The 43,418-nt window shown below is 38.1% G+C and carries 32 protein-coding genes, 1 pseudogene and 2 riboswitches; of the genes and pseudogenes, 4 read left to right on the top strand and 29 right to left on the bottom strand.

Annotation, left to right across the window (positions count from 1 at the left end):
• Positions 1 to 362: 362 nt before the first annotated feature.
• The 12 genes and pseudogenes from ptsG to JOC76_RS30640 all read right to left on the bottom strand — a co-directional run bounded on the left by ptsG (position 363) and on the right by JOC76_RS30640 (position 17,038).
• Positions 363 to 2,402, bottom strand: a complete 2,040-nt coding sequence (ptsG, locus tag JOC76_RS27190; protein ID WP_205181934.1) for a glucose-specific PTS transporter subunit IIBC — start codon at positions 2,400 to 2,402, stop codon at positions 363 to 365.
• A 184-nt stretch (positions 2,403 to 2,586) separates the two neighbouring features.
• Positions 2,587 to 3,429, bottom strand: coding sequence for a glucose PTS transporter transcription antiterminator GlcT (gene glcT, locus JOC76_RS27185; RefSeq protein ID WP_205181933.1), 843 nt, complete (start codon positions 3,427 to 3,429; stop codon positions 2,587 to 2,589).
• Positions 3,430 to 3,602: 173 nt separating this feature from the next.
• Positions 3,603 to 4,928, bottom strand: a complete 1,326-nt coding sequence (locus tag JOC76_RS27180; protein ID WP_205181932.1) for an NCS2 family permease — start codon at positions 4,926 to 4,928, stop codon at positions 3,603 to 3,605.
• Positions 4,929 to 5,041: 113 nt separating this feature from the next.
• A riboswitch (purine riboswitch) is annotated at positions 5,042 to 5,143 on the bottom strand.
• A gap of 232 nt (positions 5,144 to 5,375) precedes the next feature.
• Entirely contained in the window at positions 5,376 to 6,914 is a 1,539-nt protein-coding gene (guaA, locus tag JOC76_RS27175; RefSeq protein ID WP_205181931.1) for a glutamine-hydrolyzing GMP synthase, read from the bottom strand.
• Between the two features lie 129 nt (positions 6,915 to 7,043).
• A riboswitch (purine riboswitch) is annotated at positions 7,044 to 7,145 on the bottom strand.
• Between the two features lie 254 nt (positions 7,146 to 7,399).
• Positions 7,400 to 7,490, bottom strand: a pseudogene (locus JOC76_RS30995) (AAA family ATPase); the annotation flags it as partial.
• A 211-nt stretch (positions 7,491 to 7,701) separates the two neighbouring features.
• Entirely contained in the window at positions 7,702 to 9,156 is a 1,455-nt protein-coding gene (locus JOC76_RS27165; RefSeq protein WP_205181929.1) for an NADP-dependent glyceraldehyde-3-phosphate dehydrogenase, read from the bottom strand.
• Between the two features lie 1,273 nt (positions 9,157 to 10,429).
• Positions 10,430 to 11,332 (bottom strand): AEC family transporter, encoded by a 903-nt coding sequence (locus tag JOC76_RS27160; protein ID WP_205181928.1) that lies wholly within the window; start codon positions 11,330 to 11,332, stop codon positions 10,430 to 10,432.
• 129 nt (positions 11,333 to 11,461) lie between these two features.
• Positions 11,462 to 12,337, bottom strand: coding sequence for a DMT family transporter (locus JOC76_RS27155; RefSeq protein WP_205181927.1), 876 nt, complete (start codon positions 12,335 to 12,337; stop codon positions 11,462 to 11,464).
• A 143-nt stretch (positions 12,338 to 12,480) separates the two neighbouring features.
• Positions 12,481 to 13,953, bottom strand: a complete 1,473-nt coding sequence (locus JOC76_RS27150) for a glycoside hydrolase family 1 protein (protein ID WP_205181926.1) — start codon at positions 13,951 to 13,953, stop codon at positions 12,481 to 12,483.
• Between the two features lie 277 nt (positions 13,954 to 14,230).
• The gene (locus tag JOC76_RS27145; protein WP_205181925.1) at positions 14,231 to 16,072 is read right to left on the bottom strand and encodes a beta-glucoside-specific PTS transporter subunit IIABC; all 1,842 of its coding nucleotides are present in this window, start codon (positions 16,070 to 16,072) and stop codon (positions 14,231 to 14,233) included.
• Between the two features lie 125 nt (positions 16,073 to 16,197).
• Positions 16,198 to 16,755, bottom strand: coding sequence for a BglG family transcription antiterminator (locus JOC76_RS30795; RefSeq protein ID WP_307784776.1), 558 nt, complete (start codon positions 16,753 to 16,755; stop codon positions 16,198 to 16,200).
• Positions 16,756 to 16,903: 148 nt separating this feature from the next.
• Positions 16,904 to 17,038 carry a CAT RNA binding domain-containing protein gene (locus JOC76_RS30640; protein ID WP_307784775.1) on the bottom strand — a complete coding sequence of 45 codons (135 nt, stop codon included), beginning with the start codon at positions 17,036 to 17,038 and terminating at the stop codon, positions 16,904 to 16,906.
• A gap of 366 nt (positions 17,039 to 17,404) precedes the next feature.
• Here JOC76_RS30640 and JOC76_RS27135 point away from each other — a divergent pair, with 366 nt between their 5' ends.
• The gene (locus tag JOC76_RS27135; protein WP_205181924.1) at positions 17,405 to 18,865 is read left to right on the top strand and encodes an alpha-amylase; all 1,461 of its coding nucleotides are present in this window, start codon (positions 17,405 to 17,407) and stop codon (positions 18,863 to 18,865) included.
• 120 nt (positions 18,866 to 18,985) lie between these two features.
• On the opposite strand, the gene JOC76_RS27130 is transcribed toward JOC76_RS27135, so the two are convergent.
• The 15 genes from JOC76_RS27130 to acnA form a co-directional block, all read right to left on the bottom strand.
• Positions 18,986 to 19,771 (bottom strand): SDR family oxidoreductase, encoded by a 786-nt coding sequence (locus JOC76_RS27130; RefSeq protein WP_205181923.1) that lies wholly within the window; start codon positions 19,769 to 19,771, stop codon positions 18,986 to 18,988.
• A 339-nt stretch (positions 19,772 to 20,110) separates the two neighbouring features.
• On the bottom strand, positions 20,111 to 20,818 hold the full coding sequence (locus JOC76_RS27125; protein WP_205181922.1) for a hypothetical protein: 708 nt from the start codon (positions 20,816 to 20,818) through the stop codon (positions 20,111 to 20,113).
• A gap of 165 nt (positions 20,819 to 20,983) precedes the next feature.
• Entirely contained in the window at positions 20,984 to 21,532 is a 549-nt protein-coding gene (locus JOC76_RS27120; RefSeq protein ID WP_205181921.1) for a DUF2179 domain-containing protein, read from the bottom strand.
• Positions 21,533 to 21,771: 239 nt separating this feature from the next.
• Positions 21,772 to 23,487 carry an NAD-dependent malic enzyme gene (locus JOC76_RS27115; RefSeq protein WP_205181920.1) on the bottom strand — a complete coding sequence of 572 codons (1,716 nt, stop codon included), beginning with the start codon at positions 23,485 to 23,487 and terminating at the stop codon, positions 21,772 to 21,774.
• Positions 23,488 to 23,683: 196 nt separating this feature from the next.
• Complete coding sequence (locus tag JOC76_RS27110) at positions 23,684 to 24,652, bottom strand: 2-keto-3-deoxygluconate permease (RefSeq protein ID WP_239557998.1); 969 nt, start codon at positions 24,650 to 24,652, stop codon at positions 23,684 to 23,686.
• A gap of 241 nt (positions 24,653 to 24,893) precedes the next feature.
• Complete coding sequence (locus tag JOC76_RS27105; RefSeq protein ID WP_205181919.1) at positions 24,894 to 25,601, bottom strand: response regulator; 708 nt, start codon at positions 25,599 to 25,601, stop codon at positions 24,894 to 24,896.
• Positions 25,594 to 27,198 carry a DcuS/MalK family sensor histidine kinase gene (dcuS, locus tag JOC76_RS27100; RefSeq protein ID WP_205181918.1) on the bottom strand — a complete coding sequence of 535 codons (1,605 nt, stop codon included), beginning with the start codon at positions 27,196 to 27,198 and terminating at the stop codon, positions 25,594 to 25,596. Before dcuS ends, JOC76_RS27105 begins: the two co-directional genes overlap by 8 nt.
• A 107-nt stretch (positions 27,199 to 27,305) precedes the next feature.
• Positions 27,306 to 28,058, bottom strand: coding sequence for a sulfite exporter TauE/SafE family protein (locus tag JOC76_RS27095; protein ID WP_372442019.1), 753 nt, complete (start codon positions 28,056 to 28,058; stop codon positions 27,306 to 27,308).
• A 129-nt stretch (positions 28,059 to 28,187) separates the two neighbouring features.
• On the bottom strand, positions 28,188 to 29,426 hold the full coding sequence (locus tag JOC76_RS27090) for a sensor histidine kinase (RefSeq protein WP_205181917.1): 1,239 nt from the start codon (positions 29,424 to 29,426) through the stop codon (positions 28,188 to 28,190).
• Between the two features lie 8 nt (positions 29,427 to 29,434).
• Positions 29,435 to 30,106: a response regulator transcription factor gene (locus JOC76_RS27085; protein WP_205181916.1), complete on the bottom strand. Its 672-nt coding sequence runs from the start codon at positions 30,104 to 30,106 to the stop codon at positions 29,435 to 29,437.
• 40 nt (positions 30,107 to 30,146) lie between these two features.
• On the bottom strand, positions 30,147 to 30,977 hold the full coding sequence (locus JOC76_RS27080) for an RnfABCDGE type electron transport complex subunit D (protein WP_205181915.1): 831 nt from the start codon (positions 30,975 to 30,977) through the stop codon (positions 30,147 to 30,149).
• 1 nt (position 30,978) lies between these two features.
• Positions 30,979 to 31,854 carry an FAD:protein FMN transferase gene (locus JOC76_RS27075; protein ID WP_239557996.1) on the bottom strand — a complete coding sequence of 292 codons (876 nt, stop codon included), beginning with the start codon at positions 31,852 to 31,854 and terminating at the stop codon, positions 30,979 to 30,981.
• A 1-nt stretch (position 31,855) separates the two neighbouring features.
• Positions 31,856 to 32,320, bottom strand: coding sequence for an FMN-binding protein (locus tag JOC76_RS27070; protein ID WP_205181914.1), 465 nt, complete (start codon positions 32,318 to 32,320; stop codon positions 31,856 to 31,858).
• 385 nt (positions 32,321 to 32,705) lie between these two features.
• Complete coding sequence (ystJ, locus tag JOC76_RS27065) at positions 32,706 to 33,899, bottom strand: NADP-dependent malic enzyme (RefSeq protein ID WP_205181913.1); 1,194 nt, start codon at positions 33,897 to 33,899, stop codon at positions 32,706 to 32,708.
• Positions 33,900 to 34,244: 345 nt separating this feature from the next.
• The gene (gene acnA, locus JOC76_RS27060) at positions 34,245 to 36,968 is read right to left on the bottom strand and encodes an aconitate hydratase AcnA (RefSeq protein ID WP_205181912.1); all 2,724 of its coding nucleotides are present in this window, start codon (positions 36,966 to 36,968) and stop codon (positions 34,245 to 34,247) included.
• Between the two features lie 182 nt (positions 36,969 to 37,150).
• On the opposite strand from acnA, the gene JOC76_RS27055 reads away from it, so the two are divergent.
• Entirely contained in the window at positions 37,151 to 38,020 is an 870-nt protein-coding gene (locus tag JOC76_RS27055) for a LysR family transcriptional regulator (RefSeq protein ID WP_205181911.1), read from the top strand.
• Between the two features lie 109 nt (positions 38,021 to 38,129).
• Here the strand turns inward: JOC76_RS27055 and JOC76_RS27050 are convergent, their stop codons facing one another.
• Both JOC76_RS27050 and JOC76_RS27045 read right to left on the bottom strand, forming a co-directional pair.
• Entirely contained in the window at positions 38,130 to 39,119 is a 990-nt protein-coding gene (locus tag JOC76_RS27050) for an NAD-dependent epimerase/dehydratase family protein (protein WP_205181910.1), read from the bottom strand.
• 38 nt (positions 39,120 to 39,157) lie between these two features.
• Entirely contained in the window at positions 39,158 to 40,465 is a 1,308-nt protein-coding gene (locus JOC76_RS27045; RefSeq protein WP_205181909.1) for a UDP-glucose dehydrogenase family protein, read from the bottom strand.
• 292 nt (positions 40,466 to 40,757) lie between these two features.
• Here JOC76_RS27045 and JOC76_RS27040 point away from each other — a divergent pair, with 292 nt between their 5' ends.
• Both JOC76_RS27040 and JOC76_RS27035 read left to right on the top strand, forming a co-directional pair.
• Positions 40,758 to 41,840 carry a CotS family spore coat protein gene (locus JOC76_RS27040; RefSeq protein WP_205181908.1) on the top strand — a complete coding sequence of 361 codons (1,083 nt, stop codon included), beginning with the start codon at positions 40,758 to 40,760 and terminating at the stop codon, positions 41,838 to 41,840.
• A gap of 9 nt (positions 41,841 to 41,849) precedes the next feature.
• Positions 41,850 to 43,418, top strand: a 1,569-nt coding sequence (locus tag JOC76_RS27035) for a glycosyltransferase (protein WP_239557995.1), incomplete at its 3' end; no start/stop codon positions are given.

Raw genomic sequence — 43,418 nt, 5'->3', positions numbered from 1 at the left:
TTGATTAGCTCATTTTGTTACGTTGGCTTCATTTCATAAGAAATGAATATTATTGTTTGTTGACGTTTTTGTTTGTTTAGTTTTCAAAGAACAATCACGCTTCGTAAGAAGCAGCTTTATAAGAATACTATATCGTCGATAATAAGTCAATAACTTTTTTTAAATCTCAAAAGTGTTATTAGCCATTTCTCAACGACCGCTTAAATATAATACCATCTTGGCTAGACTGGGTCAACACTAATTTTCAATTATTTTTTATTATTTATTTCAACTTCAACCCCCCCATACACTTTCTGTTCATTTTAATACATTATATTATAGAAAGAAGCCGACCAAATCGGCCGACTTCTCTCATATACTTCTTACTTCGTAATCTTAACAATACCTTCTTGATTGATCTTAACTTGACCAGACTGCACAATCACCACTTTTTCACTTTCAGTTAAGTTTGTAAAGACAACTGGAGTAATGGTTGATGTTGCATGTTCTTTAATGTAGTTAATGTCAAACTTCAAGAGTGGTTGACCTTGTACAACACTATCGTTTTCTCCAACTAATGTTTCGAAACCTTGACCTTTTAAATTAACTGTATCAATACCAACGTGAATTAAGATTTCGCGGCCAGTTTCTGAAAGGATACCAATCGCATGTTTCGTCGGGAATAGGTTAACAATTTTTCCATTAACAGGCGACATAACCAAACCATCAGAAGGAATAATCGCAAAACCATCACCCATCATTTTACCAGCAAATACTTGGTCAGGAACTTCTGTAATTGGTTTGATTTCCCCATTAAGAGGTGCAGCAATTACTTCATTTTGAGGAATACCCTGTATATCCTCTATAGTAGTTTGCATAGTCTGCTGTTCAGGCGCCGCTGCACGAGGGCTTTTTCCGGAGATAATATCTTGCATCTGGCCTTTTATGGTTTCAGAGCGCGGACCAAAAATCGCTTGAACATTATTACCTACTTCTAGTACACCTGCAGCACCAAGGCGTTTCAATTCGTCTTTGTTTACGTTTTGAATGTCATTCACTGATACACGAAGACGAGTGATACAAGCATCTAAATGAGCAATATTTTGTTGCCCACCCATAGCTTCAAGGATTTGAAAAGGAAGATCTCCAGCTTGACCTTTTGCTTCTTCAGCAGCAACTTCTGTATCATCTTCTCTTCCTGGCGTTTTAAGATTTAGCTTTGTAATTGCCAAGCGGAAAACAAAATAATAAATAACTGCAAAAACCAAGCCTAATAAAATAGCAATCCACCAGCGTTCTTTACCTGGGAGAATCCCAAATAATACAAAGTCAATAGCTCCACCCGAGAATGTGTAACCCAAGTGAACCTTAAACAATGCAAGCAATACAAACGAAAGACCATCTAGCACTGCATGGATAAAGAATAGCAGGGGTGACACAAATAAAAATGAAAATTCCAACGGTTCAGTAATACCCGTTAGAAAAGATGTTAAAGCAGCTGAACCTAATAAACCTGCAACCATCTTTTTCTTTTCAGGACGTGCTGTGTGATACATTGCAAGCGCTGCAGCAGGTAAACCAAACATCATAATCGGGAATTCACCCTGCATAAAATATCCTGCTGTAAGTTTCACATTGTCTTTTAATTGTGCAAAAAAAATGGTCATATCCCCATGTACAATTTGCCCAGAGTGTGTCTTATACGAACCGAACTCATACCAGAAAGGCGCATAAAAAATGTGATGCAATCCAAATGGAATAAGTAATCGTTTCACAAACCCAAAGAAGAATACAGCTATATATGTCCCACTGCCTAGCAGCCATTCAGAAGCACTATTCATACCATGCTGAATTGGCGGCCAAATGACCAGTAACAATAAACCAGCAATTAATGAGAACACAGCAGTTGCGATTGGTACAAACCTTTTACCAGCAAAAAATCCAAGGAAGGACGGCATTTCAATGTTATGATATTTATTGTAAGCAAAGGCAGCAATTAAGCCAACGATAATTCCCCCAAAAACCCCAGTCTGTATTGTCGGAATTCCCAACACGGTAGCATAGGCCGGATTACTGCCTACCATATTAGGGGTAACTCCTGCCCACGAGCTCATTACCTGGTTTAATACCAAATAACCAACAATCGCAGCAAGAGCAGCAGCACCGTCGCTTGCTAAACCTAAAGCTACCCCAGCAGCAAAGATAAGTGCTAAGTTACCAAAAATAACGGAACCAGCATCCTCCATAACATTTGCAATCAATTGAATCCAATGCACATTCAAAAAGGGCAGATAATTCAGCATAGTAGGCTGTTGAATAGCATTACCTATTCCCAATAGCAAGCCTGCTGCCGGCAAAAGCGCAACTGGAAGCATAAGGGCTTTACCGACTTTTTGCAAGACACCAAATGCATTTTTAAACATTTTAAACCTCCTATTTAAATTGGCTTACCCACTAAAACGTTTACTGCAAGAAAACAAAAAAAGGCATGAGTAAAGTACCATTAAAATGAAGTTCAGGTATAGGCTACCCCAAAAACTCATTTTAATTAAATACTCTTTTACTCATGCCTGTTCGAATCAGTAACACGTAAAAAGATAACATGTTCTATTTGAATTTATTTTGAAGCCTCTGCAAATGCATGGTAAGATACACTGCTTCCGCATCAAAGACTTTCATTTTTAATGTTTGTTGCATTACTTTAATGAGCTTCCATGCGAGATTGTAACATATAGGATATTCAGCTTTCAATAAGTTTGCTATTTTTTCTGGTTCTTCTACCTTCTCTGATTTAACCACACGACCAATAGCAAACCTTAGGTGACGGACAAGCCTCATGTAATCAATACTTTCTCTGTCAATTTCAATATCAAATTGATTTTCCACCATTTTAACTAACGTACTGACAAGCTGTGAGTGTTGATTCACCTCAGATAAATCCTTATTGGTTCTAGCACTATGAATGTGCAAAGCAATAAACCCAATCTCTCCTACCGGAAGACGGATGCCTGTCTTTTCGCTAATGTGATCTACCACCATTGAAGCGATTTCATATTCATGCCGATACAGTGCTTTTGTTTCAACTAAAAACGGATTTCTCATTTCCATTCCTTTTGATACTCGTGTAAGTGCAAACATAAGGTGATCTGTGAGAGCAACATGAATATGTTCATCCAAGTCTGAATGTGTTTGTTGTTTGATTAAATCAATCGCAGAAATGATAACTTCTAGATAGTCACTATCAATAAACGGGAGCAACTTAATATAATTTTCCTGTTCTTTCCCATCCTTTAAAACAAAAAGCTTGTCTACAGACTCTGTTTCGATAAAATCCCCTCGTTTTCGATTGAACCCTATCCCTTTCCCAATTAACACAACTTCCTTGTAAGATGGATGTTCAGCAATTAGTACATTGTTATTTAATACTTTATCGATTAATAAATTTGCCAAAACATCACCCCCGTTTCCCCCATAAATACCCTTAATATTTTTATGTTATAAAAGGATTCACTAGAAGTCAACGACATTGTTCGACAATAATACGAATATCCTGTAAAAAATGACTTATAACCTTTCGAACAACAAAAAGGGAACTGTGCTGTCCACAGTTCCCTTAACTGATTTTATTTTAGGATAAAATATAATACAAAGATAACAAAGAATAAATACATAATTGGGTTAATCTCTTTTCTACGACCTTTTACAATCATCGTAATTGGGTAGAAAATAAAGCCGACCGCAATCCCTGTAGCAATACTGTATGTGAGCGGCATCGTAATCATTGTTAAGAAAGCTGGCACTGCAATTTCAAATCGTTTCCAGTCAATATTACCTAATGATGAAACCATCAATACTCCAACAATTATTAATGCTGGTGCTGTTACAGAAGATGTAACAACTGATAATAACGGGAAGAAAAAGATTGATAAGATAAATAGTCCAGCCGTAACAAGTGAAGCAAATCCCGTTCTTGCTCCAGCGGCAACCCCTGCTGATGACTCAATATATGATGTCGTAGTTGAAGTACCCAATATCGCACCAACAGTTGAGGCAATCGAATCAGAAATTAACGCACGACCAGCACGTGGAAGCTTGTTGTCTTTCATGATCCCCGCTTGGTTTGCCACCGCTACAAGCGTACCAGCATTATCAAAGAAGTCAACAAACAAGAAAGTTAAGATAATTCCAAGCATTGATGTAGTATAGAACGAACTATCACTAAAGGAAGAAAATGCTGCCCCAAACGTAGGTGATAAGCTTGGAACTTCTCCTACCACTTTCCCTGGCATCTTAATTTCACCAAAAATCATACCCACAATAGCAGTAATAACCATACCATAGAAAACAGCACCGTTAATCCCTCTTGTCATCATAATGACTGTTACAACAATCCCGAAAATAGCTAAAAGCGTAGGACCTGAAGTTAAATCCCCTAAACCAACAAGTGTTGCATCATTATTTACAATAATCTTAGCATCCTGTAAGCCAACAAAAGTAATGAACAAACCAATACCTGCGCCAACTGCATGTTTTAAATCCACAGGAATGGCATTAATGATTTTCTCACGAAGACCAGTAAGTGTTAATATAAGGAAAAATACGCCTGAAATAAGAACAGCACCGAGTGCATGCTGCCATGGTATTCCGCTTCCTAAAACAACTGTATAGGCAAAGAAAGCATTTAATCCCATACCAGGTGCTAACGCCAATGGATACTTTCCAAGCAGTCCCATAACAATGGAACCAAGGGCAGATGCAAGGGCTGTAGCCACAAATACGGCACCGTAGTCCATTCTAAGCGCATCCGGATAATCTTTTATTGATGCAAGTGATAATGTTAACGGGTTTACGACTAATATATAAGCCATCGCTAAGAAAGTCGTTATTCCCCCAATAAATTCACGGCGATAATTTGTGCCATATTTCTCAAACTCAAAATACTTTTGCATTTCTTTCTTGTCCCCCTACAAATCTTTTTCTTTATTATGCAAAAAAAAACTCCGGTATATTCTACCGGAGTTTGACTATAGGCTCGTTCAATAATATAGAGGGAATAATGCCTCTTTATTAAAGACTGCCTCGTAGTCAAGCCATTTACGGTGGCTCGGTAGAAACTTTTGGGCCATATTCCCAACATTATACGATGCAATTTATTTGTTATCCTTAATTCCTTTTTCATTTTAACAGGTCATAAACAGCTTGTAAACAAAAAATACGAACGATGATATATTTATTTTTACCATCGTTCGTATTCTTGTTTAATTATTTCAAAATTCATCATTATTTTCCATAAATCGACATTGGTCATTCTCACCGCCTGCTCCAAAGGAGCCCTAGAAAAAAAAGAAGACGAGCCAGTAGTGTGGCTCGTCTTAACTTAAGACCAGATGCATTGTCTATTCCCATTCAATTGTTGCAGGCGGCTTACTAGTAATATCATAAACGACCCGATTTACGTGAGGTACCTCATTTACAATTCGAGTTGAGATTAATTCTAGTACATCCCATGGAATGCGCGCCCAGTCAGATGTCATCCCATCAATAGATGTAACTGCACGGATCCCAATTGTATAATCATATGTCCTTGCATCTCCCATGACACCTACACTGCGAATATCCGGCAGGACAGTGAAGTATTGCCAAATTTCCCGGTCAAGTCCAGCCTTTTTGATTTCTTCACGTAAAATCCAATCCGATTCGCGGACAATTTCAAGCTTGTCATCTGAAATGGCACCTAGCACCCGGATTCCAAGTCCAGGACCTGGGAATGGCTGACGCCATACGATATCATCAGGAATTCCTAGTTCTGTACCGAGCGCACGAACCTCATCTTTAAATAATGTATTGAGCGGCTCGATTAATTTAAATTGCATATCTTCTGGAAGACCGCCCACATTGTGATGCGATTTAATCGTTTGAGCTGTCGCTGTCCCACTTTCGATAATATCTGTGTAAAGAGTACCTTGTGCTAAAAACTCGATGCCCTCAAGCTTTGCCGCTTCATCATCAAATACATAAATAAATTCGTTGCCGATGATTTTACGCTTTTTCTCCGGATCTGAAACACCCTCTAATTTAGAGAGGAAGCGCTCTTTTGCATCCACTTTAATGACATTCATGTGGAAGCCTTCAGTGAAAGTTTTCATGACACTGTCCGCTTCATTTTTGCGAAGAAGCCCATGGTCAACAAAAATACAGGTTAATTGATCGCCAATTGCCTTATGAATTAACACAGCTACAACGGAAGAATCCACTCCGCCGCTCAATGCACAAAGAACTTTTTTGTCTCCAACGGTCTCGCGAATTTTCGCCATTTCCATTTCGATAAAGTTCTCCATTGACCAATTACCATTGCACTCACAAACACTAAACACAAAGTTCTTTAATAGTTCATTCCCATAAACCGAATGACGTACTTCAGGATGGAATTGAACTGCATAAAGTTTACGGCTCTCATCACTCATGGATGCAATCGGACAAGATGGGCTTGTTCCATTTACGGTGAACCCTTGTGGTGCTTCCATAACAAGATCCCCGTGACTCATCCAAACCGTTTGTTCTGCTGGCATATCAGCAAATAAGGCTGATGGTTGTTCAACAGTCATTGTTGCCTTCCCATACTCACGATGCTGTGCTTTTTCCACTTTTCCGTTAAAATGAACAGTCATTAACTGCATCCCGTAACAAATTCCTAAAATAGGCAAGCCCATTTCAAATATGGCTTCGTCACAGCGGAATGAATTTTCATCATAAACACTGTTTGGACCACCTGAGAAAATAATCCCCTTTGGATTCATTTTACGGATTTCGTCTGCCGTAATCGTATGTGGATGTAATTCACTGTATACACCAAACTCACGGATTCGACGGGTAATCAGTTGGTTATATTGGCTTCCAAAGTCCAATACTACAATTAAATCTTGCTTTTCTGTCAAAACAGCCACCCCTCAATTTTCTTAATTGTATTACTAGCTTATACCAAAAAGCGAAAAAATAAAAAAAACTAGAATCCTCTCCCCAAAATAAATAGGAAGGCAGAATTCTAGTTATCTCGCAAAAAAATCGCTACTAAATTCCGCCTTCATAGTCAGGCCATTTACGGCAGCCCGGTAGAGACTCTCGAACCCTATTTTCGAGGATATATGAAGGTAAAATACCCTATTAGAAAAGCGCAAGGCGCTTAGTCTTCGGCGACAAGCACAAGACGAGCCGGCATGAAGGTTGGTTTTTACCTTCATGCCGGATTGGCTTGTGACCTCGAGCCGATGGCGCCTGGAGCTAGACATTGAATTAAAACTTATTGTAACAATAGGTAGTTTTTCAGGTCAAGCGATTGTCTATTTAATTAAATTTTCCCACAATTCATGCGTTTCTTTCCATGTTCCTTTTCGAAGCCTCTGTTAAAAAGATATTGTTCATAAATCGTTACGCTCGCTTCTTCCATTCCTTCTAATAGCGCGGACTCAGTTTTTCTTGATGTCCGGGTTTATTTCTTCAACTAAGATAATGTTACGAAACCCTTTCCTTGTGCATAGTGATCCCAAACGCTTGCCAAATAGTCTGCTTGTAATTCATAAGGTACATAGTATGAATTTGTCCGCTTCTGGGCTGCTGGCGCCCAATACAACGCTAATTGCTTTTAAATCTTTAAAGGAAATAAACAAAGAAGGGTCTACAAGACCCCCCTATTTGGAATTCACGCTACAATTTTACAAATATAGATTACTCTGCAAGATTTAATACAGTGACTTTTTCACGTGTCATCGATTCAATACTCTTTCGGATTCCTTGTGCTCCCATACCGGATCCTTTTACTCCGATAAATGGGAAATGGTCTGGTCCACGTTCTGTACGCCCGTTAATTTGGACAGAGCCTGTTTCCATTTTATTTGCAATCGCAAATGCTTTATTAATGTCTTTTGTGAAGACACTTGCCTGTAAACCAAATTCAGACTTGTTGGCAATAGCGATCGCTTCCTCATCAGAAGATACCCGGATGATTGGCAGCACAGGTCCGAACGGTTCTTCCCAAGCTACAGCCATATCTTCTGTTACATGATCGAGTAGAGTAGGGTAAATTAAATTGCGTTCACGCTTATTTCCTGCTAAAAGAGTTGCCCCTTTTTCAATCGCATCCTCAATTAACCCTTGAACGAAGTCAGCAGATTGTTCATCAATTAACGGGACTACCGTGCTGCCTTCTTCCGGAGAGCCGACCGCCAATTTTTCAATTTCTTCTTTTAAAAACGTAACAAGCTCGTCTGCCACGTTGTTATGCACTAATACGCGTTTAATTGCTGTACAGCGCTGACCGGAATAGGAAAATGCTCCGCTAATAATATGTTTCGCCGCTTCTTTTAAATCAGCATCTTCACGCACAATCCCGGGATCTTTCCCGCCAAGCTCAAGGACAAGTGGGATCATGCCTGCTTTTTTCGATAAGCGGGTACCAGTATTTGTGCCACCTGTAAAGGAAATCATATTGATGCCTTCATGCTCAACCAAGTAATCACCAATAACAGAACCGCGTCCTGTCACAATATTCACAAGACCTTTTGGCAAGTTTGCTTTGTGAAGAGCTTCAATCATTTTGATTCCACTGATTGCTCCTTGTGTAGCAGGTTTAAAAATGACTGCATTTCCTGAAATAAGTGCCGGTGCCAGTTTAGCTGCAGCTAAGTTAACCGGATAGTTAAACGGAGGGATGGCCAAGACTACCCCAAGCGGGACACGATCAACAATCGCAATCTTTGACTTTGAACCACCTGGAAAGCTGTCTCCTTTTAAACTTTCTCCATTCATATGCATTGCTTCTTCTACCGTGTATCGAATAAAAGTTGCAGTACGTACGACTTCACTCTTTGCATCCTTGTAGCTTTTTCCTACTTCTTTCATAATAATTTCGGCAATTTCATCTTGCATGTTTTCTAATTCATCTGCCCATTGATACAAAAACTTTGCCCGTTCTTGAAGTGAAGTTTCTGCCCAACTTTTTTGCGCATTATGAGCATAAAGAATTGCCTCATCAACCTCTTCAGTTGTAATGGCTTGTACTTCTCCAATCACTTCATAAAGATATGGCGAAGTGATTTTAATTGTTTCACCAGACTTACTTTCTCTCCACTCCCCATCTATATAAAATGGATAAGCTGTTAAGGATAATACGTTTGTTGGCATAATAAATCCCCCTTGAATTTTAGAGTATATATTTAAATTTTTTAAAAAATATGGATTATGTGCTTTTTCAGTTAACTAATTTGTGCTTTTTACCACTTAATTCCAATTTAGTACACATCATATTGGAGTCTCTTGGGGTATGACTGGATAATATAGAATGAATACCCCGTTTATTAAAAGGAAACAGGGACAAAATCGATCCCACAAGGACAAAAAGTGTCCCGGTTGGACAAAAAATTCTTCCTCCTCTCTATCCGTTTATTACAACCAAATCTTTTTACTAACCTTGTTTATTTATCATATTTCGAAAATACTAAATGCAATAATTATTTTTACCCTATTAATTAATATATTCGAAATTCTATAACTTACGTGAAAAAAAATAATTTTCATAATATTTAGTTGATAAATCCGATTCTACACATTGAAAACGAATTCAATAAAGAATTATTTTTCGTAAAAAATCGACAATGTTTTTAATAATTGGATCAAAGACCAAATTGTATACATACTTGTAAATTTGGTTGATTTTCTACGCAAATGATATCAGTTTTAAGAAAGAATTTATTTATTAAATAGATTCAGGTCATCCCCACAAAACTATTAAACAAAAAACCCTGTCAGATATACTGACAGGGGAGCTAACAGAAAATTCACAAGGTTGTATATTCAATTTAAGAAAAGCTGAATGATTTCAAAAGTCTACCAACATGAAAATATAACTGATTAGCAATTACAGAATAGATAGTTTAATGATTACAAAATTACTTAAGAGGGAATTCAACATGAAATCGTTCGCTTATAATTCAAAAAAAAATATAATATGCGCCCTCGAATTTGCTTATTTGTATATGGCTTTTCTTTACGTAGAGTTTCATACTGGATTAACTTCTTCCCAAAGTAAAAACCGCTGATTGATGGTCCTCCCTGCTTCTGACTGAATTTCACGTGTCCGGCCGAAAACAGGATCCACTCAGGAGGGAACGAAGTCTCGACTACAGGGCTTTTATCTCCCTTCACTTTGACCTTCTTTAGGTTCACTACTTAGATACAGTTCTGGGGCAGTAAACACGTCTGCCTGAAAGCTTTGGTAGGTCTTTATTTCTATATTTATTTTGAAACTAGGATTTTTGGGCAGAAGTGTTTGAGGAATATCATTATTTCTTACTGTGACAAAATGAATAAAAAAGGACTTTTACCATTAATTAACGGTAAAAGACCTTTTTTAAAATCCGTATTCTAGATTTGATTCGCGATTACAATCGTATATTTTTTATCCTAAAAAATAGAGCGTGATCGGAATCGACACTAGACTAATTAAAGTTGTAACTAAAGTGATATAGGAAACTAAGTTAGGCTTGGTATTAAATTGAACCGCCAAGAGCGTCGTATTGGCGGCAATCGGCATCGCTGCTAACAGAATAAAAACATTTTTGACTAAATGACTTACAGGCATAAAGCTAACCAATGCCGCAATTAAGATTGGAGATATAACCATTCGAATCAAGGTAATCGAGTTTACATATTTCATTTCGAATTTCTGTGATTTAATTTCTGCTAATTGCATCCCCAACAGCAGAGTAACAGTTGGAATCGAGGCAGAGCCAAGTAAACGAATACCATCGGTAAGGGTTGATGGCAATGTTATATGTAGCATTTGGAATAATAATCCTAACACTACACCATAAAGGACGGGCATTTTTATCACGTTTAGAAGGGCATTCTTAACCGTAGTTGATTTTTCACTGCCATAAGATGCTATAAAAATGCCGATTGTGTTAATTAATATAGTTTGTATAACCATTGTAACGACAGCATAATCGAATGCTTTTGTCCCGAAGGCAAACAAGGCAACCGGAGCACCGTAATTCCCCATATTAGGAAAAGCAGTTCCTAGCAGCATGGCAGACAAACTGGTTCGGTCCGCCTTTAATAATTTCGCTAGAATAAAGGTAATCACAACTAATACGCTAATCAATAAAATATTAAATAAAAACATATAAACATAATCTTTATTTATTTTGTTCGTATAGAAAGTATTGAATGTTAAAAACGGCATCATAAGATAAAGCGCCATGGTTGAAATAGACTTTACATTTAATTTTAGTAACTTTTGTCCAATAAAGCCTGTTCCAAAGATAAGGAAAACAGGTAACACGATTAAAATAAACTGCAAAACTTTTACCCCTTTCCAGAAATCACCATTATATCTTAGGAACATCTCAAATTAAAAATGTTATTCATATAATAACACTTTCAGACTATTAAGTTAATAATTTATTCAAAAAGGAAGGAATGCTTTTCTTTAGGCATTCCTTTTTATTCGTGACATTAAACGGGGTGAACCTGCCTTATTAACCAGCCAAACTCCTGATAGCACCAAAAAAATTCCTATTAATGTAATAGCATTCAAACCTTCCTTTAAAAATAGGAACCCTGAAAGAGTACCAACTACGGGTACAATTAGCAAAGAAATGGATGCTTTACTGGCTTCCACTTTAGAAAGAATTTGGGACCATATAACAAACGCTATGGCCGATGCTAAAATCCCGGCATATAAAAGGTATACTACCGCCATTAGACTCCAGTGTGACTGGCCATGTTCAAAACTGATAGAATACAAAAACAAGCCAACAGCTCCCGCGCCCATTTGCCATGTAGTGAATTGAACAGTATCGCAGCCTTGCAATTTTGTTTTAAAAATCAAACTGGATAGGGCCCATGTTACTGCAGAGCTTAATGCTAGAATGGGAGCCCATATATTTTCTCCAAAATGAATATCCATGGATAAAAACAGCCCCAATATTCCAATTAATATCCCAACTGTCTTAGTAGCAGTTAATTTTTCTCCAGGAATGAAATAATGAGCCATAAGCGAAAGAAACAACGGCATGCTATAGGTTAGAACAGAAGTAAGCCCCGCGTTTATATAATTTAAAGAGATTTGGATGGCAATGTTAAAATAAGTTGTCTGCAAAAGGCCGCAAAGAATATACCATTTCAATTCTCGCTTACTTGGTAGTTTGATTCTTTTAAAATAGCTTAACCCAAAAAGGACTATTGCACCAAGCAAAAACCGATAGGCTGCAAACAAAACAGGTGGGAATACGCCATTGCCCTGTTTCATAACGACAAAATTAAAACCCCAAATCATACATAAAAAAAGCATCATTCCATTCATTCATGATTCCCCCCATTTCTTTTAAAATAATATATCTAATAATAGTAAAAATTCAAAATTTTCAATCCGAACTTTCTTTAGAGCAAACCAGCCGCTATTCTAGATGAGGAAGTGAAAAAGGACCATGTTGGTCCCTTTTAGACTTAATCTAATTGTTCACCATTACTAGCAATTACATTTTTATACCAATCAAATGATTTCTTCTTAATGCGGCGCTTTGTGCCTCTGCCCATATCGTCTTGATCAACATAAATGTATCCATATCGTTTTGACATTTGGCTTGTTGATGCACTAATCATATCAATACACCCCCAACTCGTATAGCCAAATACATCTACACCATCTTTAATGGCTTCCTTTATTTGTTTGATGTGTTCTCTTAAATAATCAATTCGGTAATCGTCATTAATTTTCCCGTCTTCTTCCACTACGTCTACTGCTCCTAAGCCATTTTCGGCAATAAATAGCGGCTTTTGATAGCGATCATATAATTGATTTAAAGCAGATCGTAAACCCTTAGGGTCAATCTGCCATCCCCATTCACTTTTCGGCAAATATGGATTTTCGACTCCTCCAGTGATTAGGTTGCCAACCGCTCCTTCTAAATTTTCTGGATGAGCACTAACTGCACTGGACATATAGTAACTGAAGGATACAAAATCAACTGGATTCTCTCTCATGATTTGTTCATCTTCGGGTTGTGTTTCTAGCACAACATTTCTTTCTGCTAACATTCTAGCAGTGTAAGCTGGGTAATACCCTCTTGCTTGGACATCAGTAAAGAACAACGATTCACGTTGCTTTTCTACTGTCTTTTGAATATCGTCTGGATCACAGCTGTATGGAACAAGAAGTTGGTAGCTGATCATACAACCTACTTTAACTTCAGGATTGATTTCCTTCCATGCTTTTATTGCCAAAGCACTTGCAACAAATTGATGATGTGCCCCTTGGAACTTTGCTTGTTCTATGTGTGGGTGATTCTCTTCTACAACACCAATACTTGTCCAAGGATGATGCTTTACACAGTTGATTTCATTGAATGTAACCCAATATTTTACTTTATCTTTATATCTTTTAAATACAGTAGTTGCAAAACGAACATAAAAATCAATCACTTTACGGTTCACCCAACCACCATACTCGGTTGCGAGGTGAAGTGGCATTTCATAATGAGACAATGATACAAGCGGTTCAATTCCGTGTTTATTTAATTCATCAAAAACACGTTCATAAAATGCTAGGCCTTCTTCATTTGGCTCTAATTCGTCCCCATTTGGAAAAATCCTTGTCCAAGCAAGAGACATACGATACACTTTAAAACCCATATCGGCAAATAAAGCAATATCTTCTTTATAATTATGGTAAAAATCTATTCCATATCTTTTTGGATAATACTTTGTACTATTAGGATTTTGTGCTTCTTCTACTTGCTTATGCGTCATCATATGCCATTGATCGGTCCAATTTTCTTTTGGCATCTTGGGGTCAAAGATATAGACATCAGCTACAGACAGACCCTTACCACCAACATCACTTCCACCTTCAATTTGATTAGCAGCAGTTGCTCCACCCCATAAAAAGTTTTCTGGAAATTTGTTTTTCAATTGAAACATAATCATGCCTCCCGTTTTTTTTCTAAAAAAAAAGCAAGACCTCAACAAATATAAGGAAAAGTATCCCTATGCTTGTCGAAGTCTTGCCTGCATATATCAGTAACAATCTTCAATCCAATTTATTTACTTGAGTACATAATACAGTATAAGCTCTTTAATGTAAACCTTACTCAAAGTGTTAATTTCTTCATTGTTGATTAAAACTTAAATACCCAAGGGGGATATGTAAATTGGCATATTCCCCCTTTAATGTAAGTCTTAATTGTAATTTATGGTTTTAAATTAATAGAGATAAAGTTTCTTCTCCATGTACGATCTGTTTTTTATTTAATGGAAGAATATCTAAATACTTATTCGAATTTGTAACTACTACAGGAGTAGTTAAATCATAGCCAAGCTGCTTTAATTTTTTTAAATCAAACTCGGCAATTAAATCACCCTTTTTCACTTTAGAACCAGTTTCTACATAACTCGTAAACCCTTCTCCATTTAACTTAACTGTATCCATTCCAATATGAATCAATACTTCACCACCAGCGTTTGATGTAAAACCATAAGCATGTTTTGTCGGAAAAGCCATAGTTACTGTTCCATCGACAGGTGAGTATACCTTTCCATCTTCCGGAATGATGGCAATTCCTTTTCCCATTGATTCGTTTGCAAATACAGGGTCACTAATTTCTACTAGAGGTTTAGCCAGACCTGTTAATGGGCTGCTAATACTTTCTTGTTTAATCAATACTTCCTTAGAAGTTTTGGTTTTTGTTGCTTGATCCTCATCAAGTTCTTCTTTAAATCCAATTACAACAGTAAGAACACAAGCTAAAATCATGGCAAGGAAGTAAGCGCCAATGTAAGCTATAAATCCATGACCAAAAAAGACTGGGAATGTTAACACACTTTTGGTGGCAACGGCAATGGCTCCAGAGCCGAATCCACCTGCAATCCCTCCGCCAAACGCTCCAGATATACAAGCAATAATAAATGGTCTTTTTAACTTTAAGGTAACACCATAAACAGCTGGCTCGGTAATACCAAATAACCCTGTAATAAAAGCTGAGAAAGATAAACTTTTCATATTTTTATTTTTTGATTTAAAAAACACTCCAAGTGATGCACCAGCTTGGGCTGCAACGGCTGGACCGCACATTGGCCCAATTGTATCACGACCAAATTTGGAAATATTATTGAGCTCAAGCGGCACAAAGCCCCAATGTAGACCAAATATGACAAGAACCTGCCAGAAAGCTCCCATTACGATCCCTGATACTAAAGGACTTAAATCATGAATAAACAAATATCCATTCGCTAAAGTGTTACTAGCGTATGTTGCAATTGGACCAATGACAATCAACGATAAAGGCAGCATAATAACCAAGCTGAAAAATGGAGTTAATAAATTTCGAACACTATCATGAAGAATCTTTTTGAAGAAGCCTTCAACATATTTCAATACCCAAACAGCTAGAATAACAGGAATAACTGTACTGCTGTATTTTGCTAAAATAACTGGGATTCCGATAAAGCTAAGCGATTCTTTCGCTGAAAATGCAGCCACTAAATCTGGGTAGATTAAACCGCCAGCAATGGCTACAGCTAAAAATTGATTCACTTTAAACTTTCTAGAAGCTGTAAATGCTAAGAAAATCGGTAGGAAATAGAAGAAACTATCACCTGCAGCAGCAAGAATTCGATAGGTTCCGCCTGTTGGATCTACTAATTTAAAGTTAGCAAGAATGGCCACTACTCCCTTAAGTAAACCAGCACCTGCTAATAATCCCAAAAGAGGACTGAATATCCCTGAGATTAAATCGATAAATCTTCCAAAAGGATTTCCTTTTGTTCCACCGCTCTTATTTGAGTCATTTTTCTCTAAACCCGTTTGCTCATAAATGGCATCATGAACGGAGGCAACATTATTGCCTATTACTACTTGGAACATCCCACCACTTTCAACTACAGTAATAACACCCTCAAGTCTTTCCACTACATCTCGATTCGCTTTATTATTATCTTTCAGCGTAAAACGAAGACGTGTTGCACAATGATACATATCAGAGATATTCTCTTCTCCACCAATATGTTGAACAATATCTCTGGCTAATTTTTGGTAATCCATTAAAAGCACCTCCTAAAAATATAAAAAAGACTTGGAACGAACCTAAAATAATTGTCAAATCGACAATCTTTAGATTGGATCCAAGTCTAGCCTCCCGAAGAGTAACAAGTTTGAATAGTTGCTATTTAATTTTTTCTTTCTAACAAACGCTGAATATGAACCGTTAAATATGTTGCTTCCATATCGGATATATGATAAGAGTATTCTTTACTGATATGCGCCTTTATTTTTTGAGTGATTTCAAAAGCTTTTGAATATCTTTCCTTTACCACTTCATATAAAAACGTATCTTCCACATTTTCGGTTATCTCTTGCGAAAAGATTCTTTGTGCAAAAAACTTCAAATGGGTGATAAACCGGAAAGCACTTAATGACTCTTCGTCAATCACCATATTCAGCTGATAACTGGCAATGTTTAAAACATCCTTTATAAACCTAGTTATCTTTGTAATCGCGTTCATTCCACTGTTCAATTCAGCATTAACAAAGTGAAAAGCTATAAATCCTGCTTCATCTTCGCCAAGCTCTACTTTACATCTTTCGTTAATCATTTGAACAGCTTCTTGTGCTACTGCGTATTCTTCTTTATACAGCTTTTTAATTTCCCAAAGTAATCCATTCTTTACATTCAGGCCATCTCTTGTTCGATTAACAGCAAGACTGATATGATCAGGCAATGAAATATAAATGCTTTCATTTAAATCTTTTTTTAGTCTTCTTTTTGCTAAACTGATAATATCATCTGCAATATTTATATCTTCTATGGAAACTTCTTGTAAGAGCTTTTTGAATTTAGCATATAGGCCTTTATCTTCTAAATAAAACCGTTTTTCAAACTTTTTTATTATCGATCAAATCTCCTTTTTTCTTACCAAATGCCAAGCCCTTGCCTATAAGGATTACTTCATCCCCTTGGTCATCTATACTTATGGCAATATTATTATTGATTACCTGTGTTATTACCACGTATCTCCCCCCATACTGAGAAGTAAAAAAGGCAAGACTTCAACAAATAAAGGAATAATAGTATCCCCGTTTTTGTTGAAGTCTTGCCTGCATTATCAGTAACAATCTTCAATAGTATTTATTCACTTGAGTACATCATACAATAAATTTTTTTAGATGTAGACCTTTTCTTTAAGTTGAAATTTCCCCATCATTATTTAACTTCATAGATTCAAAACAAGTTTCATTAGTTTAACAGTGCTTCCTTTTCTCAAATGCCTTTTCATCGCTTTAATTAAATTCTAAATGTTTTTGCAGGATTTGTTGGGTGTCAAACCGGGTAATATTCATATACCTAATAATTGATGAAACTAGGAGGACAGGAACATGGAAAGAAACCACACAATACTGCAATTTTTCGAATGGCATCTAGAACCAGATGGAAGCCATTGGAGACGTCTAAAGGAAATGGCGCCAGAATTAAAAGAAAAAGGAATTACATCCCTCTGGATACCACCCGTGACAAAAGCGACCTCGCCTGAGGATAATGGCTATGCTCCATATGATTTATATGATCTAGGTGAATTTGATCAAAAAGGCTCCACCCGGACAAAGTACGGGACTAAACATGAACTAATAGAAGCAATAGCGGCATGTCAAAAGGTCGGCATGAAAGTATATGCAGATGTAGTCATGAACCATAAAGCAGGTGCTGACGAGACGGAGTTAATTAAAGTGATTGAAGTGGACCAGGAGGACCGGACCAAAGAAATATCCGAGCCCTTTGAAATTGAAGCATGGACAAAATTTACCTTTCCAGGGCGTGAGGGAAAATATTCTTCTTTTGAATGGAATTTTGAGCATTTTAATGGAACAGATTATGATGAAAAGACAGGGAAATCAGGAATATTTAAAATCCTTGGAGAAAACAAGGATTGGAGTAAACATGTGGATGATGAATACGGAAATTATGACTATCTTATGCTTGCCGATATTAACTATGAACTTCCTGAAATAAAAAAAGAAATGATAGATTGGGGAAAATGGCTGACAGATACCATTAATTGCGATGGATACCGCCTTGATGCCATCAAGCATATAAATTATTATTTTATCCATGAGTTTGTGGAAGAGTTGCGTAAACACCGAGGCGATGATTTTTACTTTGTCGGTGAAGTTTGGAAAACTAATCTTCATGCATGTCAGAAATACCTTGACCATGTTGATTATCAGATAGAATTGTTTGATGTCCCCTTGCATTATAAGCTGCATCAAGCCTCCAATGAAGGCAGTGATTTTGATTTAACCCGTATTTTCGAGGGTACACTAGTAAATTCCCACCCTGGGAATGCTGTTACCTTCGTTGATAATCATGACACTCAGCCCCAACAATCACTCGAATCGTGGGTACAGGACTGGTTTAAGCCAAGTGCATATGCCCTGATTCTCCTTAGAAAAGGAGGAAATCCGTGTCTCTTCTATGGAGATTATTACGGAATCAAAGGTCCAGAGCCAACAGAAGGAAATAAAGAAATCCTCGATCGCCTCCTCTTCGCCCGATACGATAAAGCATACGGAGAACAGCATGATTACTTCGACCATCCAAATACTATTGGGTGGGCTCGACTGGGTGTTAAAGAACTTAAACATTCAGGTTGTGCAGTTGTTATCTCCAATGGAGAAGATGGTGAGAAAAGAATGTACGTGGGCGAAAGGAAGGCTGGAGAAACATGGGTAGACGTGACTAACTCAAGGGAAGAGCAAATTACGATCGAAGAGGATGGATACGCCACTTTCCCTGTTAACGGCGGCGGTGTATCCGTTTGGGCTTACCTTCCCAAGGATTAAGATAAAATATATGTATGGACCAGAACCAATCTACAATGTTTATAAGCCCCAAAAAATGTCCACAGTATGTGGACATTTTTTGGGGTGACAGGCACCTTATAATATTGTTGTATTGTTTCATTATAAAAGAGATTCCGCCCCGTCAATGTAGATTTCACTTCCAGTTATGTGGTTTGAGTGGTTGGAAGCAAGAAATAAGACTAGGTCGGCGACTTGTTCAGCTTTTCCTGGTTTGTGTTCCAATGGTTGGTTTCCTTTTGGATAATTAATAGGAATTTCCACTTTTTTTAACTTTTCGTTTTCTTTCCAGGTGTTTTCATTTATATTTGTTTCAATTGCTCCTGGGCAGATAATGTTGACTCTAATACCATAGTTGGCTAGCTCAAGAGCCGCCATTTTTCCAAAGCCCATCTGGCCAATTTTGGAGGTGCTATATGCAGACATTCCAATATTTTTATAGATCCTGTTTCCATTAATGGAACTAGTAATAATGATACTTCCCCCACTTGTCTTCAAATGCGGGATTGCATATTTTACTGTTAAAAAGGTACTCGTTAAGTTATTAGAAATGGTTAAATCCCAATCCTCCGGCTCCAAGTCTTCTATCGGTGCAACTTCCCCATTAATCCCCGCGTTGGCAAAGACAACATCTAGTCTTCCCCACTGATCAATGGTCTTTTTATAACAGTTCTCTACTTCCTTCGGGTCAGAAGCATTGGCTTCCAAGACAAGCGCTTCGCTTCCCATTTCCTCGATTTGATTTTTCACTTCTTCTACGTTTTCTTTATGCAAATCTATTAAAGCAATCTTTCCCCCATTTTGAGCAAGCTTTAGCGCCGCAGCCCTTCCTATCCCTGAGCCAGCTCCTGTAACAAAAGCCACCTGATTTTGAAGTAGATTCTCCATGTTCAAAAGCCTCCTTAAAATGATGATGTATATTACTATATCCACCATAGAGATTTTGAAACATAAAGATTATATTAGTAGGTAGTGACTAGCGGTTTAGTGAAAATATCTTTAGCAGCTACCCGTTTTTTTTTAGTGAATATTTGTCGATATCTACTCCGAATTTGTAGATATTTCCCGGGAATTTGTTGGAATTTGAAAAAATTCAATGTGAATTGTCAAAACAAATAGAGGACATAGTGGGGCCGGGAAACGGTTACTTTAAGCAGGGTATCATATCGGCTAAGGGCGTGTCCATATCACTTAGCGCTATATGCGCTTCAAAGTGGTATAAACACCTCATTTTTGAAATAACGAGAAAATCCAGCCCCATTTTTCTTTAGGCCTTTGTATCGCTTCTTCTAAACGTTTATTAAATTCATTTTGTGAATGCCATTCTTTTTTTTGCTCATCCCGCAAATCTTGTAATTCTTTTTGCAGGAATTCACTTTTTTCTATTTCTTGTTGCAGCAAAGTTTCATAGTATGATTTTTGTTGTTCAGTTAATTTCTCAATTTTAGCATGTGTTTTTTGCGCTGAATTTCCAATACTAGAGCTTATAACATGATGATCTTGCTGAAGTCGGGAAACGGTTACTTTAAGTTGAGACATATCGTTTGTCAGTTGGACATTCATTTCTTTTGTTGCAGCAAGCTCTTTGACCAAAAACAGTAAAACCTCTTCTAATTGATTGGGGTTTTGGGGTGAATTTTGATATGTATCGGATATAGCAATCTCTGTTTTATTAGATTCTTCTAATCTTTCCTTTTGTTGGTTCACAAGATCTTTAGCTGTATCGTCCAAGGCTTTGTCTGTATCGCGTAACGCTATGAGCGCTTCAAGGTCAGATTGAACAAAAATACGCCGATCACCATCTTTTAAAAATTCATACCCATTCCGCTCTAAGATTTGGCCGTACTTTCGAACAGTAGGTGTGGCAATCCCCACTTCCTCTGCTACTTCCTTAGTAGAGAATGCACGTTCATTCGGTTGTATATCACTTCGCATATCGCTCCTCCTTTTCTATTAAATATGAGGGTTTTTAGATTAATTTGCAAGCTGTATCGCCCAACGATACGGTGCGACGAAGGGGAGGGTATCTCTGTGAAATAAAAAAGGATTGTGAGGTTGTCTTATAAAAATACACAATCCTTTTTCAATTTTCCTAATGATTTACATTTGTTTAACAGTGTTACTTTTTTTCCAATGCTTTTTCATCGCCTTAATTAAATAACCGCCTTTAAATTTACGCGGTTCATAAGAAATGATGAACGCTCTTGGCTCGTATTCTTCGATTAAATCCATCACTTCATTTTCGCGGTTTCGCTTTGTTAATATTTCTAATTGAAATCTTTTACTATCCCGGCCCATCCCTTCAAAGACGGTAACCCCGAATCCTTTATTTCTTAATAAAGCAATAAGTTCCTTATTCATTTCCATTAAATTCACAACTAAGCAAGTGTAACCAATGGCCAGCTTACTTTCTATCCGCGTACCGATGTATAATCCTACGCCAAAACCTACAGCATAAACGACCATTTCAGCAATACTTTGATGCCCTGAAAAAACTAAGGAAAGACCGAATACATAAATGAGCGCCTCCAGTGTTCCAAATGTTGAAGCTGCCACGCTCATATTCTTCACTAAAAAAATGGTCCGAAGTGTCAAGACAGGAACATACAGTAATTGAAGAGCAAAGATTAAGAAAATATTTAGTAGCATGAATAACCCCCCTCAGTTGATTGATCTTATATGTCATATATTTCAATATCAGCTCATTCATTTTATCATGCAAAGAAGCAAGAAACATCATCTAAAAAAAATCCCAACCTTTTTCACAAAAGAGAAACAGATCTATTAGGAGAAGACATAAAAAAGAACAGATTCGCTTCAAAGAAACGTCTGTTCAAAAATAATATCATCTTATACCAGAAGTACAGGCATTTTATCTAACTATTTAATCATGCATAGGAATGAATGTTTGTCCAAATACCTACGCTCTTTATTTCCTTATACTCAGGCTTCCACATAGCCTCTTCAATTGCAGTCTCAACATCTCGGATATCCGCTCTTGCAATTCCTTCGTGTATCGCCGCATTGACTACTTCAATGGCTACGTATTTTGAGACCTCATGAAGTTTTTCAATGGATGGCAGCAGGGATGCTCCAGGTGTGCTGGTGTCTGACATTTTTGCAACCGCATAAGCAGCCGCTGCGAACATTCCTTTTGAGATTACTTCAGCTTTTGCAACAATAGCTCCAAGACCTAGGCCTGGAAATACAAATGCGTTATTTGACTGGCCAATTTCATAGGAAACACCGTTGTACTCTACATTGGCAAACGGGCTGCCGGTTGCAATTAGGGCCTTGCCATCTGTCCATTTCATCAGGTTTCCCGGCACCGCTTCAGTCAATGCTGTTGGGTTGGACATCGGCAAGATGATAGGACGCTCAACATGCTTGGCCATTTCTTTCACAATTTCCTCCGTGAAGGCACCGGCTTGTCCAGAAGTACCAATTAGAATGGTTGGTTTCACCCTCTGAACGACTTCCATTAATGAAATAATCCCATCCTCATTCTTATCCCAGTCTTTTACTTCTTCCGCCCTTCTTACATATGGCTTCTGGAAGTTCAGTACATCTGTTGTTCTATCTGTTAGTAATCCCCGATAGTCAATAGCCCAGAAACGGTCATAGGCTTCTTCCCTTGTCAGCCCTTCAAGAACCATTGTCTCTGAGATTTGGTCAGCTATACCGATGCCGGCAGCACCTGGTCCGAAGACAACAATACGCTGGTCCTTCAGATTAGCTCCTGTTACTTTCATTCCAGACATAACAGCCGCAAGGGTAACGGCACCTGTTCCCTGGATGTCATCGTTGAAGGTAAGGATGTTGTCACCGTATTTGTCCAAGATTTTACGCGCATTCACGTTGCCAAGGTCCTCCCAGTGAAGAAGCACCTCTGGAAAGAACTTTCTTGCATTCTCAACGAATAATTCAATGAATTGATCATAACGCTCACCACGGACACGAGCGAATTTGTTACCAATATAGATAGGATCAGCAACCAAAGCCTGATTGTTCGTACCAACATCCAGCACAACTGGCAGCACTCGACTTGGATCAATACCAGCTGCCGCTGTGTACACGGCAAGTTTACCAATCGCAATATTAATACCGCCTACTCCTTGGTCCCCAATACCCAAAATACTTTCGGAATCAGTAACGACAATTAAATCAATGCCATTTTTAGGCTGTCCAAGATTTTGAAATGCCTTTGCAATGCCCTCAGGATCATCAATCGACAGATATAAGCCACCCGGGCGGCGGTAGCTATGAGAGTATGACTGGATCGCTTCACCGACAGTAGGAGTGTAGATGATCGGGAGCATTTCTGCTAGGTGTTCTTTCAACAATCGGTAAAACAGCACAACATTTCGGTTATATAGATCATAAAGCAATCCGTGTTTAAATAGGTTCGTTGTCCGCATCGAATATTGTTCATAAACCCTATTTACCTGTTCATCAAGGGTGAGTACTCGAGGTGGTAACAGACCGTCGAGTCCAAGCTCTTCCCTTTCCGCTTTCGTAAAAGCCGTTCCTTTATTCAAAAAAGGATTTGAGAGAACTTCTTTTCCTTTTAATGTTGTAATAATAACATTCTCAGGTATATTCATGATGTTTCCTTCTTTCTATTCTTAAAAATAGCTATTCGTACAATACCGGAACATAGGTTTCTTACCTATCTATGTTAATAACAATTTCCTTATCTCACTAGGTTTTTTAATTTAATGACTCTTTTTTGTAATTAAACAAAGCAGCCAGTAAAGATTGGCTGACTGCTTTGTTCTATCTTCCACTCTGTCTTGTTTATCAGGCTGCCCTTGCAATCGATTGTTTCTCCTTTTTCCTTTGAGACCTTTTAAATACATAGCTCACAATAATCGGACAGATGATGGCAGATATGACACATGCAGCTGCAACTTGTGCAGTAGCTGTTGGTGCTATTGCAAGTAAAGTTGGATCTGCAGCCGCCACAACAGCTGGTGTAGCTACCGCATTTCCTGCCGTTGACCCTGTTCCTAAACCAACGATAGGGTTTTCTTTGAATAACTTTAATAGGATGTAAGCTCCAATTCCAGTAAATGAAGCGATTAAACCTAGTAATATACCAGGGCCTCCAGCATGTACGATAGTTGAAAGATTCATTCCGGCACCTAATGGGAATGAGAAGAATGGGATTAATAATAATTTACTGCTTCCAAGGAACTTTCTCATATCAGGATCAATATTTCCTAAAATCATTCCGATAACAATTGGAATTAATACTCCTATAAGTGTTTGAAAAGGAATGGAAGCAAGACCGGATGCACCTAATGCCACTAATGTGAAAAATGGACCATCTTTTAAAGAAAATAAAGCATATGCGCCTACATCTGTTTCGTCACCATACGACGAAGCAAGAGATGCATATAACCCGCCATTAGCATTTAACAACGCTGCAAGGATGGCTAATGGTGTTAATCCTAGTAATCCGGCAGGCCCAAAAATCGCTGCTACAGCTAAACCAATACCAGCACCTACAATAAATTTTCCTGTTAATAATATGGCACCTTTTTTTAATGCCTTTGGTGCTAACTTAAAATTTATCTGTGAACCAATTAAAAACATAAAACATGCCAAAATGGTTGATGATGCTTCTTTACTAAATAATGCTGTTGTAAAACTTCCAATTTGTAAAACCTGTGGAAAAAATGTATTTGTTAATACACCTAGAAAAAGTGGAACAACCATCAGACCACCGGGAATTTTATCGAGCGTTTTCTTAATAGGAATTTGCATTTTTAATCCTCCTAAAATAGTTTTTTTAATCTAGCAAAAAGAGATTATTTTCTACTACTTTTTAGCCATTTCTACAATCACTTCAGAAAGCGATTGCAATTCTCTTGCAAACCTTGCCGTAGTTTAATCCCCTTTGTCTTGCTACATGTCTATCATATTCCCAAATAAACCGTTTTCATAGATTATGAAAGTTTAATAATTCTTTTTGTAAATAAAAAAAGTAAGCAGTTTCAAAAACTGCTTACAGAAAGTTTTTTATTAAGTGCTCTTTAAATTTGTTATATTCATGCTGGTATACAGGTCTACCGACGGTTCCGTAGATAACCTTGACTTCAAGGATTCCTAAATCCTTTAGGAAATTAAGATATTTTCTTGCCGAAACCCTTGATATTCCTACCACATTTGCGACTTCATCTGTAGAAAAAGGCCCGTCCTTCAATTCTTGAATCGCATCCCATAGCTGCTTTAAGGTATCCTTCGTCAACCCCTTTGGCAGTTCTTCTGCTATAACAACTTCGTCTCTGTGCAAAAGCAAGTTATCGAGCTCCTGTTGACTAACCGAATCCTGTTTATCAATGAACCGAGTTTGCTCAAGATAGGTATTTAGTGCAGCGTTAAACCGTTCAAACTCGAAAGGCTTAATTAAATAGTCGACAACACCATACCTTAATGCCCTCTTAATTCGTTCAAGATCTGTAGCTGCTGAAATGATGATGACATCAATTTCAAGGTCATTTTTCCGAAGGTGCGCTAACAGCTCTAAACCCTGTTTTCCCGGCATAAAAATATCCAGAAGAATGAGCTGAATATCATAATTATCCAAAAAACGGGTGGCTTCAGCCACTGAATTGGCTGTTGCAGCCAATCGGAACCCATCAATTTTCGCAAGATATTGTTTATTGATTTCCGCTACCATCGGGTCATCTTCGACAATCATTACATTAATCATTCGATTCATCCTCTGCATCATAGGGTAAATAAACGGCAAAATTTGTTCCCTTTCCAGGCCTAGACGAAACAATCAGGTCCCCTTCAAGCCTTTCAATTGCCTGTGCCAAAAGATATAACCCAAACCCGCGATTATCTCCTTTCGTAGAAAATCCTTTATCTAATATTTTGTTTTGGAGTGATTTCGTCATTCCCATCCCTGTATCATTAACTTCGATTGTTAAAATATCCTCTGCATAATCAAGTTTAAGTTCGACTTTTTTGTTGGGACTGTCCACAATTGCCTCCATTGCGTTATCAAAGAGATTTCCAATGATGGTGATCAGCTCATGTGTGATTTCCGGATCTGCAGGCATTGGAAGTTTACTTACACAATCAAATGATAGAGAAGCACCTGATTCTCTGGCAAAGCTTAGTTTGCCAATTAAAAATCCAGCAAGAACAGGGTCTTGAATTTTCTTCGTTACAAAGCCCATTTCTGTTTTCCGGTGGTTAACCGTTTCACTCACATAGTTAGCAAGTGTATCATATTGTTCAGTTCGAACCAGGCCAAGGATGACATGAAGTTTGTTCATGAATTCATGTGCCTGAGCACGGAGAGCATCCGCATAGTTACGCACACCGGTGAGCTGTTCAGCCAACAGTTGAACTTCGGTTTTATCACGGAATGTAGCGACTGCTCCCACCGGCTCATTTTCCACAACCACCGGTACCCTGTTTACTAAAATGGTCACCCCATTCAGGTTTTGTTCTTGATCCAAATCGGTTTCACCCGATTTTATAATGCGTGTTAACCGCGTCTCTGGCAAATAAGCTTCAATGTTCTTACCCATAGGGTTCTCTTCAAGACCGGCTCTCTTAAAAAGCTTAATGGCTGCCCTGTTGACAAGTGTGATTTTCCCTTCTTGGTCGATGGCTATGATTCCCTCACGCACAGACTGAAGTATGGAACTACGTTCTTCAAGCAGTTTAGCAATAGCAAATGGCTCGAGTCCTAAAAGGATTTTTTTGATGTATCTTGCCAGGCCCACTGCACCGATTACCCCTATTAGGATTCCGATTAACGTCCCAATAGCGATTCCCATCCGTCCTTTATCTACCGCCTTTGTAACGTTTTCTAAAGAAATTCCTACAGCAACCGCACCGACTTGTTTTCCTTGTGAATTCTTTATTGGAGTAAATGCCCTCATTGATGGGCCTAGTATGCCTTTTGAGGTCGATACATACTCTTTCCCTTGTAGGACAGGCCCTTCATCTCCTCCCCTAAAATGCTTCCCCACTTCACTAGGATCCGGGTGGGAAAGACGGATTCCTTTCATGTCCATAACCACAACAAAGTTAACATTCGTTTTATCTTTAACTTGGTTGGCAAAGTCTTGTACTACCGTCTTGCTTGTTGCTCCATCTAAAGCATTAATCGCCATCGGGCTTAGGGACATCATTCTTGCAACATTGAGGGCTTTTTCTTTCTCTGTCTCTTCCACGCTAGAGGTAATTCTTTTACTAATTATGAAGTCAGTTATTAAAAGTGATAAAGCGACGACAATGCATACAAATATAATAATAATGGCTTGTAAACTAAACTTGCCTTTCTTCATAAATTCCTCCAGGTAATTTCATAATAATAGTATGTATAAGACTTATGCATAAAATGACAAAAGACCGCTTAACTCATAAATGAGCTTTAAGCAGCCTTTATCATAAATCATCGAATGAGCAAAATGGCACCCGCCATAATGGGGGTGAGTACCATTGCACCTTTTAAAATCGGCAGTGGCACATTGTTGGTAAATTTGGCCCCAATATAAGAACCAATCATCGTTCCAACCAGTACCTGGACCAAAAGCAAGACGTTGAAATAGCCCTCAAAATAGTAGCCTGACCCGCCAGCAAAAGCGATAGGAAGAATGACCAACATCGTTGTGCCAACTGATTCTTGTACAGAAAGGCCTAACACAATCATCAATCCAAGCTGGATGAATGGAGCAGACCCAATACCAAACGTTCCAGATAAAATACCTGTCACAATACCGACAGACGCTGCTCTCATTAGAAAGCGGCCAGTTGATCTCGTTTTCCTATTATTTGTCTCTTTAAGCCTATTTACTATAAAAAGACGAATCATCAGCATCACAGCGGATAGGAACAACATTCCAGCCGTGAGAAAGTGGAGTGAATGAACCGGAATCCATACGGCAATCTTCGAACCAACAAAGGACATAATCGCCCCAAAGGCACCTACCGTTATTCCTGTTTTCACATCCATATTTCCCTGCCGGTAATGGCTGTAAGCACCGGACATAGTCGTAAACGCCATTGCAGCCAGAGACGTACCTAAAGCTGTCTGGATTGGCACTCCAAAAACAACGGTTAACAGAGCAATGATAAAACCGGATCCTCCGGCACCAATAAACCCTAGTAATATACCCATTAAAAACATAGTAAGTGTGATAGTCAAAGATGTCGCCCCCAAACACACTTTCATTTCAGTAGAAATTTGACCAAGTTTATTATAGCATCTGTTACTGGCAGGACGCTTATTGTAATTAAAAAAAGTGTTTAGGTGGGGGGACATACTCCTAATACCTTAGAAGTCTACTTTCTTTACCGGAAATTGAACCATAACCTGTGTTCCTTCTCCTTCTTTACTTATCACTCGAATTTTCCCTGAATGGGATTGAACAATCCATTGTGCTATCGAAAGACCCAAACCAGAACCCTCTATATGTCTTGTTCTTGATTTATCTCCACGATAGTATCGATCAAAAATATTGGGAAGGTCCTGTTTTGAAATACCAATTCCTGTATCCACCATATCAATAATGGCACGTGAACCTTTAACTTCCCCACTTATGGAAATCTTGCCATGGTCTTTGGTGTATTTAAGCGCATTGTCTAATAAAATGACAAATAGCTGCTTTATTCTCTCTTTATCACCGATGATTCTAATGGGCTGAATGTCCGCAGTTAACTGAATATGTTTTTGAAGTGCTAGTCCATTAAAGTCTCTTACCACTTGATTAAGGATTTCATCTAACAGAATAGGCTCCTGCATCACCTGTAATGGAACAGCATCTGAACGTGCCAATGTCAGTAAATCAGTGGACATCTTGGATAGATAATTTAGTTCTTTTATAGTTTGATGAATGGTCTCACTTTCCTGTTCAATACTACGGTCTGGATGGCGAAATAAATGCTCTAAATTAAGCTTCATGACGGAAAGGGGTGTACGCAATTCATGGGAGGCATCGGCAACAAATTGCTGCTGCTTATCCCAAGACTTTCTGATTGGTATTAATGCCTTGTTAGCAAGATAGATTCCACCAAGAAGAGCAATAAACACACTTATTAGAGAACCAAACCCAATCACCATGAGCAAATGGGATAACATGTCATTTTCACGTTTTAAATTATAGATAATTTGTATCCTTTTTACCGAATCCTGGGCCATAGACATATTTAAATATTTATAGGAGTTTCCATCCACTGTGATGGTCTGTATTCCTTCCTTATTCAATAAAAAGGAAAATCCGTCTGCAACTTTTTTTGAGAGAGATTTCTGAGGAATCATTTGATAGAGTTGATTTTTCTCGTCCCAGAGCAAATAAGCCAGTCTATGATTCTCTTCCCTCTCCGGATTTAATTCTTTGCTTAGTCTCTCATGTTCCCCAAGGAGATGTCGTTTCTTTTCAGATATAGTTGTGTCCACTTGATGATACAAACTATAGTGCATGTAAAAATAAATCATGGCTCCAAAGGCATTTTGGAGTACAAAAAAGACAAGAGAATTTAGGATAACCAGCCTAAGTTTTGTCCGTTTAAACATAGCTCTTATTACTCCTTCAACATGTATCCCACACCACGAACGGTTCGAATAAAACCATCAAAGTTGAAGGGAGCTAATTTTTTTCTAAGATAATGGATGTAAAGCTCTACAATTGCATCCGTTGTTTCCGATTCAAGTCCCCAAACCCGTTGAAAAAGCTGATCTTTCGTTAAGATCTGCTCCTTATTCTGAATGAGATAATAAAGTAACTCGTACTCTTTTATCGTTAACTTTAATGGATCCTCGTTGATAAATCCTTCATGCTGGTTGGTATCTAAACGAATGGGACCATACGTTATTTTACCTTCTATTCCAATCTTACCGGCACGGCGCAGTAAAGACCGGATCCTTGCTAAAAACTCCTCCGTCGCAAAAGGCTTTACGATATAATCATCTGCACCTAAATCCAAGCCATGGACTTTATCCTCGATCCGGTCCTTTGCTGTAAGAAATAATATGGGGGTTTGACAACCTTCACTGCGTAATTTCTTCATGACAGTATACCCATCCATGATTGGCAGCATGATATCAAGTGTAATAAGGTCGTACTCATTTAATGCAGCCATAAGGTAGCCTTCTTCCCCGTTTTCCGCCTGGTCCACCTGGTACTGCTCTTCCTCTAATATTTTTGAAATGATTCTTCTTAAGGGCAAATCATCTTCTACAACTAATACATGCATGACTGTTCATTACCCCCTAACTATATCGTTAGTATATTGTTCATTTTCCAAGAACTCTATGTCCTGAATTAACTCTTTGCATTTTGGCAGCAGACTTTACAGAAGATAATCTTTTATTAAAATAACTATAAAGATTTCCGATAAACGCCCCAATATACAAATACGTCAGCCCTCCAAATATTCCATAAACAATGGTGCCTGACACCGCCGCAAGAATACCAAAAATAACCTGATTCCTAGGTTTAGCTGGTGATGTAGGGGGATCAGTAAGCATAAAGAAGGCAAAAAACAGAGTCGCATTGATAAATGGCGGACGTAGTGCATCCGATGCATCACCTATATTAAGAAGCCCCATGAAAAATAGCAAAATAAAAGAGGTCCCCAAATAGGAAAGTACTTGTGGATATTTGTTCACTCTGTCAGTCACTAGATAACCGCTAATTAAAATAAAAATAATCGTCCATACTGGAAGATCACCAAAAGCTCCCCACCAGCTTTGGCCCGTATGAAAGAGAAAGATGGAAAAGAATAAGCCAAATGCTGCTGGATTAAAAATGGGTTTTTTCTTATAAACTAATAGATGCTTAGATAAAATAGCTATCATGGCAGTGGCCGCTACAACAGGCCACGAGGTTGTGAAACCTAAAATCATAGAAATAATGAAACCGGTAATAACGGTACTATCTCGGCTGCTTTTCCGTTTAAAGATGGCGCAATAAACGAGGTCTGTCAAGAATGCTGCACCAACCGAAATCAAACTATTTTTAACTCCCATCCACGTTAGTGAACCTATTGATGCGACTATAAGGTAGAGAATCATGGCGATGGCCACATATCCCTTGGGTGTTCTCATCCATTTCTTTGCTCCCAATTTAAATCTCTCCTATTCTTTTGATTTGTAATTCTGGAGTAATGAATAATCCTTTTAATTCAAGTTCTTCCATTACCAATTGCCCCTCAGGAAAAAAAGAGACAGTTGAAAATGCATCTGCCATCATGGCAAATGGAGCAATAATACTACAGCTAAGACATTCATTTGGGGAGATTTTTGTTTTGGGATTCATAATATGATGTCGATTCTTATTCAATGGGTTTACCCGTTCATAACTGCCAGAAGTACAAATGGCCTCATTGCAAATTTGAATCATTTCAATGATTTGATCTTTTTGGTACGGATGCTGAATGCCAATTTTCCATTTATTAAGCTTTGCATCCGTTCCACCAGCAAATAAATCACCACCCGCATTAACAATAAATCCCTCAAATTCCTTCAACTCATTAACAGCCAAGTCAATGGCAAATCCTTTGGCGACTGCCCCTAAATCAATGACCATTGGTCTTGTTATGGTTAATGTCCGTGTTTCTGGATTTAGATGGATATCCTTATAATTAACAAATTCATCTGCAATGCTTTGCATTCTCTCACCCGTCAAATAATGGCGATTAAATCCTTCTTCCTCCATTACCATGCCTATCGTAGGATCAAATAATCCATCTGTTAATTTCGCGATTTCTAGCGCAAAAAAAAGAGGCTCATATAAAAACGGACTTATTTCGACAGGTGTTCCGACCTTTTGGCAGGCCTGCATCAACTCGCTCGAAGTGGTAAAGCGGCTGCAGGCTTGTTCTACTTTTTTAAATGTTGTAAATGCACGTTCTATTTTATCTTCTATTTTTTCCACCCGTTTTCTAGAGATCACTTCAATTTCTACAACGGTGTCCATATACAATTTTGTTTTCTTCATCATTTTAACCTTGTTGGTTTCTGGCCTGGTCTAGTGCCTGCTGCACTGCATCCTCAAACGCTTGTGTGCTATAGGTTGCCCCAGATACATTGGTTACTTGAGCACTTTGATTCTTAAGTACTTCATCAGGGAGACCCACCACGTCACTTTCCGAATAGTGCATGGCAAAATCTCTAATTTCCACATCAGTAATCTTGTCGTTTTTAAGGGTTACCTGAACACCAATCGAACCGCGCCTGTTCCAGCCAGAACCTGTAAATATGCCATCCTTATATATCTTGTTCGATGGAGTGACCTTCGGAGTATTTCTTGTGTTATCGCTGTTCGTAGTATATTTTTGCATTGTTTTCTCAATATGAACTGGTTGGCCTTGAGCAGCCTGGGTATCTGTTGTAAAATAACCTGCTGCATATACTGCTGCAACCGCTGTTGAACAAAGGAGTACCCACTTTTTGTCCTTTTTTTTCATATGATAATCCTCCTAACAACAATGTTTGTTACAAAAAGCAGTATAATCGGGCAACCTTAGAATTTTCTTAGAAAGCTAATCATTCCTCAGAAAAACATTACTTGGAGGGAAGTCTGTTTACCTTTGTCATAAGAAAGCGCAAGCGCCTTGGTCAGCCCCGACAAGCTTAAGACGCTCCCAAAAGGAAGGCGCTTTTTGCCTTCATTTTGGGCGTGGCTTAAGACCTCGAGGGGCTAGGCGCTGGAGCTAGACAATTCTCGAAGTCTTTTTTTTACTTCCATATCATATAAAAAAGGAGGCTTCCCATAAGTTTTGTAAACTTATGAGAAGCCTCCATAATTATCTATATAATCTTAAGAAAATGTTATTAGGTAACCGAATTTTGTTACACGGTTACAAAGGATTTCCTAGCTACACCTGTTTCTACAGCGGCAGTCGCAACAGCTTTTGCTACCTCAGATGCAACTCGGTCATCAAAAGGGTTAGGTATCACATAATCTTCTGATAGTTGTTCTTCTGAAATGAGCGAAGAAATGGCGTAAACTGCAGACTTTTTCATTTCTTCATTTATTTCTGTTGCTTGAACATCTAGAGCTCCCCGAAAAATCCCTGGAAAGGCCAGCACATTATTGACCTGATTTGGAAAATCAGAACGTCCTGTTCCAATTACTTTTGCTCCTGCCGCTTTTGCCTCATCTGGCATTATTTCTGGAACAGGGTTTGCCATTGCAAAAATAATCGCATCTCTTCTCATGGATAAAATCATTTCCTTTGTTAATGCACCTGCAACAGATACACCAACAAAAACATCTGCACCGACAATTACTTCCTCTAAGCTTCCCTCTGCATTGTTACGGTTCGTCTGTCTAGCAAGCTTTTCCTTAAATGAATTCATGCCATATTGACGATTTTCATAAATGGCACCTTTTGTATCACATAGAATGACATCATACACACCAAAACGATTTAGCAATTGAGCAATGGCTACACCCGCAGCACCCGCACCATTTATTACGACTTTGATTTCGTCCATTTTCTTATCTACTAGTTTAAGAGCATTTACTAATCCGGCAACAGTTACAATGGCTGTACCATGTTGGTCATCATGAAAAATAGGGATATTGGTTTCTTTTTTCAAGCGTTCTTCAATTTCAAAACATCTTGGAGCTGAAATATCCTCTAAATTCACCCCGCCAAATGTTGGTTCAAGGCGTTTTACGGTTTCAATTATTTCTTCAGCATCCTGTGTATTTAAACAAATAGGGAATGCATCTACATTAGCAAAATTCTTAAATAAAGCTGCTTTGCCTTCCATTACTGGCATCGCTGCTTCCGGCCCAATATTCCCAAGCCCTAATACCGCCGAACCATCTGATACAACGGCAATGGTGTTGCCTTTCATCGTATATTCATATACTCTATTTGGATTTTCATAGATTTCCATACAAGGCTCCGCGACACCAGGTGAATACGCCAAGCTCAAATCATTTGCGTTTTTAATCTCTACCTTTGCTTTCACTTCTAATTTCCCTTGTTTATCCCGATGCATTTGTAACGCTTTGTCTCGTAATGTGTCCATGATTACCTCTCCCTTTTCAAGAAATATTACTTTCGATCCAAAAATTGTCCCAATCCTTTATTAAAAGCCTTCTTTTGTTTTGCGCTCATTACAATCATCCTTAGAAGAAAACTACTTAACCACCTTGAAAACGCTTAATACTGAAGGCATAATAAATATAACCAAATCTTATAAATTAACAGACTACTTTCATAGAATTATTAATTAATTAAAGCCTTTTGGTAATTAAAAAAACCATAAGTTTTTCAAAAAAAAAATAAAGAAGTCCTACAAAATGACTTAATAAGCTATTTTCTAGGACTTCTATTCATTGCTTTGATTTCTTGCTGATTTTTGAACCCTGTGTTATGAAGGATTCAATAATTGACGAACCACCTTCTGCATAATCCCTCCATTACGATAATATTCAATCTCTACCACACTATCAAGACGTACGAATACCTCAAAATCAACACTCGTTCCATCCTTGCGTGTAGCATGAACTATCATCCTTTGTCCGGGTTTAACCTCATTAGATAAACCAATGGTTTCAAATGTCTCAGTTCCATCTAGTCCTAGAGTGGAAGCGTCCGTTCCTTCTACAAATTGCAAAGGAAGAACCCCCATCCCAACCAAGTTACTGCGGTGAATGCGTTCAAAGCTTTCTGCAATAACTACTTTAACTCCAAGTAAATAGGTACCTTTAGCTGCCCAATCCCTAGAACTTCCCGTACCGTACTCCTTACCCGCGATAACGACAAGGGGAATACCATCCTTTTGATACTTCATAGATGCATCATAGATCGACATGATTTCACCCGTTGGCATATATTTAGTAAAACCACCCTCCATCTCTCGGACCATTAGATTGCGGACTCGAATATTGGCAAAGGTACCACGGATCATCACTTTATGGTTACCGCGACGAGATGGATAAGAATTATAATCTTTTGGTTGAACTCCTTTTAATTGTAAATAAACGCCCGCATCACTATCTTCCTTAATGGAACCAGATGGTGAAATATGATCAGTTGTTACCGAATCCCCAAAAAGGGCAAGGGTTCTTGCATCCATTATCTCTCCTATACCTGTAGGCAGCTCCTCTAGGTTTCTGAGAAAGGGAGGTTCTTGAATATACGTTGATTTTTCATTCCACTCATAAAGGTTGCTTTCTGGTGCTTTAATATTATTCCATTGCTCATTTGCTTCATAAACAACCTCATACCGTTGGCGGAACATTTCAGGTCGAACTGCGTTCCCTAACCATCTTTTAATTTCATCCGAAGAAGGCCAAATATCTTTTAAGTACACTTTCTGTTGGCCTTGATCATGTCCGATTGGCTCCTTTGTCAAATCGACATTAACGGTTCCCGCTAAGGCGTAGGCAATAACTAAAGGTGGGGAGGCTAGATAGTTCATTTTTACTTCTGGATGTACACGACCTTCGAAGTTTCGGTTACCCGAAAGGACACCAGCTACTGTTAAATTATGGTCATTTATAGCTGAGCTTACCTCTGGAAGTAGTGGTCCTGAGTTTCCAATACATGTCGCACAACCATAGCCTGCTATGTGGAAGCCTAATTCTTCTAGATAACTTAAAAGCTGGGATTCCATTAAATAGTCGGTAACAACCCTTGAACCAGGTGTAAGGGAAGTTTTCACGTAGGCAGGCTTTTTCAATCCCTTTTCTACTGCCTTTTTAGCAACTAATCCCGTAGTGATCAACGCAGCGGGATTGGAAGTGTTCGTGCAACTTGTAATTGCCGCAAGCACTACTGATCCATTCTTAATAACCGTTTGCTCACCCGTCCTATGACTAATAATAACTGATTTCTCCAATTCCTCACCAGAAATTCCATAGCCACCTTCATTAATAGGTTTATAGACTAATTCACTATAATTTTGTTTCATTTTTGTTAGCTCAATCCGATCTTGTGGTCTTTTAGGACCGGCTAGGCAGGGTACAATCGTAGAAAGATCAAGTTCTACATGATCGGAATAATATGGTTCCGGACTATTACTTTCCATAAACATACCTTGAGCTTTATAGTAGGCTTCAACTAATGAGACTTGATCTTCTTCTCGGCCAATGAGTCTTAAATAATTTAATGTCTCTTTGTCCACCGGGAAAAAGCCCATTGTGGCTCCGTACTCGGGAGCCATATTGGCAATTGTTCCTCGATCAGCCAAACTCATTGTTTTAACACCAGGTCCATAAAACTCAACAAACTTGCCCACTACACCTTTCTTACGGAGTATATTTGTTATTGTAAGGGCAAGGTCCGTTGCAGTCGTTCCTTCCATAAGGGAACCAGTTAGCCTAAATCCGACTACTTCAGGAATTTCGAAATACAGAGGTTGACCTAGCATGGCAGCTTCCGCTTCAATCCCGCCGACCCCCCAAGCCACTATACCAAGTCCATTGATCATGGTAGTGTGCGAATCTGTACCAGCCAGTGAATCGGGATAGACCATTGTATTACCTTGTACGTCCTTTTGGGCAACAACTGTTGACAAATACTCCATATTAATTTGGTGCATGATTCCCGTTGCGGGTGGAATGACTCGGAAGTTATGAAAGGATTTTTGCGCCCACCGAAAAAACCTAAAGCGTTCCTTGTTGCGTTCAAAATTAATCTTTTCATTTAATGGCATTGCATCTGGTGTTCCAAAATAATCTACCGTAATGGAATGGTCAACCACAAGATCTACTGGAATTAATGGATTAACTTTTAAACTATCTCCTCCCATTTGATGTATTGTTTCCCGCATGGCTGCTAAATCTACTACTGCGGGAAGCCCAGTTGTATCATGTAGAAGAATACGTGCAGGCTTGAAAGGAATTTCTTGGTTTGGAGTTCGTTCCCTTGTCCAATTTGCCAGTTTGAAGATATGCTGTTTGGTAATGGCCACTCCGTCAAATTCCCTTAGTGCGGCTTCCAAGAGAACTTTTATTGAGTAAGGAAGCCTCGATACACTTCCAACCCCTTCTTCCTCTAAAGCTTTAATTCTGTAAAATTGATATTCTTTCCCATTTACTGAAAATGTGCTTTGAGCCCTATTTAAACCTTTTTGGATAATGTCATTCATAACATCTTTCCTCCGTTGAACAGACAAGCTGTGTTTACTGTAAAATGAATAATACTTTGTGTTTAGTTTCAGTTTATTGCAAAATGGAGTGAGATAAGTAATACCAATTTTTCATGGAATCGCATGAAATTTATATATAACAAGTCGAACTATTTCAACGCCAATTAACAGGATGTGGTCAAATGGATGATCGTGATTGGATGATTATACATACTCTTTATAAAGAAAAGAGCATCACCAAAACGGGGCAAAGTTTATTTATTGCACAACCAACCTTAACGAAACGTCTAAAGCAAATTGAAAAAGAATTAGAAGTAAGAATCGTCAACCGAGGAATTAAAGGAGTTCAATTTACTCCAGAGGGCGAATATTTGGCAAAAAAGGCTGAAAACATACTAAACAGTCTGCGCAGGATAAAAGAAGACCTTAAAAATTTCAATAATCAAGTCACAGGGACATTAAGATTAGGTGTTTCAAATTTTATTAGTAAGTACAAACTTCCAGCTTTGCTTAAACAATTTAAAGATCAATATCCACTAGTTTCATTTCAGGTAGAGACTGGCTATAGTCAAGATATTTTTAAACTATTGTATAATCAAGAGGTTCATATCGGTTTTATTCGCGGAGAATACACTTGGCCGGACCAAAAACATTTATTATTTGAAGAAAAGCTATGTATAGCCTCAAAAGAAAACATAAGCCTTGAGGGTCTTCCTCATTTGCCAAGAATAGATTATCGGACTGATTCCATCTATAAGCAATTAGTTCAAAATTGGTGGACTGAGCATTATAGTCAACCACCATCGATAGCAATGGTAGTTGACCAAGGTGATACTTGTAAGGAAATGGTTGTTAACGGATTAGGATACGCGATTATGCCTTCCTTATTTTTAGAAAATGTTGATAACATTCATAAATTTGATCTCTTAGATCATAACGGGAAAGCGATCACCCAAAAGACATGGATGTTTTATCATCAGGAATCCTTAGACTTAAATGTAGTTCGAGCTTTTGTGCAATTAATAGAAGGTCTTGACATGTATACTCTTTAGGAAAAATGGGGAGAGAATGAAGGAACCGAAGTGTTTATCTGTAAGCTATAGTGACTATCATAGCGATTACTTTGTTAATCGCTTTCAATTTGTTGTGCATTTTTAAACACTAAGTAATATTATGGTACTTTCTATACCACTCGACAAACTTTCTAATTCCCTCCTCGGCAGAAGTTATAGGTTTATAGTTAATATCCCTTACCAAGTCATTTATATCTGCATATGTTTCAAGAACATCTCCGGGCTGTAAGGGTAATAATTTCATAATCGCCTTCTTTCCGAGTTGTTCTTCGATCACTTTAATGAAGTCCTTTAGTTGGACAGGTTGATTGTTACCAATGTTATAGATTTTATAATAAGATATAGATTTGTCAGGTGGTCCCTTTTTTATTAGTCGATAAATGGACTCTATCACATCATCAATATAGGTGAAGTCTCTTTTCATATCTCCATAGTTATAAACCTCAATAGGTTCTTGGTTCAATATAGCATCCGAAAATTTAAAGTACGCCATATCTGGTCTGCCCCAAGGGCCGTAAACCGTAAAGAAGCGCAGCCCGGTTGTAGGAAGTTGGTATACTTGGCTGTACGAGTAGGCCAATAGCTCATTAGCTTTTTTAGTAGCTCCATATAAACTAACCGGATGATCCACACGATCAGTAACAGAAAACGGCATTTGTTTATTGTTGCCGTAAACAGAACTTGATGATGCGTAAATCAGATGTTTGATTGGATGTTTGATAGAGCATTCTAGAATATTTGCAAATCCAACAAGGTTTGATTGGATGTAAACGTGTGGATTTGTCAAACTGTATCTTACACCTGCTTGAGCTGCTAGATTCACAACAATGTCAATATCATATTGGTCAAAGAGACTTTCCATTAGCTCAAGGTTTTCGATAGAACCTTTAATGAACATAAAATTTGGATACTTCGCTAAAATGCTTAATCTATCATATTTTAAGTTAGTATCATAATAATTATTGATATTGTCAATACCAAGTACGTAGAAGCCTTCATCTAACAAGCGCTTAGAAAGATGGAAACCTATGAAGCCTGCACAACCGGTGACAAAGATATATCCAGTAAATTTCTCCATGTTTATTCCTCCTTTCATGGGTAGTTCTCCGTTCTAGATTAAGATTCAGGTGTACCAACTCCTACATACCGGTAGCCCAATTGCTCCATGACAGATGCATTAAGGGCATTTCTGCCATCAAATACAAGGGGGGTAGAGACAATATGAATAGCAGTTTTCCAATCAATATCAAGAATTTCTTGCCATTCCGTTACAATAAGGACAGCATCAGCTTCTTTTAATGCTTCAAGAGGATTGGATGCATAGCTAATAGAAGGATAAATTTTTTTGACATGTTCCATACCTTGCGGGTCGTATGCAGTAATAAGGGCATTATTTTGGAGGAGCTGATCCATTATTTTTAAGGAGGGAGCCTCTCTAATATCGTCTGTTTGAGGTTTAAATGTTAAGCCTAGTATAGCTATTCGCTTTCCTGAGAGTGGTCCTAAAGCTTGCTTTACTTTTTCCAGAAACCATTCTGTTTGTGTTTGGTTCACAAGTGAGACCGCTTGAAGGATATTTAAGGGAATATTATTTTCGGATGCCAATGCCAGTAATGCACTGATATCCTTCGGAAAACATGACCCCCCATAGCCTATTCCAGCTTGTAGAAACTGAGGGCCAATCCTGCTATCCATCCCCATTCCTTTTGCTACCTCTGTGACATTTGCTCCAATAGTTTCACAAAATCTTGCCATTTCATTTATAAATGAAATTTTAGTAGCTAAAAAGGCGTTAGAAGCGTATTTGATCATTTCTGCATCTATAGGGGTTGTAAAAAGGATGTTTGAGCTTGCATTTTCATACAATTGCTTCATCATTTTTTGTGCTTCCTTTGTTTCACAGCCAATAACAATTCGATCTGGATGCAGGGTATCGTATAAAGCTTTTCCTTCTCTTAAAAATTCAGGGTTCGAAATCAGGTCGAAAGATATCTTCAAATTTCGTCTTGCTAGTTCATTGAGTATTATTTTTTTGATTTTTGCACTGGTTCCTACTGGGACAGTACTTTTCATAACGATTACTTTGTATTCGTTCATTAAACTTCCAATCTTTCTTGCAACTTCTTCCACATAGGACAAATCAGCTTGTCCACCCATTAATGATGGAGTACCCACTGTAATAAAAAGGATGGAACATTTATCAATACACTCTTCCAATTGAGTTGTGAAAGAAAGGTTTCCGTTTGAAGTGAGATTCTTTAACAACTCTTCTATACCCTCTTCATAAAAAGGAAGGTTTCCCTGTTTCAGTTTTTTAACTTTTACTGCATCATGGTCAATTGCAAACACGTTATGTCCACTTAATGCAAGCGCAACACTTGTAGTAGTTCCGACATAGCCTGTCCCTATTACAGCTATGTTCATTCGTTTAACCTCCTTACCAATTTTCTAAATAAAATCTATATATTAAACTAGTTTATGAGCTCTATTAAGTATTTGAAACAGTTAAAAACCTATAGCTAAAGAGATTTTTTCTCCTCCAAATGGGGGTTTTTTTTATTACATCCGCTTATGGCCCTTTCCTTACTTATACTATTTCATATCATAAATTAAGTCTTTTTAAGGGTTCTGTAACTGTTATCCCGAGTTAGTTTCTAGCCAATCTTATTAAAAATAATTGTCTCCCTATTTGGGCGAACTACAAAGGAGGGTTATTTTGAAGGAAATAGTCATTCTTCCTTGGGAAGAAAGGGAAGATATAAAAATTTATATACCTGACTATATAAATACATTAGCAAAAGAGGTTATTAAAAATTATAACTTTCAGGTTTACAACATGGAGGCAGTCGCAACTAAGTCTGAACAAGGCGGAGCCATATGGAAACTTAGCACCAATAAGGGGCCGAAAAGTTTAAAGCTGTTACACCGAAGACCGACACGAAGTTTATTTAGCCTTGGGGCTCAAAGATATTTGGTTGATGTTAAAAGGGCAAGAGTGCCTGCTATTGTCAAAACAAAAAATGGACAAGATTTTATTGAGGCTGGTGGAAAATTGTGGTTTGTTGCTGAATGGATTGAACCACTGGCCCCGATATCCAAAGATTTAGAAGGAACAAAGCAGCTTTGTTACACTCTTGGTCAATTTCATGCTCAAACTAGGGGCTACGTCCCTCCAAATGGGGCTGAAATTGCTTCAAGATTATACAAATGGCCAAAGAAGTATGAAAAAATGATGAATAAAATGGATTGGTTCAGAAATTTGGCCAAAGCCTATCGGGAAATGCCTGCTAGTTCGATTATTTTAAATGTCATAGATCAATATGAAGATGAAGTTAGAACAAGTCTAAGTAGACTTAATCAATCTAAATATCTAGACCTAATTAAAAAAGGAAATGAAGAATGGGGGCTGGCACATCAGGATTATGGCTGGTCCAATGCACAAATGGGACCCAATGGAATGTGGATTATCGACCTGGATGGTGTCGCCTATGACCTTCCAATTAGGGATTTACGAAAGTTGATTACTGGTAAAATGGCGGAATTAAATAAATGGGATGTAACATGGGTTCGTGAAATGATTAAGGCTTACCACAAGGCAAATCCAATATCTCCTGAACTATATGAGGTTTTACTGATTGATTTATCTTTGCCAAATGAATTTTACAGATTTATGAAAGACATGGTGTTGGAACCTGAATTATTCCTAAATCAAACAACCGCAGAATTAGTTAACTCTCTTATCATGACGGAACAATCCAAATGGCCTGTCTTAAAAGCAATTCAAAACGATTGGAGGTAATAGGAAAGCATGAAAATCTTAATGGTTTGTACTGAAAAACTTCCTGTTCCTCCAGTATTAGGAGGAGCAATACAAACTTATATTTCCGGCATCTTGCCATTTTTAGGAGAATTCCATGATATTACCGTTTTAGGAATTAATGAATCATCCCTGCCGGAAACAGAAACGATTAATGGCATACATTATGTTCGTGTACCAGGAAAAATTTTTGAACTCTATCGAGACGGGGTTGTTCGCTATATTCAAAACAATCAATTCGATTTAATCCACATTTTTAACCGCCCACGCCTTGTTCTGCCCGTCCGGGAAGTTGCCCCTCACTCTAAAATCACCTTAAGCATGCATAATGATATGTTCAATTTGGATAAAATTGACCCGTCAGAAGCAAATGCCGTTGTACAAGAAGTATCAAAGATTGTTACGGTGAGTAATTATGTAGGAAATGTCATCCGTCAGCTTTATCCACAAGCTTCGACAAAGCTCCGAACCATTTATTCAGGAGTTGATACGGAACGATTTCTCCCCGGCAGCTATGCTAAAATGAAAAAAATTAGGAGTTCCATTCGCAAAGAACATGGCTTAGAGAACAAAACGGTCATCTTATTTGCAGGAAGACTTTCAGCTAACAAAGGAGTCGACAGATTAGTCAGAGCTTTACCGACTCTTGCTAAAAAATTTAAAGATTTAGCGTTAGTAATCGTTGGTGGTAATTGGTTTAGCCAAAATGAGATAACCGATTATGTAGCCTATGTGAGAGCATTAGCGGCTAAACAATCAGTACCTGTTGTGACAACAGGTTTTGTGAATTCATTTGAAATCCAAAACTGGTTTGCAGCGGCTGATTTATTTGTCTGTACCTCAATTTGGCAGGAACCACTGGCAAGGGTTCATTACGAAGCCATGGCAGCAGGCCTTCCAATCGTTACAACGGCAAGGGGAGGAAATCCGGAAGTTATACTTCCTAAAGAGAATGGACTTATAGTTGAAAATCCCGAGGATCCTGAGGATTTTGCCCAAAAAATAACCGAAATATTATCCGACAAAATGTTAATGAAAAAGATGGGAGAAAGAGGAAGAGAACTGGTTGAAACTGAATTCCAGTGGAAGAGAGTAGCAGACGAGGTCCTTGAAGTATGGCTACAAGCTGAAAATACTGAATCACAAGAAATAACACATAAGGATAACGATCAAGCAGAAGATGAAATAGGTAAATCTGAATTAGAGGGTAATTCAGAAAAAGATAATGACAGTAAGGAATACAAGAAAAATAAAGACAGTAACGGATACAAAAAAGATAAGTACAGTAACGAATACAAAAAAAATAAAAACAGTAACGGATACAAAAAAAATAAAGACAGTAACGAATACAAGAAAAGTAAAGACAGTAACGGATACAAGAAAGATAAGGACAGTAACGGATACAAGAAAAATAAAGACAGTAACGGATACAAGAAAGATAAAGATAGTAACGAATACAAGAAAAATAAAGACAGTAACGGATACAAGAAAGATAAAGACAGTAACGGATACAAGAAAGATAAAGACAGTAACGGATACAAGAAAGATAAAGACAGTAAC

Source organism: Neobacillus cucumis (assembly GCF_016908975.1).
In the GTDB taxonomy this organism is placed as follows: Bacteria; Bacillota; Bacilli; order Bacillales; family Cytobacillaceae; genus Neobacillus; species Neobacillus cucumis.
This window is presented reverse-complemented; position numbering and strand designations above follow the sequence as displayed.

Coding starts and splice junctions, on each gene's coding strand:
- ptsG (WP_205181934.1), bottom strand. CDS start 2,402: ATGTTTAAAAATGCATTTGGTGTCTTGCAAAAAGTCGGTAAAGCCCTT.
- JOC76_RS27180 (WP_205181932.1), bottom strand. CDS start 4,928: ATGCAAAAGTATTTTGAGTTTGAGAAATATGGCACAAATTATCGCCGT.
- JOC76_RS27165 (WP_205181929.1), bottom strand. CDS start 9,156: ATGCCAACAAACGTATTATCCTTAACAGCTTATCCATTTTATATAGAT.
- JOC76_RS27155 (WP_205181927.1), bottom strand. CDS start 12,337: ATGAATGGAATGATGCTTTTTTTATGTATGATTTGGGGTTTTAATTTT.
- JOC76_RS27150 (WP_205181926.1), bottom strand. CDS start 13,953: ATGTTTCAATTGAAAAACAAATTTCCAGAAAACTTTTTATGGGGTGGA.
- JOC76_RS27145 (WP_205181925.1), bottom strand. CDS start 16,072: ATGGATTACCAAAAATTAGCCAGAGATATTGTTCAACATATTGGTGGA.
- JOC76_RS27135 (WP_205181924.1), top strand. CDS start 17,405: ATGGAAAGAAACCACACAATACTGCAATTTTTCGAATGGCATCTAGAA.
- JOC76_RS27130 (WP_205181923.1), bottom strand. CDS start 19,771: ATGGAGAATCTACTTCAAAATCAGGTGGCTTTTGTTACAGGAGCTGGC.
- JOC76_RS27125 (WP_205181922.1), bottom strand. CDS start 20,818: ATGCGAAGTGATATACAACCGAATGAACGTGCATTCTCTACTAAGGAA.
- JOC76_RS27120 (WP_205181921.1), bottom strand. CDS start 21,532: ATGCTACTAAATATTTTCTTAATCTTTGCTCTTCAATTACTGTATGTT.
- JOC76_RS27115 (WP_205181920.1), bottom strand. CDS start 23,487: ATGAATATACCTGAGAATGTTATTATTACAACATTAAAAGGAAAAGAA.
- JOC76_RS27110 (WP_239557998.1), bottom strand. CDS start 24,652: ATGCAAATTCCTATTAAGAAAACGCTCGATAAAATTCCCGGTGGTCTG.
- JOC76_RS27105 (WP_205181919.1), bottom strand. CDS start 25,601: ATGATTAATGTAATGATTGTCGAAGATGACCCGATGGTAGCGGAAATC.
- dcuS (WP_205181918.1), bottom strand. CDS start 27,198: ATGAAGAAAGGCAAGTTTAGTTTACAAGCCATTATTATTATATTTGTA.
- JOC76_RS27090 (WP_205181917.1), bottom strand. CDS start 29,426: ATGTTTAAACGGACAAAACTTAGGCTGGTTATCCTAAATTCTCTTGTC.
- JOC76_RS27085 (WP_205181916.1), bottom strand. CDS start 30,106: ATGCATGTATTAGTTGTAGAAGATGATTTGCCCTTAAGAAGAATCATT.
- JOC76_RS27075 (WP_239557996.1), bottom strand. CDS start 31,854: ATGATGAAGAAAACAAAATTGTATATGGACACCGTTGTAGAAATTGAA.
- JOC76_RS27070 (WP_205181914.1), bottom strand. CDS start 32,320: ATGAAAAAAAAGGACAAAAAGTGGGTACTCCTTTGTTCAACAGCGGTT.
- ystJ (WP_205181913.1), bottom strand. CDS start 33,899: ATGGACACATTACGAGACAAAGCGTTACAAATGCATCGGGATAAACAA.
- acnA (WP_205181912.1), bottom strand. CDS start 36,968: ATGAATGACATTATCCAAAAAGGTTTAAATAGGGCTCAAAGCACATTT.
- JOC76_RS27055 (WP_205181911.1), top strand. CDS start 37,151: ATGGATGATCGTGATTGGATGATTATACATACTCTTTATAAAGAAAAG.
- JOC76_RS27050 (WP_205181910.1), bottom strand. CDS start 39,119: ATGGAGAAATTTACTGGATATATCTTTGTCACCGGTTGTGCAGGCTTC.
- JOC76_RS27045 (WP_205181909.1), bottom strand. CDS start 40,465: ATGAACATAGCTGTAATAGGGACAGGCTATGTCGGAACTACTACAAGT.